Genomic DNA, 57,671 nt, shown 5'->3' with positions numbered 1-57,671 from the left:
ATTGTGACTCTAACGTATTTGAAAGGCCTGATAAATTCAACGTTTATCGTCCTGACATTGATATTAAAAAGGCATTTAGTGGTACTGCAAGACATCTTGCTTTTGGATTAAGTATCTATAATTGTGTAGGAGCAGCATTTGCAAAATTAGAAATTGAAATAGATTCAACCATTAAAGATAATATTAGCAGGAAAAAATTGAGGGACATTAAGGATTTTGTGAAGAAGATTTCAAAAATGAACTGAAATCTAATAAACAACGTAAAAGCTAAAAGATTTTCGCTGTGAGAACATCTCAAAATATTAAATTGATGGTAACTTTGTTGTAGCTCTTTAAACATACCTATATTAAAACCCAAATATCTCAGCATTAAATTGAGAAATTTGGGTTTTTCTAAAGGAATCAATTTTTTAAAAAATTTTTAGAAATTTAAACATAAAGTATTGTATACATGTAAGTATGATTAAAAATGAAAAGTTGTAAATGCTAAATTTAATTAAATATGCCTTGCTCTCTTTAACATTGGCCTGAATGAATAGTTTATAGGAGATTACACTGGCTAAAGATGCGATGATTGTTCCGAGCCCTCCAATATTTACTCCTAGTAATAAAGCTTTCCAATCAGAAGTAAAGTTTGATAGAAGAATTGAAGTAGGAAAATTGCTAATCAATTGACTCAAAAATATGGAACTAAAGAAGACTGAAGTATCTCCTCTTAAATTAGCGCGAGCAAATGTCTCCAGTGCATCCGAATGTGAAATGTTTCCGATGAAAATAAAAAAACAGACAAAGGTTATTAGAAGAAAGTAATCGATCTTAAATAGTAAGTTTCTATCTAACGTAAATGCTGCTATCAATGTGACTATTAGTGCAATGTAATAATTAATGACACCAAAAATAGATGCAATGATAGTGATAAGTATTAAAATCCAGACGTTAGCTTTTTTTCGATTTTTCACGGTAATAACAGGTAGTTCTATTTTCAAATCTGTTTTTTGAAGTTTTTGAGTACATATAAATAACAAACTAATTCCAAGTACAGCTAAAAGCAGGATTGAACCTAAAAATGGGATGAGCTTAATTCCATAGTAAGAATATAGGTATAAATTTTGTGGGTTTCCCATAGGCATCAAGCTACTACCGATGTTTGCCGCAATTGTCTGCAGGATGATTGTATCCATCATGTTCATTTGTGTTTTTTTACTAATGACAAGTGTTATTGGTACAAAAGTGAGGAGAGCGACATCATTTGTTACAAACATGGAGCAAATAAAGCATAACAAAATTAGAATAATAGATATTGACCTGCTGTTATTGCATTTATTTAAAATGGCAACGGCAAGTTTGTCTAATATCTTTAGCTGTTCCAAGGCCTTAATGGCCACCATTAGATTAAATAAGCTAATTAACACTTCAAAGTTAATATATTCGATCTTTGGCGAATGTATTAAGCAGCTTACAATTGCTAGTATCAGTGAAATGGTAAGCACTAAATCCTTTTTTAAAAATTCGAATTTCATAAGGAGTCTTTTTTTATTTTGAACGAATACTATTTCTTTCACAATACACCACCTGTAATCTATGTTAGTAAATATACGTTTTTTGGGATAACTCGATATTGCTAGAAAAGAGGATGTCATAAGGTCCTAAATAAGAGTTTTGTAATGTTTCATCCCTTCAACAAAATCCTTTTTTTTCTTAGTGTCTTTCATGTTGTAAATATGTGCAATATAGACGAATCCAACTAGGGGGATTAATTGAGAAAACAAATGTTTTTTGTATGATACCATAAATAAATTAAATGCTTTGTTTTTTTAATATTCTTATAATATCCTATTGATTCTTGATTTCAAATACTTTATATGAACTTCTAAAAGAGAAAAAGTATGCATGTTTTTATGAAGAAAATAGAGGCTTGTCAAGGGATAGGTAGAACAAAATCTGCGACGTTTGGATACTGTATAAAATTCACAAAATCTCAGTGTTTTTTAGATGAAAAAAACTTAAAATATTTTTTGTTTTTATAAAAATCTGTACTTTTTCGTAACATTCTGTACTTTTAATTATAAATTAAAGACAAGATTTTCTTAGTTGAATAGTGAAAGCGCTTTATAGAGTTTTCGCGAAGTTTTTACCTAGCCTATTTTTGAGATTAGTAGTGAGAAAGGAGATATTTCCATGTTCTTGAGAAGATTAACAAAAAACCACTTAATCACTATTGATTATTATGATTTAAATCACCGGTAAACGAAACAAACATAGTAGTACAACAATGTTAGTGGATAAAAATATTAGTTTTGCAGAAAGGGGTAGAGCATCCGTTTGTATAATCGTTAAGTACTTCAAAATTTCAGTTTTACGGTTACATGTTGTGATGTTTGCTTAAACAGGCCAATCCGATTCATATAGAAAATTTTTATCCTTGTTGTATTTGAATATGAAAGAGGTATTTATACCAGGAAATATAGGTGATTTTATATAGATTATGATAGATAAATTTTGGTATGGAGTGATGATATGGAAAGGTTTTTTGTAGATTTAGTCGGATCAACAAATGATTTTTTATGGTCTAAATTGTTAATTATTATGCTTGTTATTTGCGGAATTTATTTTACATTTAAATTGAATTTTGTACAGTTTCGAATGTTAAAAGAGATGGTCCGTGTATTAATGGAGGGAAAAAGTGGTGCTAAAGATCAAGTCTCTCCTTTTCAAGCGTTTTGTATTGGTATGGCAGCCCGCGTTGGAACAGGGAATATTACAGGAATTGCGATTGCAATTGCATTAGGTGGTCCTGGAGCTGTATTTTGGATGTGGATTATTTCTATTATCAGCTCGGCATCTAGTTTTGTCGAAAGCACATTAGCACAGATATATAAAGTAAAAGATAAAACTGGTTTCCGCGGTGGTCCATCCTATTATATGGAAAAAGGGTTGAATAAACGTTGGATGGGAGTATTATTCTCTATTTTAATCACAATTACTTTTGGACTTGTATTCAATTCAGTACAATCAAATACAGTTACAATTGCTTTTCAAAACTCATTTGGTACAGATCGTCTAACAGTTGGGATAATCATGGCCATTGCTTTCGCTGCGATTATTTTTGGTGGTGTACAACGTATTGCAAAAATGGCTGAATACAAGGTGGTATTTTTAGCGGTATTATACATTGGAGTTGCATTATTTGTTGTAGTTACCAACATATCAAAAATGCCGGAAGTTCTTTCTCTTATTGTTCAAAACGCATTTGGTTTTAAACAAATAGCAGGCGGTTCAATTGGTGCAGCACTTATGAATGGAGTTAAACGTGGTTTATTTTCAAATGAAGCTGGTATGGGAAGTGCACCAAACGTTGCCGCAACAGCAACAACAAGTCATCCGGTGAAACAAGGACTGATTCAAGCATTTGGTGTATTAACGGATACACTGATCATATGTACTAGCACTGCCTTTATTATTTTGCTGTCTGATGCATATAAACAACCGGGGTTAAATGGTATTGCACTTACACAAGCAGCATTAAGTGAACACATAGGTCCTTGGGCATCGGGTTGTCTTGCTATCTTTGTTTTTTTATTTGGATTTGGTGCGTTAATTGGCAACTATTATTATGGTGAAACAAATATTCGCTTCTTACATACAAGTAAAGTGTGGTTAATGATATACAGAATAAGTGTGTTGGCTATGATTGTATTTGGTTCTGTTGCAAAGATTCAAATTGTATGGGATTTAGCGGACTTATTTATGGGCTTTATGGTTATTATTAATTTAATTGCTATTACCTTACTTTCAAAAGTAGCATTTGCGGCGTTACAAGATTATATAAACCAGAAAAAAGCTGGTAAAGATCCTATTTTTTATAAAGAAAACATTAAAGGGCTTGAAAATATTGAATGTTGGGATAGTTATGAGAAAACTTCAAAAAAGAAAAGTGTGTAATAAGAAGGATATTCAGACTGCAATATGTCTGAATATTTTTCTTGGTTCTAGTGCAAATATTATTGATTATAGTAAAGAAAAAATCATTCTATATAAAGTTAATAGTACGGGGGAATATGATTAAATGATAAAGGATTCTAGCGTTCAAGTTGAGGGTCAAGAAAAAGTTTGCTTAGATCAATGGGTAGCTCATTATCGAACGTATGCAGCTAAGGGACGAAGCGTCAGTTATATTCCTGCTCTGGGGGAAATAAATGTATCGCAGTTAGGTATTTGTATAGTAAAGCCAGATGGAACAATGATAAAATCAGGAGATTGGGAGATACCTTTCACATTACAAAGTATATCAAAAGTAATCGGTTTTATAGCCGCTTGTTTAATTCGCGGTATTTCTTATGTATTAGAACGAGTTGACGTAGAGCCAACTGGAGATGCCTTTAATTCAATTATTCGTTTAGAGATACATAAACCAGGAAAACCTTTTAATCCTATGATTAATGCTGGAGCAATTACGATAGCTTCACTTTTGCCAGGGACATCGGTGCAAGAAAAATTAGAATCTCTATACGTATTAATTGAAAAAATGATAGAGAAGCGTCCCGCTATTAATGAAATAGTATTTCAATCAGAATGGGAAACGGCTCATCGTAATAGAGCATTAGCATACTATTTAAAGGAGAACGGTTTTCTAGAATCAGATGTGGAGGAGACACTAGAGGTTTACCTAAAACAATGTTCGATTGAAATAAATACAGAAGATATTGCCTTAATAGGGCTTATACTAGCACATGATGGATATCATCCTATTCGCAAAGAACAAGTGCTCCCTAAAGAAGTAGCTAGGTTAACAAAAGCTTTAATGCTAACTTGTGGAATGTACAATGCTTCTGGAAAATTTGCTGCTTTCATTGGATTACCAGCTAAGAGTGGGGTATCGGGCGGAATTATGACACTTGTTCCCTCAAAATCTAGGAAGGATTTATCGTTTCAAGATGGATGTGGTATTGGTATTTACGGACCAGCCATTGATGAATATGGGAATAGTTTACCAGGAATTATGTTGTTAGAACATATTGCAAAAGAATGGGATTTAAGTATATTTTAAAAAGGAGCACAGATATTTTGGTGTTAGAGCGAGTCCAAAAGTGTTCAGACCTTATATTGTGTCTGAACATTTTTGAGTTATAAAGTATCTTTCTAAAGTAGAAGGGTGTAATGAATACTCACAATCTAGAATGCTTTCGTTTATATCTTATTTATCAGTTTTTGAAAAAAATAGAGTAAGTATTGTATTAATGCAAATAGGTTTGTATACTGACTGTTAGGCGAAAGTGAGAAGTGATTATTTTGAATCTTAGTAATTTAGTAAAAAAAGACATCTATATTCTCGTTTTAATGATACTTACAGTACCCTTAGTAGGTGAAATAAAGTCATTTCCTTTAAATGAAACATTTAGAATGAGCTTTGGCGCACCAACATTTTTCTTTTTTTTGTTATTGTTTCGACGAATTCCAGCATTTTTACCGGGTTTTTTAACAGCGATAGTCGTGGTAGTATTTCGTATCTCAATGGATGTCATTATAAAGGGAAATATGGATTGGCTAGCCGCTTTTCATACTCACTATCCTAGTTTTTTCTTTTATTTTACTTATTCGTATCTCTTTCATTTAGCAAAAATTAAACGTTTTTATCATCAACCACTAATGATTGGTTTTATTGGTTGCATGATTGAAATACTGTCAGACTGTGTGGAATTAATGATTCAATATTTCGTATTAAAAACATCGATCACATCCGAGGCAATAAATGAGATCATTGTTATCGCATGTTCCCATAGTTTTATAGTTCTAAGCTTTTTCAATATGATGAAATTGTATGAAGCGCAATCAAGGGAGAGACATATAAAGAAACAAAATGAACATATGCTCATGCTTATCTCTAATTTATATGAAGATGCTGTTCATTTAAAGAAAACATTACAAGATGCTGAGAATATAACAAAAAAATCCTATGATTTATATAAAACCTTAGACTCTTTTGAGCACAAACAGATGGATTTTCAGTTTGAGGATTTAAGGCAACAGGCATTACAAATTGCTGGTGAGGTCCATGATGTTAAAAAGGATAACCAACGTATTTTTGCGGGACTTTCAAAATTAATTTCTGATGAAAGTTTTACAGATTATATGTCTGTGCATGAACTAGTAAATATCATTATACGGGCAAATACGAAATATGCACGGTTGCTAGAGAAAGACATCCAATTTGTGTATAAAATTGATGGTGTGCATCCTCATTATCATATTTACACAATCTTATCTATTATAAATAATATCGTTACAAACGCTGTAGAAGCTATCCAAGGTATGGGAACCATCACAATTGACATTAATAAAGACCACCATTTTGTTGAATTTCAAATAGGCGATAATGGTCCTGGTATTTCTTCAAAATATAAAGATTCAATTTTTGAGCCTGGGTTTACTTCTAAATATGATGATTTAGGCAACCCATCGACAGGTATCGGATTATCGTATGTTAAAGAAATGGTCGAACAACTTGAAGGTGATGTTACGCTTGAGGACAGAACCGAAGGAAAAGGATCAATTTTTATAATTAGATTAGGGATTGATCATATAATTTCGAAAGGGTGATTCTATGTATTTTTATATAGTAGATGATGAAAAAGCGGTTCGCTCAATGTTGGCTCAAATTATCGAGGATGAAGATCTTGGGGAGGTTATAGGAGAAGCTGAGGATGGTTTATCTTTAGAGCAACAAATGGTAATCCTTAAAAATATAGACATTTTATTTATCGATTTGTTAATGCCGAATCAAGATGGAATAAAAACAATTCGTCAAATAAAACCTTCGTTTAAAGGGAAAATCATCATGGTCTCTCAAGTAGAATCAAAAGAATTAATTGCTGAAGCTTATTCGCTTGGTGTTGAATACTATATTATTAAGCCAATTAACCGGATTGAAGTATTAACAGTTGTTCGGAAAGTCATTGAACGAATTCGTTTGGAAAAATCGATAAAAAACATTCAAGAATCGCTTAATATGGTACTAAAATTGGATAGTAATTTAAGTACGCAAGAAAAATACCGTAGTGAAAAACATTTAAATACTTTCAATCATTTTCAAAATTCCATTCATTTTCTTTTGTCTGAATTAGGAATAGCCAGTGAAAGTGGAAGTAAAGATTTAATGGATATGCTAGATTATTTATATAAATATGAACAAGATAACACGTTGGAACAAGGCTTTCCCTCACTAAAAGAGATTTTTATGAATTTGGCTCAAAAAAAACTTGGGGATTCAGCTGAAGATGCCGAATTAAAAAGGTTCATAGAAGCTTCCAAACAACGGATTCGGAGAGCAATTTATCAATCATTAAACCATTTAGCATCCCTTGGACTTACTGATTTTTTAAACCCGAAGTTCGAAAATTATGCTTCTAGATTTTTTGATTTTACTACCGTAAGGAGAAAGATGACAGAATTGAATAATGAACCAACATTACCTGCTCGTATTGATACGAAAAAATTTATTCAAGTTCTTTATTTTGAAGCAAAACGAATACACTTGGAGTTAAGATGATAAACTCTTGCTAAGTATTATTTTCAATTGCTAGATTGATAATTGTTTTCATGTTATTGGTTTTATATAGTTTTTCTAAGAGAGGATTTTCCTTTATTTCATATTGGCTTTAAAATCAGAAAATTCCGTATCGATTCGGTAGAAGTGTATGAACTTAAAACAAAAGAATATGTATTTTTTACACATTAATATTCATTAAAAAAAACGAGTATTTTCACAATAAAATATAAATACATAGTAAGTTGAATTGAAAAAAAGATGCTATCTTCTGGCATCTTTTTTTCTTTAAGAGGAAATATCATTGATCCTTATATTATTTGAAATTCAAATGCGGGCATATAAATAAGGGAAAAGGAGATAATATTTAACAAATTATAATTGGAAATGGTATTTTAGGTCAGAAATGTTTTTATACTAATTAGGTTATTGGTACTAAATAAGCATAATGTCTCGCTTTTCTGCTCTTTAATCTTATCGTTATTTTTTATTAAGTACATATCGTTTTTTAGAAATCTCAATCCTAGCAGAGTATATAAATTGGGTGATAAAAATGTGGAACATAATTACTTCTTATCTTCCAGATTGGAAAGTCTTTGTACAAGCTTTTATCTTGTTTTTAATTCCGTATACTATCTCAAGATTTTTTCATTGGGTTCGTATGTCAGAGAAAGAGTGGGAAGAATGAGTTGGTGGAAGTCAAGAGACAAACAAGTGAAAAAAAATAATATTCAAAGTAAAACGAAACAAGAGCATAAACCATCTCAAAATACAAACGTTCATTTCACAAATGATTTTGCCTCTAACTTAGAACTTATAAAGCAACAAATCGGACATAATTCTGATGTTCGATTTCGGAAGTTTAATATTGGACGCACAGATATTCAGGCTGGGATCGTTTTTGTTGATGGTCTATCAGATAAAGAGATAATTGACAAACATATTATGAAATTACTAATGGATGATTTTTCTGATGAATATAAAAATGAATCTTCTTATGTGGAGGGGACTGTTTCAAAAGAATATATTAAAAATAAAGTTCTTACAATTAGTGAAGTAGCAGAAGTTCATTACATAAAAGATTTAATACCCAAAGTATTGATAGGTTCAACAGCTCTTTTAATTGATGGTTTAGCAGATGTGTTTATTCTTGGTACAACAAAAGCAAATAAACGAAACATTGAAGAACCAGTATCGGAGGCATTAGTCAGAGGGCCACGGGTCGGTTTTACTGAAGTATTAAGTGATAATACCTCACTTTTGCGACGACACTGTGCGGATGAGAGCTTATCATTAGTAAAGCTACCAGTAGGAGAACGTGCAAAGAAAGAGTTAGTCGTCGCATTTATTAAAGATCTTGCTAGTACAGAATTGGTGGATGAAATAAAAAACAGAATTCAGAAAATTGACATAGACAGTGTACTCGAATCTGGTTATATAGAGCAACTTATTGAAGATAATTATCTCAGTCCTTTTCCGCAGATTCAAAATACAGAACGACCTGATCGTGTTATTAGTGCTTTGATGGAAGGTCGAGTAGCTATTTTGTTAGATGGAACACCATTTGTTTTAATTGCTCCAGTTACATTTAGTATGCTGCTGCAATCACCAGAAGATTATTATGAAAGGTGGCTTCCTGGTACGCTTCTCCGCTTATTACGCTTCATGACAGCTTTTGTTTCATTATTTGCTCCAGCACTGTATATTTCTTTTATTTCATTTCATCCAGGATTAATTCCCACTAAGCTCGCTATTTCTATTATCGGATCGCGAGAAGGAGTTCCTTTTCCCGCTTTAATAGAAGCGTTAATTATGGAAGTAGCTATCGAAGTTTTACGAGAAGCAGGTTTACGTCTGCCTAAACCGATTGGACCGGCAATGGGAATTGTGGGCGGTTTAATAATTGGTCAGGCTGCCGTAGAAGCAGGAATTGTTAGTCCAATAATGGTTATCGTTGTTGCGGTAACAGCTATTTCTTCTTTTACTATTCCGCAATATAGTGTGGGAATTACGTTACGCATTCTTCGTTTTGTAGCTATGTTTTGTGCTGCGATATTTGGATTGTATGGAGTTATTCTCTTCTTTCTTTTACTTTGCAGTCATTTAGTGAAACTGAAAAGTTTTGGCGTTCCTTATACCAGCCCTGCTGTTCCATATCGATTCAGTGATTGGAAAGATTTTATGGTTCGCATGCCATTAAAAATAATGAGACGTCGACCGAAAATAATGCATACCAAAAAAACTATCCGCAAAAGGTAGCTGATGACGAAAGGAAGTGGCCTTCAGTGATTACTATACCTAAAGACCGAATAACAACTTCACAAGCAGTTGTTATTATTGTAAATTACATACTTGGGACAGGAATTCTTACTTTGCCCAGAGCATCTGTGGAAAAAGTGAAAACACCAGATGTATGGTTAAGTGTGATATTAGGTGGGATACTGGCAATGGTTTCAGGAGTAATTATGGTCAAATTAAGTCAGCAGTTTCCAGAAAAAACATTTTACCAATACAGTCAAGATATTGTAGGGAAATGGATAGGGAGATTGCTTAGTTTTCTTATTATAGGATATTTTCTTACAACTTCAGCATTTCAAATTCGTTCAATGGCAGAAGTAATAAGCTTTTTTTTACTAGAAGGAACCCCCACATGGGCTATTGTTATGCCTTTTATGTGGATAGGTCTCTATTTGATTATGGGTGGTATTAATTCAATTGCACGGATGTTTGAAATAATATTTCCTATTACTGTTTTTATTTTTTTAATCATTTCCTTTATGAGTATCGGAATATTCGAGATAGATAATCTCCGTCCCGTATTAGGTTTGGGAATTAAACCAGTGTTAGATGGGATAAAAACAACGTCTCTCGCATATACAGGTCCTGAAATTATGTTAATTCTTTTGGTATTTATGGAACAACGAAAGAAAGCAGTAAAAGCTATTTTAGTTGGAATTTCTATTCCGTTAATCTTTTATGTAATAACTGTTGTAATGGTCATTGGTGCATTATCAATTGATGGGGTTGTAACAAGAACATGGCCGACAATTGACCTTATGCGCAGTTTTGAAATTTCTGGTTTGATATTTGAACGTTTTGAATCTTTACTGCTTGTAATATGGATTATGCAAATATTTGCTACCTATACGATTAGTTATTATGCAGCTGCATTAGGATTAGCGCAACTCTTTAAAAAGAGTATTCATCCGTTTATTTTTGCTTTGATTCCAATCATTTACATCATTGCTATGACTTCGAAAAATATAAATGACTTGCTTAAATTGGGGGATATGCTCGGTAATGTTGCATTATTTTTATTTGGTTTACTACCACTGCTTCTTCTTATTATTACGCGATTAAAAGGAGGAGTAGTGTGAAACATAAATTTAATTATATGCGGTTCTATTTGGCTTTGTTATGGACGCTTTTGCTTCTATTTTTAACAGGATGTTGGAGCAGTAAAGAAGTAGAAGAGTTGAGCTTAACTGCAGGTATAGCACTAGATAAAGGGAAGGATTCAACAATTGAGAAAGAGGATGAGGAAGGAGGTTATCCTAAAAGAAATCTTATAACAGCTACTTATCAAATTGTTAGTTCGCAAGCACAAAGTAAAGGAAATGGACAACAAAAACGTTATATAAATGTTTCTGAGACCGGTGATTCCATTCATCAAATTGTTCGTGAGTTTTCATTGAAAAGAGAGAGCACAATGTTCAGCCCACATTTAAAAAACATTGTTATTAGGGATAATCTTGTACGTACATACAGTTTAGAACAATTACTTGAACAGTATCTCCGTGACAATGAAGTTCGGCTTAGCTGTATGCTCTTAATTAGCAAGGGTCTAGCGAAGGAGGTACTGGAATCAAACAAAAAAGGAGAAATCCCAGCATTTCGTTTGTCTGGAATTGCAGATAATAGAAATAGAACAACAAGGATTTTACCTCCTGTATCGCTCGCTAAATTGGAAGGAAAGATGCGGTCAGGGTCCAGTTTTCTTTTGCAAAATGTAATCTCGATAAAAGGAGAAACAAAATTTGCTGGAGCTGCTGTAATTAAAGGAAAGACAAAAAAGCTGATGGGCTTTTTAAATGAACAGGAATTGGAAGGAGTAGTATGGATAAACGGAAAAAGGAATGGTGGTGTGGTAAAAACTTTTGATAAAGAATCAAAGAAACTCATTATATACGAAATAAAGTCAATAAAAAGCAAAATCATACCACATGTTAACGGAAATAATATTTCCTTTGATGTAAACATTGAATCAGAAGGGCGTTTGTCTGAAAATTGGATACAATCAGGAAAAGATTTTGAAAGTGAATTTTTAAAAAGGGAAGAAAAAGCTATTGAAAAAGAAGTAAAGCACTTAGTACATCATGTTACAAAAAAAATACAAAAAGAATACCAAGTCGATATTGCGGGTTTTGGCAACCAATTAAGAATTAAACACCCGAGAACATGGGAGAAAGTCAAAAAAAATTGGGATCAAACATTTAGTAAGGTACCGATTAAATATCATATAAATGTAACTATACAAGATTATGGAGCGTCAAGTTTAAAACGGTGAGATACCTTAATTGAAATTATATTTGCATCAAAACAAAAAGTTACAAAAATTTTAATTTAAAAATTTTTGTAACTTTTTGTTTTTTTATGTCCTTCTTATTATAGATTAAAGAAATGATTTTATCCCGCTATTTGCCGGGCAGTAAGACCCCCACCTCAAAATTCAGCGAAAGCAAAGAAGTTATTAGAGGTATATGTAAGCTCTATATAGGAAGGAGAATTTTGAAATTCTATTGATAAACCAAGTAATTGTAATAGCCCTTATTTAGAATAATAATTTCAAAATCAATAAAATTTAGAGTAGAAGGAGCAAGAGCAAATTATTATGAATAAACAAATAGGATTCATCGGATGTGGAAACATGGGTATTGCTATGATAGGTGGGATGATAAAAAAAAATATAGTTTCTCCAAATCAAATAATTTGTTCAGATTTAAACGTCATTAATTTAAAAAATGCTAGTAATGAATATGGCATAACTATAACTACTAACAACAATGAAGTCGCTAACAGTGCTGACATTTTAATTTTATCAATCAAACCAGATTTATACTCATCGGTAATTAACCAAATAAAAGATCAAATAAAAAATGATGTAATCGTTGTAACTATTGCTGCAGGAAAAAGTATTAAGAGCACTGAGAATGAATTTGGTAGAAAGTTAAAGGTTGTTAGAGTAATGCCTAATACACCGGCACTTGTTGGAGAAGGAATGTCTGCGTTATGTTTTAATGAAATGGTTACAGAAAAAGATATAAAAGAGGTACTGAACATATTTAATATTTTCGGCCAGACGGAGGTCATAAATGAAAAACTAATGGATGTTGTTACATCTATTAGTGGTTCTTCTCCAGCATATGTGTATATGTTTATAGAAGCCATGGCAGATGCTGCTGTACTTGGCGGTATGCCGAGAAAACAAGCTTATAAATTTGCGGCTCAGGCTGTATTAGGTTCTGCAAAAATGGTATTGGAAACAGGAATACATCCAGGTGAATTGAAGGATATGGTTTGTTCTCCAAGTGGAACGACGATAGAAGCTGTAGTAACGCTAGAAGAAAAAGGTTTAAGAACAGCTATCATTTCAGCTATGAAACGTTGTACGCAAAAATCTATGGAAATGTCTAGTTTAACTAGTAAGTGAGAAGCGAATTTATATAATATTTCAAATCTATTTAATGTAAAAGAAATATTATGAGGCTAGTTAATGACTAAGTAAATTTATATACAACACTAACGAGAAGAACAAACCTTATTTTAAAGGGGATACAGAAAATATGAGTAATTTACTAAAAAAGAAATCCGTTACACAATTGTTAGAGCATAATCAAAGCAAGACTTTAACGAAAACATTAGGAGCATTTGATTTAATTATGTTAGGGGTAGGCTCGATAGTTGGAACGGGTGTTCTTGTGTTAACTGGATTAGTAGCAGCAACAAATGCTGGTCCAGCAGTTGTTTTTTCATTTATACTTGCAGCAATTATATGTGGATTTATAGCATTATGTTACGCGGAAATTGCTTCTACACTCCCGGCGTCTGGTAGTGTATATACGTACTCATATGCAACAATTGGTGAGTTTGTTGCTCATCTAGTAGGTTGGTCATTGCTGTTAATATATATCGTGGCAACAGCAGCTGTCGCTGCTGGATGGACAGGCTATTTCCACAATTTAATAAAGGGATTTGGATTAGAGATACCTAAAGCTCTAGTAACGATTCCTTCGCATGGTGGTATTGTGAATCTACCAGCAGTAATTATTACATTGATATTGGCATGGATGTTATCTCGTGGTACGAGAGAAAGTAAACGAATCAATAATATAATGGTATTGATTAAAATTGGAATGATTTTGTTGTTTATTACGGTTGGTATATTCTATGTAAAACCAATGAACTGGATACCAATTGCACCATACGGTTTAAGTGGAGTTTTTACGGGTGGAGCAGCTATTTTATTCGCTTTTACGGGTTTTGATATATTAGCAACTTCAGCAGAAGAAGTAAAAGATCCGAAACGTAATCTTCCCATCGGTATTATTGCATCATTAATCATATGTACAATTATTTATGTTATGGTATGCCTTGTTATGACAGGAATGGTTTCCTATAAAGAATTAAATGTTCCTGAGGCAATGGCTTATGTAATGGAAGTTGTAGGACAAGGAAAAGTCGCTGGTGCAATTGCTGCAGGTGCTGTAATTGGCCTTATGGCTGTTATTTTTTCCAATATGTATGCGGCAACACGAGTATTTTTTGCAATGAGTCGTGATGGATTGTTACCGAAATCATTTGCGAAAGTTAATAAGAAAACTGGAGCACCCACTTTTATAACTGGATTAGCAGGAATAGGGAGCTCTATAATAGCTGGGTTTATTGATTTGAAAGAATTAGTTAATTTAGTTAATATCGGTAGTTTGGTGACGTTTGCGTTAGTTTGTCTATCAGTTATTATCCTTCGTAAATCACATCCAAATTTAAAACGTGGATTTATGGTACCTTTTGTACCTGTATTACCATGCGTTGCAATTGTATGCTGTGTGTTTTTAATGCTAAATTTACCGTTAAGGACATGGGTGTACTTTAGTATTTGGATTACTATTGGGGTAGTAGTATATTTCCTTTATTCGATAAAATACAGTAATTTAAATGAGGAAACGATCTCGAAATTACATGATAAAATTGCGAGATAATAACGATCGAAAATTTTATTAATAATCATATTGATAGTTGAGTAACATAGAAACAGTTTTTTGACATTTAGCAAGAGATAAAATAAGAGATGCTAGGGCAGCTAAGTACTTTTTTAGAAACCTTGCTTGTTTTTTACGATTTAACACTGCTAAGGAGAGAGAAGTATGAGTGAATTGCATTTTATGAGTATAGAAGAATTGGATAATAAATTGAAAAAATCTGACAGTGGTATTTATTTCATTAAAGACTATAATGACAATATTATTTATGTAGGCAAGGCTTTTAGTATAAAAAGTAGAGTATTAGCTCATTTTAATAGTTATTCCAATATTGAGGAATATGTACATTTATTTAATAAAGTAGCGTATCTCATTGAAGATAGTTTGTTAAAACGCTCTTTGTTACAAGTTACTTATATGATTAAATATAGACCAGTATTAAACAAAGAAGTACAAAAAGAATTCCCAGAGTTGTATACTCAATACATTAAGCAGACAAATAAAAAATCTATGTTGTTAGAAATTGATAAAGCTAAAGAAAAGGGGGATGAGTTAAAGAATAAATTAGTAAAATTAGTGGGTGGAAAAACTATGTTTTATGACATAATTTCTCTGTTAAACAATGGATATAACTATCATATCCTCGCAAAAGTATTGAGCATAGAACTTCAAACTTTAATTATAATGAAAGAATACCGAAAAAAATTCCCGATACCACATAATTATAAGAGGACAATAAAACATCAAGATATAATGTATGCTTTATCTGGAAAAAAGAATTTAAGTACTTCAAGGTTAAACACTTAACTTTAAAGTAGTAAATTCGTTGCTTTTGTAGCTTTTATTGTTATATTGAAATGCAATGTACATTTGTGTTTCAAATTTAATTGGTGGAATAAGGGGAGGGAAAGGGTTCCTATAAAAATACTGGAATAAATTAGGTTGATCATGCATAAATAGCATAATTAGGCACATGTTATTTATAAATATTCAAAGATACGAAAGTGATACAAATGAAATTCTTATTTCTGCTACTACAAGTACTATTGAGCAAATGAAGTATGAAATTGCTTTTGAACTAGGAGTCACACTGGGACCTGATACATCACATCATCTGCAAATGGTTCGGATCGGTGGAGAGATTACAAAACGCTTAGTTTGAATGGCTGAAAAACAGTTAACAGGTCAATACAGACTACACTAAGAAAATAATCCGTATATATACGGATTATTTTTCCTTTAATTTACAAAAAAATAAATTTCGAAATTGAAAAAACCTCTCAGATTCTTTTGTAATGATGTTTTTTAGTTATGTTAATGACGTAGGTATTGGAAGGTGATAAATTCGATACGAGCGATGTATGAACCCTTTAAAGAGTTTTGGTGTTATTTGCAATTTTAATTCCATAATACTTAAGCCGATATAATAAAATGTTTTATGTCTAAATCGATATAAAGGAATAGTTTTTAAGTGATATTTCTTTTTTATAGAATAAGCAAAACTTGATATTGTAGTAAGAATTGTTTTGATGTCAATTTACTGTGCACCTTGGTTATTGAAGTTTTTGGTTGATTAACAACTATTGTATTTGGAAATTAATAATAAGTTTATCTCGCTATTTGCCCGTAAAAGCCCGATTGGTGTGGGCTAATAATCAGTGGGGGATGAACAAAACCCCCACTGATTAAAGTTTCACTTTATGTGATGCGGTAATAAAACTAGCTAGTTTGCTATTTTTAGTATTTGTAAAGTCTATATATTTTTTCCTCTTTTGTGGAAAGTAAAACTAATGTTACGACCAGTAATATAGTGTCATTTTTTGAATATTCCATTCGTTTTTTATTTTTAGTTGATGAAAAGACCTTTCTCTCAATTAAATGTTTAATTGAATCCTTGAATTTCCTCTACCTTGTATTTTTCAAAGCATAGTGCTTCAAAAATAGCCGTATCGCTTTCATCTGTTTCCAATTTCACAACTTCTTTATTATCTTTTTCTAAAATTTGGAGCAAAATAGTTTTTCAGTTTCACATGTAAATTAGCAGTATTTATTTTTTTGAATTCAATTTGTATAAGTGATTGAATTGGAACTTTGACTGTTATTTCTTGCGGTGGTACAGTATCTCCTGTTACTTTCGCTTTATTTTAAATCTTTTTCCAGCTTGGTCCTCGCATTGACTACCACTGTATTTTGTAGTATTTCACTGTTTTCTCAAGTTCAATAATTATATCTTGTAGAATTAAGAAAAGAACTTAGCTTATTTCCTTTACTTATCTTATCTACTCTGATATTTAGATGCTAACTACAATTAAATAATATATGATTTTTATAAAAAAGATATAGTAATATTTTGTTGTGAATTGTACTAATTTGATATTTTATAGTATTATTTGTCGTGAATTATATCTAACAGAATATATTTTATAGATCTATAAAGGAGAATGTAATGAATACTTCTATCGATATACAACACTTGTGTGATCTTGCACATAAAGCATTTAATGCCCCTGTACATATTTTATCTGCAGACAGAAAAATTTTATATCATTCTACATCTGATAATGTTTGTAGTCCTTTTTATTCTTCAAAAGAAGAACATCTTACTGATATTTATCAAGAAAACGATCCCTTTAACTTGCCACTTTTCCGAAGTAACAACTATCTTGAAAATTTTGTTCTAATTCATATAGAAAATCATGATGATATTAAAGGGACTATTATAATCGGTCCTACTATACATCCAAAAGATTCAGATGATATGATCATAAAATTTCAGAAAGAATTTAAAGCAAATGATAACATTCAAGAAAGACTTGCCTATTATCAGTGTTTATCTGAGATTAAAAAAACTACATTAATTGATATGGGAATTTTATTACATTACATGATTTTCAATGAAAAGTTAGATGTAGATATTGTCTTGGAAAAAAATAAAGTACTAGAGGAAGTTCCTAATAAAATTGTGAAACCGGATTTATATATTTTAAAACGCCGACAAAACAAACCTAAAACGCACAATATGGCATTAGTAAATGATTTCTTTTCGACTATTAAAGAAGGAAATAAAAAAAAGTTAATACAGTATATGTATGCGGTTTCGCAAGAAGATGTTGAACTTATGCTAATAGAGGATCCGCTCAGGAATCAAAAAAACCTTGGAATTATTGCGATTACCTTAGCCACTCGATATGCAATAGAAGGAAACCTGCCACCAGATATTGCTTTTGCTCATAGTATTTTATATATACAAACCCTGGAACAATTAGATAATGTAGAATCTGTAAAGCGATTGTCAGGGGATGCTTTACGTACTTTTGCAGATCGTGTGAAAGAATACAATGCAAAAAAGTATTCTTACGCGGTTACTACATGTATAAAACATATTAATAAAAATGTTTACGATGGAATATCTCTGAATGAACTTGCTAATCATTTAGAAATTACGCCTACTTATCTGTCTAAACTATTTAAAAAAGAAATGGGAATTACTTTAAGCGAATATATTCAAAGGGAACGAGTGGAAGAAGCAAAGAAATTATTAACACTCACTACTTATTCGTTATCAGATATCTGTGCTTGGCTTAACTTTAATGACCAAAGTTATTTTATAAGAGTTTTCAAAAAAATCACTAGTATGACTCCTAGGCAGTACCGTGAAAAATATACAGTAATATAAGCTTGTTATCCGCTGTCTCCAATGTAAAGACTTAAACATGGGTATAAGTACCCCAAAAAATGAAAATTCACTAACCATTATTTTGCTAAAGAAAACAAAAAGACAGAAGGCTGCAAAGTGTTCCAAGGAAGCTTTGCAGCTTTTTTGTAATTTAAAACCTATGTTTATAACGATGATAAGTTTATAGACTAATATCTTCATACTGAATATTTGTTAATAATGATATTAGGATGTTTTGTGAAAAAATCAACAATATAACATATATTACTAAATATATCTACATTTTATGCAATTATACATAACTAAATAAAGGTAAAAAAGTATAAAAAGACCTATTATATTATTCTATAAGTATTTTTTCTAAAATAAAATTTCTTGGTTGAGCTAAAATAGTTATTTTTAACCGTATACACATTAATTTGTAATCATTACAATTACAGAAATGAAATTTATGAATAACTATATTTATATAATTTTTTTCGGGGCATATTTTTATTTAACAGTAAATTATCGAGCTTAATCGACAAAATTTTTCTATTTACGCATTAAAAATTTAATGTTTTAATGAACAACATAACTGGTATGACCAGACAGAAAGGAGAAGGTTACGCTAATAGGAATTATAGTGAAGTTGTAAGTAACATTATGTTGTTAATAATTTTCTAAATAGTAAATTTATTAACAAGAGGTTAAGAATCAAATTTGTAATAAACGTGTTCTAAGTTTCTGCATAACAAAAGTGAAGTTATTCCGCAATAAAAGTATAAGCAATGTACAGTATAATTTCACCTTTTGTTGTCTAGTAAGGAGCTTGCTGATAAAACTAAGAGTAATATTATTAAATTGAAATTAAACAATGTTATGACAAGATTAACTGTAAGCATTGATTTATTGATTCTCGCGGTTCTGTAAGTTAAACCGCAATTCTAGGGAAGAATTACTCATTTACTATTCATAGGGTGCTTGATTCAAATATAGTTAATAAATTTTTGTTATTTATATTTGAAAAAATAGAGTATCGAAATGAGAGGTAAGTAAAATCCTTACATCCTATTAGAAGTAAAAAATAACGATATTATCCTATCTGAAAGATTTCTCCTTCTTAACCAGTTTACAAAGAGAGAGGTCGTACAAGTTATATGAATTAAGTTATAAAAACAATGGTAAAGGAGTGTACGGAATGAAAACTAAAATAATTACAGGATTATTAGTCACATCCATTGTAACTGGAGGGAATATTCCTATCAATACTCTCGCAACACCAATCGTTCAAGCGGAAACTCAACAGGAAGGCATGGATATTTCCTCTTCATTACGAAAATTAGGTGCGCAATCTAAATTAATCCAAACGTATATTGATCAATCTTTAATGAGTCCTAATGTACAGTTAGAGGAAGTCACAGCTTTAAATACAAATCAATTCCTAATCAAACAAGATATGAAGGAATGGTCATCGGAACTCTATCCACAGTTAATTCTATTAAATTCAAAAAGCAAAGGATTTGTAACAAAATTTAATAGCTATTACCCGACATTAAAATCGTTTGTAGACAATAAAGAAGATAGAGAAGGGTTTTCGGATAGACTTGAAGTACTTCAAGAAATGGCTATGACGAATCAAGAAAATACGCAACGGCAAATCAATGAATTAACAGATCTTAAATTACAGCTTGATAAAAAATTAAAAGATTTTGATACCAATGTGGCAACTGCTCAAGGCATACTAAGTACAGACGGAACAGGAAAAATAGACCAGTTAAAAAATGAAATATTAAATACCAAAAAAGCAATTCAAAATGATTTACAGCAAATTGCATTAATACCAGGGGCTTTAAATGAACAGGGATTTGCTATATTCAAAGAAGTTTATAGTCTTTCAAAAGAAATTATTGAACCAGCTGCGCAAGCAGGGGTGGCAGCGTATAACAAAGGAAAAGAAATTAACAACTCTATTCTAGAAGCTGAGAAAAAAGCAGTGCAAGAAGCAACAGAGCAAGGTAAAACTGCTCTAGAGATTGAATCAGCAAAAAAAGCAGCTCGTGAAGCAATTGAGAAAAGCAAACAAGGTGAAATAGCAGCCGCAGCTGCAGCAAAAACACAAGAGTATGACCTGATGAAGGTCATTGATACCGAAAAGATTAAGAAAACATTTGGCGTTTTTGCTGAAGTAAATAAATTAACAGCAGAACAGCGAGCATATTTAGATGATTTAGAGAAACAAAATCAAAAAATATATGATTTAACAACGAAATTATCAATAGCTGATTTACAAAAATCAATGCTTCTTCTTACACAAAATGATTTGCATACGTTTGCAAATCAAGTAGATGTAGAACTTGATCTACTAAAGCGCTATAAAGAAGATTTAAATCTAATAAAAAATAGCATTACAAAATTATCTACTAATGTTGATACAACTAGCGAGCAGTCTCAAAAAGATACATTAAGACAATTAAAAAATGTAATAAGTTACCTTGAAGAACAAGTGTATAAATTTTAATATTGCGTTTTTTCGGAATTCATAAAGATTATAAGCATTTAGCGAAAGAAGGAGAATAGTCATGAAAAAATTTCCATTCAAAGTACTAACTTTAGCTACATTAGCAACTGTTATAACTGCTACTACCGGTAACACTATTCATGCATTTGCACAAGAAACGACCGCTCAAGAACAAAAAGTAGGCAATTATGCATTAGGCCCCGAAGGACTGAAGAAAGCATTAGCTGAAACAGGGTCTCATATTCTAGTAATGGATTTATACGCAAAAACAATGATTAAGCAACCAAATGTAAATTTATCTAATATCGATTTAGGCTCAGAGGGGGGAGAGTTGCTCAAAAATATTCACCTTAATCAAGAGCTGTCACGAATCAATGCGAATTACTGGTTAGATACAGCGAAGCCACAGATTCAAAAAACTGCTCGTAATATTGTAAATTACGATGAACAATTTCAAAATTATTACGACACATTAGTAGAAACTGTACAAAAGAAAGATAAGGCAGGTCTAAAAGAGGGTATAAATGATTTAATTACTACAATCAATACAAATTCAAAAGAAGTTACAGATGTGATTAAGATGCTACAAGACTTCAAAGGGAAACTATATCAAAATTCTACAGATTTTAAAAATAATGTTGGTGGTCCAGATGGGAAAGGTGGATTAACTGCAATATTAGCAGGTCAACAGGCAACGATTCCACAACTTCAAGCTGAAATTGAGCAACTTCGTTCTACTCAGAAAAAACATTTTGATGATGTATTAGCATGGTCAATTGGTGGTGGATTGGGAGCAGCTATTTTAGTTATTGCAGCTATTGGAGGAGCGGTAGTTATTGTTGTAACTGGCGGTACAGCAACACCGGCTGTTGTTGGTGGACTCTCGGCTCTTGGTGCAGCTGGTATCGGTCTAGGAACTGCGGCTGGTGTCACAGCATCTAAGCATATGGACTCCTATAATGAAATTTCTAATAAAATCGGAGAATTAAGTATGAAAGCAGATCGTGCTAATCAAGCAGTTCTTTCGCTTACTAACGCGAAAGAAACATTGGCATATTTATATCAGACTGTAGATCAAGCGATATTGTCTCTAACAAATATTCAAAAGCAATGGAATACAATGGGCGCAAATTATACAGATTTACTGGATAATATCGATTCTATGCAAGACCACAAATTCTCTTTAATACCAGATGATTTAAAAGCCGCTAAAGAAAGTTGGAATGATATTCATAAAGATGCAGAATTCATTTCAAAAGATATTGCTTTTAAACAGGAGTAGAACTGAAATTTAACACCTAAATTGGAGGAAAATGAAATGATAAAAAAAATCCCTTACAAATTACTCGCTGTATCGACGCTATTAACTATTACAACTGCTAATGTAGTTTCACCAGTAACAACTTTTGCAAGTGAAATTGAACAAACGAATAATGGAGATACGGCTCTTTCTGCAAATGAAGCGAGAATGAAAGAGACCTTGCAAAAGGCTGGATTATTTGCAAAATCTATGAATGCCTATTCTTATATGTTAATTAAGAATCCTGATGTGAATTTTGAGGGAATTACCATTAATGGATATGTAGATTTACCTGGTAGAATCGTACAAGATCAAAAGAATGCAAGGGCACATGCCGTTACTTGGGATACGAAAGTAAAAAAACAGCTTTTAGATACATTGAATGGTATTGTTGAATATGATACAACATTTGATAATTATTATGAAACAATGATTGAGGCGATTAATACAGGGGATGGAGAAACTTTAAAAGAAGGGATTACAGATTTACGAGGTGAAATTCAACAAAATCAAAAGTATGCACAACAACTAATAGAAGAATTAACTAAATTAAGAGACTCTATTGGACACGATGTTAGAGCATTTGGAAGTAATAAAGAGCTCTTGCAGTCAATTTTAAAAAATCAAGGTGCAGATGTTGATGCTGATCAAAAGCGTCTAGAAGAAGTATTAGGATCAGTAAACTATTATAAACAATTAGAATCTGATGGGTTTAATGTAATGAAGGGTGCTATTTTGGGTCTACCAATAATTGGCGGTATTATAGTGGGAGTAGCAAGGGATAATTTAGGTAAGTTAGAGCCTTTATTAGCAGAATTACGTCAGACCGTGGATTATAAAGTAACCTTAAATCGTGTAGTTGGAGTTGCTTACAGTAATATTAATGAAATGCACAAGGCGCTTGATGATGCTATTAACGCTCTTACTTATATGTCCACGCAGTGGCATGATTTAGATTCTCAATATTCGGGCGTTCTAGGGCATATTGAGAATGCAGCTCAAAAAGCCGATCAAAATAAATTTAAATTCTTAAAGCCTAATTTAAATGCAGCGAAAGACAGTTGGAAAACATTACGAACAGATGCTGTTACATTAAAAGAAGGAATAAAGGAATTAAAAGTGGAAACTGTTACTCCACAAAAATAGGGAAATATTAATTCTGTTGTAAAGTGAACTAAAACATAGAAAGTCTATGATTACACTGTTAAACAGAAAAGTAATAATTGATAAATCCTTATATAACAGAAAGGCGGAGTCTCATTAAAGACTTCGCCTTTCAATTATATATAAGTATGATTCGAATAAAAAATAACCTTGTAGTTTAATTGCTTTTTTAAAATTTGCAACAGAATCGGTTAATTTGAAGTAGATTATATACATTTTCTTTAATACTTAATGATTTGAAGGCTGCTAAAGAAAGTTCAAACGATACTGATAAAAGATGTAGAACTCATTTTGAAAGACATCGCTTTTTAATAAGATTAGAACTTGAAACCATACCTTATATAGGAGGAATACGAAATGATGAAAAAAACCCCTAATAAACTACTCGCTGTATCAGCGTTTATAACTATAACAACTACTTATGCAGTCATACCAATAGAAACTTTTGCAATTGAAATTGAACAAACGAACATTGAAAATATATCTCTTTCAGCAAATGAAGAACAGATGAAAAAAGCTTTGCAAGATGCTGGTTTATTTGCAAAAGCTATGAATGAATACTCTTATTTGCTAATTAATAATCCAGATGTGAGTTTTGAAGGAATAACTATTAATGGAAATGCAGATTTACCTAGTAAAATTGTACAAGATCAAAAGAATGCAAGAGCACATGCTGTTACATGGAATACACAAGTAAAAAAACAACTTTTTGATACATTGACAGGCATTATAGAATACGATACAAAATTTGAAAATCATTATGAAACATTAGTAGAGGCGATCAATACTGGAAATGGAGATACTTTAAAAAAAGGGATTAAAGATCTACAGGGAGGAATTCAACAAAATCAAAAGTCTGCAAAAGCATTAATAGAAGAATTAATGCAATTAAAAAATGCTATTGGAGAAGATGTTAGAACATTTGGAAGTCATAAAGAGACATTGCAATCGATTTTAAAAAACCAAGGTGCTGATGTGGAGGCGGACCAAAAGCGTCTAGAGGACCTTTTAGGACAAGTAAAATATCAGAAAGACATAGAATCTAAGGGGTTAGACATGGTGAAAATCCCCTTTATTCCAACCTTGATTGCTGGTGGCATAATGATAGGTGATGCAAGAGGTAAGTTAGGTTGGCTAGAACCTGAATTAGCAAAATTGCGTCAGACTGTAGATTATAAAATAACATTGAATCGTGTAGTTGGAGTTGCATTTCATAATATTAGTGATATGCATAGTATGCTTGATAGTGCTATCACTGCTCTTACTTATATGTCTACGCAATGGGAGGATTTAGATTCTCAATATTCGGGTGTACTGGGACATATTGATAAAGCTGATCAAAAAGCTGATCAAAATAAATATAAATTCTTAACCCCTAGCTTGAATGCAGCGAAAAACAGTTGGAAAACATTAAAAACAGATGTTGTCACTTTGCAAGAAGGGATAAAAATTGCAGAGAAAAAAGAACAGGATTTTTTGAATCAGCTTCGTCCATCAAACGTTTTCTACTTTTATAAAAAGATTCATAACGCATACACTTTTGAAATAAAGACTGGAACAAATGCGCCAAATGCGTCTTATAAAGTTATGAATTTAACTAAAAACACTGTTCATAATATGTGGAGTGGAGGGGCTAATACTAACATGTGGGCTGATTGGCTTTCATTCAATCCAAATGATGAATTTGCGGTAGTAGCAGTAGTGGATGGTAAAGAATATGTTGTGTATAAAGACAAAGTACAAAATATAATGAACTGAATCTGAAAGTAACGAAGTAATTGGAGCTGGACAATAAACTAGACAACAAGTTAATTGAAAAATTGTAATGGTATATTTCTCCTTATGTCCTAGAATACTTAGCTCAAGAAAAAGTAAATATTGAACCAAGGCGTTACTTGCATTATGTGTATGGTTTTACCGAAAGGTTTCAAGTACATTACCCATACAATTATGTAGTTATCCTGAAGCATCTACAGGTGTTCTTATCGACCTTGAAGAACTACTTAGCTTCCTAAGTGGAGTGATTTTATGCAAAATTAAGTGAACGTTTTTGTACATAGATTAGTTGACATTCATATAGATTTTTTCCATTTTCAAAGATAGTTTTGTTTTTTATGTTATTTTTCAAAAATTACTGCTGAAATTTCTATATTCATGACTCAGTATATAATCATTGTTTGATGAAATGACATACCACGTCCCTTAGAGTTTCATACGTATTACGATAACTTAAAGAAAAAAGATAATAGTAGTCAACGGTTACTATTATCTTTTTTGAACTATTTTTCATTAAAATATCCCATCTGCTGTGTTCCTTATTTACTTTTCCAGATTTTATCCTAGTTTAAAATTTATGCATTTGAACTGTTTATACAATTTGTAGGATTTTTAGCTTTTTTGTCGAATACACTTAATGCAAGGAGGGACATTACATGATTATTAAAGATTATTTCATCAACCTTTCTATTTTTTCTTTATTAGTTAGCGCAGCAATATTTATTCAAGTGTTTACAATTAATTCTAGTCGATATTTCGAAAAGCTCTATGGAGGGATTATTGCAGTTACGTTAATGTTCTTTTCTTTTCCATACATGGGATTTTCCTACGATCTTCGAGTTGTTCCTCTTATTCTATCTTTTATTTACTTTGGTCGTATTGCTGGTTGGATTACGCTAATTAGCATAATATTAATGCGTATTTTTTACATTGGAGAGTATTGGGAACCTCCTGTGATTGCTTATTTATGTATGGGGATTCTATTTTCTACTTTTAAAACTTATTTTAAAAAACTACATCCTTTTAAAAGTGCATCGTTATATTTTTCTGTTTTTATTGGAATAAAGTGGTTAGTTGGCGTATTATTTAATACTACATTACTTTACACAGGAGGCCTATTATATATAGCGTTAGGACTTTTAATTGGGCTATTTCTTATGGAAGCCTACCAGAGATTGTATTATTTAACACAGGACTTATCTAAAATGAATCGAGAATTAAAAAAATCGAAGCAAGAACTTACAGATACCGTACATGAGCTTCAAGGAGGAATTTTTAAATTTAAAAAAGTGGATAAGCACTTTATACACACTTTATGTGATGGACAGTTTTATTATCAAAACGGATTTTATTCTGAACAGGTGGTAGGAAAAAGCTTACGTACTATTGATGCTTCTATTATTCCTCCACATTTAGTTCCACAATTGATGAAGTACTATCTCCAGGCATGGGAAGGAAAAGAAATTATATTTGAATTACCTTGGCCAAATGATAAAACTATTATTCTTATTGCGCTTAGGCCAATTAAACGAAATGGACAAGTTATTGAAGTTGTTGGTTCTACAGTTGATATAACCGAAAGGAAAAAGGTAGAATCAGAATTAAGCGCTACCAAAGAATTATTAGAATCATTTATAAAGCATAATCTAGATGCTATTACCATTTCTGATCGAGAAGGGCATATTTTACAAGCCAATAAAGCTTATGAAAAGATATTTGGGTGGTCATCACAAGAAATCATAGGTAAGAGATTACCTTGTGTACCGGATTTTTTAATGGAAGAATCGCTCGAAAATATTCAGAAAATTCTAACAGGAGAATCGGTGGTTACTAGATTAGAAACTGTTAGACAACGGAGTGATGGGAGTCTTCTTGATATCAGTCTGACAGTTTCTCCTATACTAGATGTAAGAGGAAATGTGATAGCTTTATCAGCAATATGTAGAGACATCTCTGAAAGAAAACAAGCAGAAAGAGAACGGCATCGATTACACCAGCAATTAAGAGATAGTGAAATGAAGTACCGTGCACTAATCGAACAAGCAACTGATGCGGTATATGTAGTAGAGCTGAATGAAGATAATGCTCCAAGTCGATTTATTGAGGTAAACCCTGTTGGGTGTAGAAGATTTGGATATAGTAGAGAAGAGTTGCTCTCATTATCATTTTCAAATATAGTACCACAAGATTCTCAAATAATCGTAAGGTTATTAGAAAAAATTAAAAAAGGACAAACTTCCTTCACTTTGCAAGATGAATATGTTTTCCCAACAGGAAAAGTAATAACAACTGAGTTTAGTGTTCGTGTTTTTAACTTAAATGGTAAAAAAGTTTTTCTAAGTATTTCTCGTGATATCACTGAACGGCTAAAAACAGAAGAATTATTACGAAAATCTGAAAAACTTGCTGTTGTAGGACAATTAGCGACTGTAATGGCTCATGAGATTAATAATCCATTAACTGCAATGAAAGGGTTCATGCAATTACTAAAATCAACGGAAAATGAGAATAATCAGGGTTATATTAATATAGTATCATCAGAGATTGAGCGTATAGAGAGCATAACAACTGAATTTATGGCGGTAGCCAAACCACAGGTAGTAAAAATGCAACCTAATAACATTAGTGTGCTAATGGATCAAGTTGTAATGCTACTACAACCTCAAGCAATGATGCATAATATAAAATTTAGAATCGATCTTAACCCTGGTATTCCATTGATTTCATGTGAAGGAAATCAATTAAAACAAGTATTTGTTAATATATTAAAAAATGCAATTGAATCTATGCCGATGGGAGGGGAAATTCTGATTCAAATAAATATACTTGATAATAATCAAGTAAGCATTCGTTTTATCGATCAAGGGTGTGGGATTCCAAAAGAACGTATACCATACCTCGGAGAACCTTTTTATAGTATTAAAGAAGAGGGGATTGGCTTAGGATTAATGATCTGTTATAAAATCATTGAAACACATCAGGGAAAGATATTTATTAAGAGTGAAATGAATAAGGGGACTACAGTTGAAGTCACTCTCCCTATTTGTACACTTCAAAATTAAGATATTCTCTTACTGAAATTTTTTAAGAAACCATACAGAATGTAATGCCAATGTTACTTAATGAAATAATAAAGAGAAGAACACTGGTAAATGTACCCTATAGAATAGACACTTGAAAAAGCCTGTTATAAAAACATCCTTTCTTTAGAACCAAAAGAAAGGATGTTTTTAATATTGTAATTTTTCTTGGAGACATTTCAAATTTTTACTTGTAATACATTTTTTAACTAATTTTGGTTAAGTTAGTTAAAAAGGCATTATTTTTAAGGAGCATATTGACATATAAATATCCCTCATTTTTAAAATAGAAATTTCTAAAAACTATATATAGGTTCTTTTTGAAAGGAAGGGTATTATCAATTGAAACCACATGAAAAAGTACCTGTTCACTCTATAAAATCTTTGCAGGAATTAATGCAATTACTAAAAAAATCTAAAGATTTTATAACGTTGGAGATCGCTTCAAACAAATCCTCTATAGTCATTTCATATTTTAGAACCTTAATCGATGTAAATATATTTCATGAAGAGGTTTTAACTTATATAAAAGAGAAGAGCTTCGATTCATTACAAGATATTCGGTCTGTCTTACCCTTTGAAAATTCAAAAATAACAAATCAAATGGAAGATATTCAGGATAGTATTTTAAACGGCTATATACTTATTCAGTTCGATACAGATAAATTAAATGGCTTGTTAATCAATGTGGCAAAGAAAGAAAAAAGAGATATTACAAAAGCTGAAATTGAATACAATATCGTGGGTCCACAAATCGCGTTTGTTGAAGATTTAGATGTAAACTTAAATTTAGTACGTAGAAAGCTTCCAACACCTTATTTACAAATGAAGGAATTGAAAGTAGGCTCTCTATCTAACACAACCGTTGCGATTGTATATATTGAGGGAATTGTAAATGATCAAAATCTACAAGAAATTATAAAAAGGGTGAGTCTAATAAAAACAGACCACGTTTTGGATAGCACGTATTTGATGCAGTTAATTGCAGACAACCCGAATTCTATATTTCCTCAATTTTTGAATACAGAACGACCAGACCGTGTAGCAGCTGTATTGGCAGAAGGGAAAATTGCACTTTTTGTAGATGGCTCACCTTATGCAATCACTCTTCCAACAACATTAATTGACTTTTTTTCTACGACAGAAGATTACACCATGCCTTGGATTATTGCCTCTTTTTTTCGTCTATTAAGGCTTTTTGCTTTTATGTTTTCTGTCTTAACGACTCCATTATATGTTGCAATCTTAACATATCATTACGAGCTTATTCCAAAAGAACTTCTTGAAACGTTAATCATATCGAGAAGTAAAGTACCTTTTCCTCCATTAATTGAAGCGCTTTTTTTAGAAATAACGATTGAATTACTGAGAGAAGCGGGGGCACGTTTACCAACTAAAGTGGGTCTAACTGTCGGTATAGTAGGTGGTATTGTAATTGGACAGGCATCTGTAGAGGCAAGTCTTACAAGTAATGTACTTATTATTATTGTTGCACTTTCAGCTCTTAGCTCATTTACAGCACCAATATATCGAATTGGTAATACAATTCGAGTAATTCGTTTTCCTTTTATAATATCTGCACACCTGTTGGGTTTATTAGGAATTGTTTTAACAAGCTCTTTGCTTTTAGCACGTTTATTACGTACAGAATCATTAAGACGTCCTTATTTGTTTCCTTTTTATCCTACACGCCCTACAGATTGGAAAGACAGCATTATCCGTTTGCCGATCTCAGCGATGTTTCGACGTCCTATTTTTTCAAGATCTAAACAGCGTTTTCGTTTTAATCCAGAAGAGGTAGAGAAAAATAAAATTAAATCACGAAATGATTTTGATGATTGAAATTAACAGGGAGGAGCATTATGAAACAGATCCCAATTGAGTATCAAGTCTCTCCATATATGGTGTTTTTTTTAATTATTACTATACAGATGGGGGTTGGTATGCTTGGTTTTGAAAGGATTAGTGCAAAATTAGTTGGAAATGATGCGTGGATTAGCACGCTGCTTTTTGGAATATCTGTTAATCTTATGATTTGGATCATATATCAGATTTTAAATCAGGGTAATGGAGATATCATTGCAATCAATCAAGACGTACTTGGAAAATGGATTGGTGGATTGTTCAACTTCATTTTTTTATCTTATATTGTATTGTTAGGTGCAACAACACTACATACCTATATCGAAGTAGTACATGTTTGGATGTTTCCTTCCATTTCATCTTGGATTATAGCAGGGGCTTTTTTGGGTCTATGTTATTACATTGTGACTGGAGGATTTCGTGTAGTTGCTGGAATCGGCTTCTTTGGAATCGTTATCCCAAGCATTCTAATCTTCACATTTTTTTATCCTTTGCAGTATGCAGATTTCCAAAATTTATTTCCAATTGCACAGCATTCATTCCTAGAAATTATGAAAGGAATGAAAGGAAATATGTTTAGTTTTTTTGGATTTGAAATGTTATTGTTATACTACCCATTTATTAAAAAGGCAAGAACGTCTCAAAAATATGCGCACTATGCAAATTTAGTAACGACTATTGTCTACACATACCTTATGATTTTAACTCTTGCGTTTTTTAGTGAAAAACAACTAGCGAGCGCGATATGGGCATATTTAAGCATGATTAAAATTATACAATTTCCCTTTATAGAGCGGTTTGAATACATTATTGTTTCTGTTTGGGCTTTTTTTATATTACCCAATGTTTCCTTTACATTATGGGGAGTAAGTCGTGGTATAAAAGAGGCACTGGGAATAAAGCAAAAATATGTTTTGCCAGTTATCATCCTGTTCATCTTTGTTTTATCATTTTTCTTGAATAACCGTAATAAAATTAACTTATTAAATACTTGGACAGGTCAAATTGGCTTTGTATATATATATGTATACCTACCTATATTATGGCTAATTCAAACCGCCAAAATAAAGTTAAGGAGATAAACATGAAGCGATGGATACTTTTCCTTATAGTAAGTGTCTTCTTAATAGGTTGTGCTAAAACGAAAATTGTGGATGACATTGACTTAGTTCAAGTTGCGGCATATGATACCGAAGCAAAAGGTAAGCTAAAAGGAACCTTTGCGATTTCAGCTTATAAAGGAGGCGGGGAAGGTGAAACGAAAATCTATTCAGCATCAGGCCAGACTGGTAGAGAAGTTCTTGCAAGAGCATCCGAAAAATCTTCTGGACCTCTAGAGTTGGGGCAATTGCGTGTTATTATATTTAATGAAAAAATAATTGATAAGGGAATGCAGGAAATTTTAGAGACTTTGAACCGAAATCCTAGTGTAGGAAATGCAATTTATTTAGCAATTACAAATGTAAAAGGGGAATCACTATTAAAGGGGAATTATTCTGAAGAAAAAGAAATTGCTTCCTATCTATCCTCTTTACTGGAGCAAAATATGGATAATGGAACGCAGCCAAAAACAAATTTTTTTATGTTTTTAAACCAACTTAATGATGATGCGAGAGATTCATATTTACCGATAATATCTAAAAAAGGTAATGTGTTGGAGTTAGATGGAATAGCACTTTTTAAAAGATGTAAAATGGTTGATAAAGTAAACCCTAAAGATTTATTTGTATTTAAATTGTTGACAGATAATTTTAAACAAGGTACATACCAATTCAAACTACCTGGTTCCTCAAATACTTACGCCACGATAGAGAATATAAAAGCTAGAACAAAATATAAGATGGAGGGGAATAGTAAGCATCCATTCGTAAATGCTCATATTCAAGTTAAAGCTGAAATTCAAGAATTTACAAAAACAAAAAATCTAGATAATCCTAAAGAAATAAAAAAATTAGAAAAAATTATGGAAAAAGAAATAGAAAAAAAAGCAACTACATTGATAAAGAGATTTATTAAAAAAGACACAGATCCTATAGGACTTAGAAAGCTTGGTAGAACTCACGTAAGAAAATGGAACAGTCAAGAATGGGAAGAATCCTATAAACATTTACGTTTTCGTGTAACAGCTGATGTAAAAGTAACCCAATCTGGTGTTACAGAATAAATCAAATAAGATATGGAAAATTTTAATAAAAAAATATAGTCTCGCAGGAGATTAGGGAGAAGAGAAACGATTAACAAAGAATTTCATAAACATTAAGATGCTTTGTTAATCGTTTTTATACCTGTAGCTTTATCACTTATAGTAATCATAATTATAATAAAAGAACACCGAAATAAATTCCCGATACCACATAATTATAAGAGGACAATAAAACATCAAGATATAATGTATGCTTTATCTGGAAAAAAGAATTTAAGTACTTAAAGGTTAAACACTTAACTTTAAAATAGTAAATTCGTTGCTTGTAGCACTTCAATTAGACTGTGTCCCCGAAAGTTAGAAAGGTCAGTTTATTAAATAGCCTCTAGGGAATGAGCCTAGTACAATACTGGATTCATTTCCTTTTATTTTTCCTTGATTCTTTCATGATTATAGTACTTTATATACTTTGCTAATTCTTGTTTAAATTCTGTTATACTTTCAAATTCTTTCGATACAGAAATAGACATACAAAAACGCCATTCTTTCTTATAAATCTACAGAAAGAATGGCGTATTCTTCAAAAGTGAGTTCCTTTATTGAAAAGTTTTAGTTCTATATGACAGATAAAAGGGCAAGCAACGCTAAAATAGCGAGAAATCCTTGTTTTATGATAATTGATTTATTGGATGTGAAACCTCCGAAAATAGCTGCTACCACTATACAAATGATGAAAAATAATTGAATCATATAACCAATGGGATTGTTTCCAAGTATAAGTCCCCGAATGAGGCCAGCTGCTAAGAATTCATTATATAAACCGTTTGCAAATTAATTGTCTAAGTATTTCTAAGTTTAAAGAGTACAGTGTCTTCGTTTTTTATTGAATCAACTTTTACATGTTGGTTCAATATTTTCTATTCTCTTGGAACTTAGTTCTCGTTTACTTCTCACAAAAGCAATAAAATCTATTATCTCTTCTGTTGACAGTGCTTCTCCATCTATTAAAAGTGTTGGATCTGGATCGTTTAGGAGTCTTGTAATATCAATTACATCTTTGTTTTGATGTGAATGTTCAATTCGGCCTAATATATAATCTACAGATGTATCAAATAAATCGGCTATTTTTGATAAAGATTGTAATGAAGGTAATCTATAACCATTTTCATACCCGGCATAGGTGCTTTTCGCAATCCCAAGTCGATCTGCTGTCTCTTGTAAGGACCATTTTTGATTTTTTCTTAATTTAGATAAACGTTCCAGCATTCGTCTCATACCCCATCTAATTTTATTAAATTAATTATAACATAGAAAAAGAATCAAGAATAGAAAAAAAGTACGCGTATTGAATACAAAATCTTGATTAATTCAAATTAAGTTCTATAATGATAAATATAAATACGCATTACGCGAACGCTATATCGTTGTTTATTTTATGGAGGGGTTGTGTATGAAGAAAATTTTATTACTTGCAACTGGTGGGACAATTGCATCTGTGGAGGGGAATGAGGGGCTTGTTCCAGGATTGTCCGCTGAGGAATTATTGAATTATTTTTCGAAGTCTTCTCGAAACTTAGAAATAGATTGCAAAATCTTAATGAATATTGATAGTACCAATATGCAACCTGAGCACTGGAAAGAAATAGCTAATGCTGTTTTTAATCACTATGATGACTATGACGGGTTTGTGATTACACATGGAACGGATACGTTAGCTTATACATCTTCTGCGTTATCTTATATGCTGCAAGGTTTAAGAAAACCAGTTGTTTTAACAGGTTCACAAGTACCTATTAGTTTTAAAAAGACAGACGCAAAGAAAAATGTAGCTGATGCTCTTAGGTTTGCCTGTGAGGATGTTGGCGGTGTGTTTATTGTTTTTGATAGTAGGGTGATTATTGGGACGAGAGCAGTTAAAATGCGAACAAAAAGTTATGATGCATTTGAAAGTGTGAATTATCCATATGTTGCTGAGGTAAATGAAGATGAGGTGAAATATCATTGGAAGCCAACTTCCTCACATAGTGAACTTTCAATAAATACTAATTTATGTACGGATGTTTTTCTTATGAAATTGTATCCAGGTACAAAGCCTGAGGTATTTGATTGTTTAAAAGATTTGTATAAAGGGATTATTATTGAAAGTTTTGGAAACGGTGGATTACCTTTTGAAGGAAGGAACTTGCTTTCGAAAATTCAAGAGTTGACTGAAATGGGGATTGCTGTAGTGATTACTACTCAATGCCTGGAAGAAGGAGAAGACATACTTCTCTATGAAGTAGGACGGAAAGTGGCGCAACATCAAGTAATATTGTCTGGAGATATGAATACGGAAGCCATCATAGCAAAATTGATGTGGGCGCTTGGGAAAACTAATAAATTAGAAGAGATTAAAAAAATTATTGAAGAGCCTTTAGCCTACGATTTAACAATAAAATCTGATAAGGATTGGTAATGACTTCATATGATTTATTTAGGTTTTACATTTAATATGGGGGAGAAATTAAAATGGCAATGACAAACAAGAACGTGCGAGTGGAGAATGATTTTTTGGGAGGAAAGGAATTACCTATTGAGGCATATTACGGAATTCAGACTTTACGCGCTGTTGAAAATTTCCCGATTACAGGGTATAAAATTCATGAAAGTTTAATTAGAGCGTTCGCAATTGTAAAAAAAGCAGCAGCGCTTGCGAATACAGATGTAGGAAGATTGGAATTAAACAAGGGCGGTGCGATCGCAGAAGCTGCTCAAGAAATTCTTGATGGAAAATGGCATGATCATTTCATCGTAGATCCAATCCAAGGCGGAGCGGGTACTTCAATGAACATGAATGCAAATGAAGTCATTGCCAATCGTGCTCTTGAATTATTAGGGATGGAAAAGGGAGACTATCATTATATTAGTCCAAATAGTCATGTAAACATGGCGCAATCAACAAACGATGCATTCCCAACAGCGATTCATATCGCTACATTAAACGCATTAGAAGGTTTATTACAAACGATGGGTTATATGCACGATGTATTTGAATTAAAAGCAGAACAGTTCGATCATGTGATTAAAATGGGTCGTACACATTTACAAGACGCTGTGCCAATTCGCCTTGGACAAGAATTTAAGGCGTACTCTCGTGTACTTGAACGTGATATGAAACGAATTCAGCAATCACGTCAACACTTATATGAAGTGAACATGGGAGCAACTGCAGTTGGTACAGGCTTAAATGCAGATCCAGAATACATTGAAGCAGTTGTAAAACATTTAGCTGCAATTAGTGAACTACCACTAGTTGGTGCAGAAGACTTAGTAGATGCAACGCAAAATACAGATGCATACACAGAAGTATCTGCAGCACTGAAAGTATGTATGATGAATATGTCTAAAATTGCGAATGACCTTCGCTTAATGGCATCAGGTCCACGTGTTGGTTTAGCAGAGATTATGTTACCAGCTCGTCAACCAGGTTCATCTATTATGCCAGGGAAAGTAAACCCTGTTATGCCAGAAGTTATTAATCAAATTGCGTTCCAAGTAATAGGTAATGATCATACAATTTGCCTTGCTTCAGAAGCAGGACAATTAGAATTAAACGTGATGGAACCAGTACTTGTTTTCAACTTACTGCAATCGATTAGCATTATGAATAACGGTTTCCGTGCCTTTACAGATAATTGCTTAAAAGGAATTGAAGCGAATGAAGATCGCTTAAAAGAGTATGTTGAGAAAAGTGTAGGAATTATTACAGCCGTGAACCCTCATATCGGTTATGAAGCAGCAGCTCGCGTTGCGAAAGAAGCAATTGCAACAGGCCAATCCGTTCGAGAACTTTGTGTGAAAAATGGTGTATTGTCACAAGAAGACTTAGAGTTAATTCTAGATCCATTCGAAATGACACATCCAGGGATTGCAGGAGCAACTCTTTTAAAGAAAAATTAAAAGAAGAGGGGGGACAAGTCCCTCCTCTTTGTTTACAATATAGGGATTTTATATGTGAATAGAGGTAGGGAGATTATAAGTAAGTAACAGTGGCGTTTAATAGTTCATAGAAACAAAATTAAGAGGAGCAGCAATATAATCAACATCACTTTTAAGTTAGTTAACATTGTTATCGTGTCCGCTATTTGGTTACTTAATACTTTAATTCATGTTTTTACCAATTATTTATTACCTCAAAATGCAAAGTTTTTGAAAATAACTATTTTAGATGTGAGATGAAAATAGGGGATAGATACTTAGCATTTAATAAAAAAAGATAAGATTACGAAATGTAATCTTATCTTTTCATTAAGAATAATGAATTGTAGCTTTAAGGCTTCAGAATGACTTTTATACAGTCGTCTTCACGATTATTAAAAATCTGATAACCATAACTCGCTTCTTCAAGGGGAATTTTGTGTGTAATAATCTCTTTTGGATCAAATTCTTTATTTGTTATTTTTTCAAATAGTTCCGGCATAAAATGAATGACAGGTGCTTGTCCCATTTTAAGATTAATATTTCTAACCCAAAATGCACCGAGTGGAAAGGCGTTATAATTGCCACCATAAACGCCGGTCATTTGAACCGTTCCATATTTTCTTACGGCTTTCGTAGCGATTTGAATAGGACCGAGAGTTCCACCTTGTAATTTTAATTTTTGTTCCAGAAATTCTAGAGGCGATTTTTTTCCATCCATCCCCACACAATCAATAACTACATCAGCACCGCCACGTGTAATTTCCTTTAAATGTTCTCCCATATCGGGGAATTTTGTAAACTCAAATACCTCAACATTGTTAATCTTTTTTGCATAATTCATCCGATAATCTAAGTAATCCACTGCAATTACACGTTTAGCACCTTGCATCCAAGCGAATTTTTGTGTCATTAATCCAACAGGTCCACAACCAAGGACGATAACAGTATCACCTGGCTTAACGCCTGCGTTTATTACACTCCAATAGGCTGTTGGTAAAACATCTGATAGAAATAGTAGGGATTCATCTTCAAGTTCGCATGATTCCGGTATAACAAATGGAGTGAAATTTCCAAAAGGAACTTTTAAATATTCTGCTTGTCCGCCCGGATGATTACCAAATTTCTCTGTATAACCAAAGTATCCACCAGAATCGTAATGAGGGTTTGAGTTATCACATTGACTTTCCATTTCATGTTGGCAATAGAAACAATGTCCACAAGAAACGTTGAATGGGATGACAACACGATCGCCTTTTTTCACTTTAGTGACATCTGGCCCGACTTCTTCAACGATTCCCATTGGTTCATGGCCGATAATGTATCCTTGAGGTAAGGGCATGTTGCCTTGATATAGATGTAAATCAGAACCGCAAATAGCGGTTGAAGTAATTTTTACAATAATATCATCTTTTTTCTCTAATTTTGCATCATCCACTTGTTTAACCTGTACTTGGTTTGGTCCTTGATAGGTTACAGCTTTCATCTCATATCTCCTTTTGGATTATGTCTCAAAACATAATTTTATTTAATCTCTTGGTGAAATAGAAATCTTTCTTTTGTTTACTGAAGGGAATTAGAAAGTATACATAGTGTTGTTATGAAAGTATGTTATATCAGTTATTCTTTCTTATATGTTTTGCCCTACTTTAAGAAAAAAATCAATTTTTATTCATAATCTAATTTCCATAAAAAGGATAATTATTATTTCATAATTTGTAGCATATTAAAAACATCGGAGGTGAAACAATATGGGAAAAAATAATAGTGGAAGTCGTAATGAAGTATTAGTTCGAGGCGCTGAACAAGCTCTTGATCAAATGAAATATGAAATTGCACAAGAGTTTGGTGTACAACTTGGTGCAGATACAACAGCTCGTTCAAACGGATCTGTTGGTGGTGAAATTACAAAACGTTTAGTAGCAATGGCAGAACAACAACTTGGTGGTAGAGCTAACCGCTAAGTAAATTGGCTTAAAATATAGCAAATATGTAAATCAATTTCTTTTGTGTATTCATAAAAATAAAAAACCTTATATTAAACAGATTCTCACTCAAAGATTATTGATAATCTTCTTTCATAATCTTTGAGTATTTAATTTGTAAACTACTTTCCTAAACAATAAACACGCAGTGTTGGAAAGGTGTTTTCCATGCATAGTAGAAAATCTTTTGCAGGAAAAAGCATACTTAAAAATTTGATTTCAATATTGAAATCAATATTTATTATGATATTTTCGAAAGGTAGGAATTTAAAAATGGGTATATTAAGTGGAAATCCTCAAAATGAACCTTTACATTACGGAGAAGTATTTGACATTTGGAGTTATCTTCTTGCTGCACAGGGTGCAATTGCAAGCCATCAAGTGTTTATGAATCACACAGGTGATGAAGATTTGAAGAAGTTTTTAGAAGGCTTAATTGAAAATGATATGAATTCGGAAATAGAAGAATTAAAAGCTCTTTTAAAGATTAATGGGGTCGCTTTACCGCCTGCTCCTCCAGAACGACCAGTTGCATCTATTGAAGACATTCCTCCGGGAGCGCGTATTAATGATGTTGAAATTGCTGCAGCTGTTTCTACAGGATTAGCAGCTGGACTTGTGACATGTAGTCAAGTAATGGGAAAATGCCTTCGAGAAGATGTAGGCATGTTATTCGGACAATTTCATATGAAAAAAGCGCAGGCAGGTGTAACTCTGCTACGTTTAAGTAAGAAAAAGGGATGGGTAGTTCCACCTCCATTACATGTAAGAAATTCTGACCAAGCGTAATAAACAAAAATAAAAAAGTGGCGTTGGCCACTTTTTTATTTTTTAGGTGTATCCTCAAGCTTGGACTTATTTATTGTGGAAGAATCCATATATTCATCTGATATCTCCATAGCGTATTTATCATGGGGAATATGATTATGTTCTCTTAATTTATTGTCATTACGCAGTACTAACTTCTGCATATAAATATGGAAGAAAACTTCTATTCCGCCAATAATTAAAGCAGCTAAAAATGAAGAAAATCCAATATTACGAGTAGCATCTAAATTAGTAAACAAGGATGTTAGTAACCAAGTTCCGAAAAAGCTTAAGCCGAAATCTGCCATTGTAGCAATCGCATTTCCGTATTTAGGTAAAATGAAGAGATCTCCGATTAAATAGGCAGTTCCCGTAAGGAAAAGAGAAATTAATAATACTTTAGGAATTGAAATGCCTTGAAAGATACTGAGCATGATTAGCAATACTGCAGTTATCGCTGTGTACTTAATTAATAAGGCAACAATATGTTTCATTATTTTCCTCCATTGTTTAAATGTATATGGAATACAATATTTCATTAAAAACGGATTATGCTTTTATATAGCGTAACCCGTTTTAATCACCCTTTAATGGTAAGAGGTACAACCTGGGTAAGAAGCAGGCTTATACTATGGATAGTATTTGCGGAATATCGAGCTTTATTCACAAAGGATAGTTCCATTCTTATAATAGAGAGGTTGCCTAAGTACAGTTTTTTTCATATTAAACTTAATATTTTTTGGTGTTTTGATTTTGTATCATATTCTGATTCGTTAATATAAAAATAAACAAAGTATTCCCGCGTTTAATGCATCTTTTTATCTATATATTTTCCGTAATCAGGTACAGCAATTTTATCAAATTCTTGAACGAGTGTTTTGAGGCTTGTTGATAGCAATTCACCCGACATCGGTATTCCATGTCCAGTAACAGCGGTTAGAGGCTTTAACTTCTCTAGCTTAAGAACTGACTCTTTAGCGGCTTTCCAGTCTGTTGTTAAATAACGAGGCGGACCGCTTATTTCCTGTTCTTGAGTTATGACTTTATATAGATACTCCTGTTTCACTGTAACAAAAGCGTCCCCAGCAATTAAAGTTCGGTCTTTTTCTCGGAATAATGAAATATGCCCTGGAGTATGTCCTGGTGTATGAATCCATCTAAACTCTGGCATATGGGGAACACTTCCATCGGTAGGTAGCGCTTTTACGTTATTTCCTAAGTCAATTGGTTCGTTTGGGAACAGAGGAGACATTTTCGCTACCATACCACCTTCAACTGTAGGGTCTGGTTCTGGATAGCTTTGTTGTCCAGTCAGGAACGGTAGCTCCATTTGATGTGCATAGACGGGAACATCCCAATACTTGATGAGTTCAATTATTCCCCCAACATGATCAAAATGGCCGTGAGTTAAAATAATTACTTTTGGGCGACTATTGGTACCAAATCGATCCTCAGCGATAGAGATAATTTCATTTGCACATTTAGGCATTCCAGCATCAACTAAAACAAAATCATTGGTCTTAGGATTTCCAACAAAGCATATATTGACGATTTGAATCGTGTAACAAAATAAATCAGGCAATACTTCGATGCCGTGACCACTTTCAATTGAAGTTGCTGGAATAAACTTGTAATCACTTCCATAATTCATTTCATTGTCCAATTTTTCTCCCCCTTAATATATTTTAATACGACATTATAGTTCCCTAATCTTGAAAATTCATTTTGGCGAATTTGAGAAAAGAATTAATGCGGGATTAAAAAACAATAATTTAGTCCTAGAATTAAGAGGGATTCATATCAATTTATATAAAGTGCAAACAAAAAATATTGCTTTTAAAGTCACAGATTCTACTATTCTTGAGGCGAATTTATGGCTTAATAAAAGATTTATAAAGATATTACAATATGGATTTATATAAAAAAGACATAACAAAGTTCGATAGAAATCCATTATGTCTAATGATTGCTTTTCATAATAAAAGAATGTTTAAGTTTGGTGATGTAATTGAAGTGAATTAGAGGGGAAATAGAAGTGATGATCTCTTCCTAACTTAATTATATCATGTAATTTACGTTCGAAATAGACTGTTTCTTCTCATTTACTACTGTTACAATCAAGAACACATGAATAGTAAGGAGAGGTGCCAAATGAGTTCTTTCGTTCTCGATTTTCAGGAAATAGAAAAAACGCAGCTTTTTCTCGTTGGTGGAAAAGGATTGAATTTAGGGGAGTTATCCAATATTCAAGGGATACAAGTGCCAGAAGGGTTTTGTGTTACAACGGTAGGGTATGAACAGGCCATCGGAAAAAATGGAGCGTTTCAAACTTTATTGAATCAATTAGCAATGCTAAAAATTGAGGAACGAGATCGAATTGGTGAAATTAGTAAGCAGATTAGAGAAGTCATTATGGCGGTGGAAATTCCAGTTGATGTAGTGGAATCAGTAGCTCATTATCTCTCGCACTTTGGCGATGAACATGCATATGCAGTGCGTTCGAGTGCTACTGCTGAAGATTTACCGTATGCCTCGTTTGCTGGTCAACAAGATACGTATTTAAATGTTATTGGAAAAGAAAACATTTTGCAGCATATTAAAAAATGCTGGGCTTCTTTGTTTACAGATCGGGCGGTTATATACCGAATGCAAAACGGTTTTGATCATAATCAAGTTTCTATATGTGTTGTCATTCAAAAAATGGTTTTCCCTGAGGCTTCAGGGATTTTATTTACTGCGGATCCGATTACTTCGAATAGGAAGGTGTTGTCAATCGATGCCAGCTTTGGACTTGGCGAGGCGCTAGTATCTGGATTGGTTTCTGCCGATAATTATAAGGTAAAAGAAGACGAAATCGTCGAAAAGGTCATCGCAACGAAAAAATTAGCCATCTATGGACGAAAAGAAGGCGGAACAGAGAGAAAGAAAATTGCTCCTAATCAGCAAAAATTTCAAACACTTACTGAACAACAGATTTTACAACTAGCACGCATCGGAAGACAAATCGAAGCTTATTTTGGTTGTCCGCAAGATATTGAATGGTGCTTAGTTGATGATACAATTTATATAGTCCAAAGCAGACCGATTACGACTTTATATCCAATTCCAGAAGTAAATGATGGGGAAAATCACGTGTATATATCAGTTGGTCACCAACAAATGATGACCGATGCGATGAAACCATTAGGTTTATCTTTTTTCCTGTTAACGACTAGTGCACCTATGTGTAAAGCCGGAGGAAGACTATTTGTTGATGCTACGCAAAGACTAGCTTCACCTGCTAGCAGAGATTACTTAATAAACACTTTAGGTAAATCGGATCCGCTCATACGAGATGCATTAACGACTGTAATTGAGCGAGAGAATTTTATTAAATTGTTATCGGATGATGAAAAAGAAAAGGATCTTAGTAAAAATGTGCCACCTGCAAGTTCGCAACAACAACCTGAAAACGATCCGGAAATCGTTACGAATTTAATAAAGAATAGTGAATTATCAATAGAAGAATTAAAACGAAACATGCAAACGAAATCAGGGGTGGATGTACTTGATTTTATTTTAGAAGACATTCAGCAATTAAAGAAAGTATTATTTAACTCGCAAAGTATAGCTATCATTATGGCAGGTATGAATGCTTCATCATGGATTAATGAAAAGATGGAGCAGTGGCTAGGAGAAAAAAATGCAGCAGATGTACTTTCACAATCTGTACAACATAATATTACGTCAGAAATGGGGCTAGCGTTATTGGATGTGGCAGATGTGATTCGGCCGTATCCGGAAGTCATTGCGTATTTACAGCATGTAGAAGATGACAGCTTTTTAGATGAATTAATTCAGTTTAAAGGCGGGGAAAAAGTTCGGGATGCAATCGATGCTTTTCTAAATAAATATGGAATGAGATGCAGTGGAGAAATCGACATTACGAAAACGCGCTGGAGTGAACAGCCAGCTACAATTATACCGATGATTTTAAATCATATAAGAGACTTTGAATATGGTGCTAGTAAGCGGAAGTTTGAAGAAGGGCTGCAGGAAGCTTTGAAAAAAGAAAAAGAGTTGTTAGAGCGATTGCAGCACTTGCCGGATGGGGAACAAAAAGTAGAAGAGACGAAGAGAATGATTTGTAACCTCCGCAATTTCATCGGTTATCGTGAATATCCGAAATACGGCATGATTCATCGTTATTTCATATATAAGCAGGCATTACTGAAAGAAGCAGAGAAACTTGTGCAAAATAATGTTCTGAATGAAATAGAAGATATATACTATCTAACTTTTGAAGAACTTCACGAAGTCGTTCGCACAAATAAACTAGATTACAAGATTATTCATAAACAAAAAAATGCGTACAAATTATATGAAAAACTAACACCTCCGCGTGTTATCACGTCTGATGGAGAAATCATTACAGGTAAGTACAAACGCGAAAATCTCCCGGCTGAAGCAATTGTAGGTTTGCCTGTTTCTTCTGGAGTGGTTGAGGGGAGAGCACGCGTTATTTTAAACATGGAAGACGCGAATTTGGAAGATGGAGATATATTAGTTACGGCATTTACCGATCCTGGGTGGACACCTTTGTTTGTTTCTATAAAAGGGTTAGTCACTGAAGTCGGCGGGCTTATGACGCACGGAGCAGTGATTGCACGTGAGTATGGCCTGCCAGCAGTTGTTGGAGTAGAGAATGCTACGAAACTAATAAAAGACGGGCAACGAATTCGGGTACATGGAACAGAAGGATATATTGAAGTGTTGTAGTTGTATTTTAGATAAATAAAGAAATCGTCCACTAAATATAGTGGACGATTTCTTTATGATTTTAATAGTTTTATCAACTTTCATCAATATTTTCTGAAATATTGATGAATCAGAATGTATGTTCATCTAAAACAAAGGATTTTTTCAAAAATATTACAAATTCAGACAATGCATTGATAATTTTCTGAATTTTCCGTAATATATAAACGTTGTATCGTATTTAATATTGGGGAGGAATAGGGATGAAGAAAAAACCTTTTAAAGTGCTGTCTACGCTTGCGGCGGCAGCTGTGCTTAGTTGCACATTTGGGTATGGGGGTCAATCTGTTTATGCGGCAACGCCGTCTAATGGAGGAACTTTAAGTCCGATTGATGAAAATTTAATTCAAGAGGAGCGTTTAGCAGATGCGCTCAAGAAACGCGGTGTAATTAATGAATCTACGTCGAAAGAAGACACATTAAAAGCTGTTGAAAAATACGTAGAGAAGAAAAAAGGAGAAAATGCGGGAAAAGAACCAGCAGCGGGGGATAGTGTTACGAGAGAAGCGGCTGACTTTTTGAAAAAAGTTAAAGATGCAAAAGCAGATGAGAAAGAAAAAGCAGATCAACCTGCTAGTGGTCCAGTAGCGGGACAAGAGCCGGTTAAAGGGGGATTAAACGGCCAAGTACCAACTACTTCAGCGAAGCAAAAACAATATAACGGTGATGTTCGTAAAGATAAAGTTCTCGTATTGCTAGTAGAGTTTGCGGACTTTAAGCATAACAATATTGATCAAGTACCAGGTTATATGTATTCAAATGATTTTAATCCAGAACATTATCAAAAAATGTTATTTGGTAATGAGCCATTTACACTCTTTGATGGTTCAAAAGTACCAACATTTAAACAATATTATGAAGAGCAATCTGGTGGTAGTTATACAGTAGATGGCACAGTAACAAAGTGGTTGACAGTTCCTGGTAATGCGGCAGATTATGGCGCAGATGCAGGAGATGGCGGTCATGATAATATGGGACCAAAAGGACCTCGTGATTTTGTAAAAGAGGCATTAAATGCGGCTGTAGAAAGTGGTATTGATTTATCTGAATTTGACGAATACGATCAATATGACAATAATGGTGATGGCAATAAAAATGAACCAGATGGTCTGATTGATCACTTAATGGTCATTCACGCTGGAGTTGGGCAAGATGGGGGCGGTGGTAGACTAGGTGATGATGCAATTTGGTCACATCGTTGGCACCTTGGAACACCATATCCAATTGAAGGAACAAAAGCAAAAGTTGATAACTGGGGCGGTAAGATGGCAGCATACGACTACACAATTGAGCCAGAAGACGGAGCGGTTGGTGTATTCGCACATGAATTTGGTCATGATTTAGGTCTTCCAGATGAGTATGATACGAAGTACACAGGAGCAGGTGAGCCAATTAACTCCTGGTCTGTTATGAGTGGCGGTAGCTGGGCTGGTAAAATTGCAGGAACAACGCCACCGAGTTTCTCTCCGCAAAACAAAGAGTTCTTTCAAAAGAACATAGGTGGAAACTGGGCCAATATTGTAGAGGTTGACTATAATAAATTAAATCGTGGTATTGGCTATGCGACGTATTTAGATCAAAGTGTAACGAAATCAAATCGTCCTGGTCTGATTCGTGTTAACTTACCAGATAAAGAGGTGAAAGGTATTCAGCCTGCATTCGGTAAGAAGTACTACTATAGTACAAAAGGTGATAACCTTCATACAACATTAGAAACGCCAGTGTTTGATTTAACAAATGCAACAAATGCGAGGTTTGATTATAAATCAATGTATGAAATTGAAACGGATTATGACTTCCTTGAAGTACATGCAGTGAAAGAAGATGGTACGAAAACGTTAGTGGATCGAATTGGTGAAAAAAATGTGAAAAATGGTCTAGACACAACAGATGGTAAATGGGTAGATAAGTCTTATGACTTAAGCAAATTCAAAGGTCAAAAAGTAAAATTAGTATTCGAATACATTACAGATGGTGGTTTAGCGCCGACTGGTTTTACTTTTGATAATGCTACATTAACTGTAGATGGACATGTTGTGTTCTCTGATGATGCAGAAGGCGAAACGAAATTTAAATTAAATGGTTTTGTTGTAGCAGACGGTTTTGATAAGAAGAAGCATAACTACTATTTAGAGTGGAGAAACTATGCTGGTGCTGATCAAGCGTTAAAATATAGCAGTGGTGTACCATATAATACAGGTCTGCTAGTATGGTATGCAGACTCTAGCTTTACAGATAATTGGGTTGGTTTACATCCAGGTGAAGGTTTCTTAGGAGTTGTTGACTCTCACCCAGAGGCAATTGTTGGAACACTAAATGGCAAACCAACTGTTAAAAATAGTACACGATTCCAAATCGCAGATGCTGCGTTCTCCCTTAACCAAACGCCAGCATGGAAAGTGGTATCTCCAACACGTGGAACATATGATTACAAAGGATTACCAGGTGTAACGAAGTTTGATGACTCTAAATTGTATATAAATGATTTAATCCCAGATGCAGGACGTAAATTACCGAAATTTGGATTGAAATTTGAAGTAGTTGGACAAGCAGATGATAATTCTGCAGGTGCAGTTCGTTTATATCGTTAATAATGTAGAAGCTGTTGAAGGGGAGTCCTTTCAACAGCTTTTTTTACAGAAACATAAATTTCAAGTTATTAATAAAATAATAGAAATTACTAAGCAAGCGGGCTTATTTCTTTAAGCCAGCAGCATAAAAAGGTCCATGAACTGCGATTGTTGATAAAAAGCGAGCAATCTCCTCAGGTGTTTCTTTTTGTCCATTATTTAACCATTGTTGGATGACACCTATATGTGCAGATGCCATATAAGAAGTTAAATATTCGCTTGGAACAAGTAAATTCTCCTTATTAATGAGAGGACCATTCGTATCTTCAAATAATGTTTTCCACATAAAGTCTTTCAGTTTTGTTTGGAAAGATAAATCTCCTTTCGGACTTAGTACAGCTCTCATAAAATCACTATTTTCATTTAGAAATTCAAGAATAGAAGTGATAAGTATAAATGGCATTGTTGGAGAAGGATTTGATCCAAGGTCAGCAATAACTTCCGGGAATTTCTGTTTAGCAATGCTAGAAAACTCGTACATAATGTCTTCTTGGCATTTTGTCATTAAATCAAATTTATCTTGATAGTGCGCATAGAAAGTACCGCGATTAATGTTTGCTTTCGTTGTAATATCTTTCACTGTAATGGCGTCAAAACCTTTTTCTTCAATTAGCTCCACCAATGCATTTCGTATGGCAGTTTTCGTACGAACAACACGCAAATCTAAATTATTATCGCGCAAAGCATATCCCTCCTTAATTTTACTCAACACATTTGGAAAATGTGTCTTATAACCAACACATTCACGATTTTTGATTATTGTATAAGGTTCAACTCGAACATATAATTCAAAATATAAATAAACAACACGTTGTTGGTTATTATAGATCAAATTAAGGGAGGAGAAAAGAAAATGTTTAAAAATAAACTTTTATTTTTATCACCAGTTATTGCACTACTTGTTGTTTTTATTTTTTCATTAACGCTATTTCCAACTGTTCAACCGCAGCCGAAAAACTTGCCAATTGCAATTGTAAATGAGGATCAAGGTGTAGAAATTCCAAATCAACCGAAAATGAATATGGGGCAAACGATCGTTGATAACATGAAAAAAACAGCGAAATCAGAGGAAGAACCCGCAGTGGAGTGGGTAGAAGTAAAAAATAAAGAAGCCGTTCAAAAGGGATTAAACAATAAAGAGTATTACGCGGCATTAGTCATCCCGAAAGAATTTAGCGCAAAACAAGCGTCGTTACGAACACCACAGCCATCTTCACCTGAGATAGAAATATATATTAATCAAGGAATGAATACGGCTGCATCAACTATGGCAGAGCAAATATTACAGGCGATTGTTGATAATATGAACAATACTGTTCGTACACAAATATTAGAAGGGTTGAAAGCAAAAGGAGCTACTGTAACAACAGATCAAGCTGAGAAATTAGTAACACCTATTGTAAAGAACGTGAAAAATGTGAATGAGGTCGGCAAAAATAGTGCGAACGGTAACTCACCAATATCATTATTCCAGCCGTTATGGATTGCAAGTTTAGCTAGTGCAGCGATTATTTTTATTGCGATTAGTAAAATGCCAGTAAGCTCAAGAAAAGAAAACTTTCTGTTAAAAGTAAAACAAATCGTAACAGGAGCTATTGCGACACTTGTAATTGGGTTTGGTCTTACATGGATTGCAGATGGGATGGTAGGGTTAAATATTTCGAACTTCACGGATACAGCTCTATTCTTATCCATTACTTCTTTTAGTTTCTTCTTAATGATATCTGCAGTACTATCATTAGTTGGGCTAAAAGGAATCGGTTTATTCGCTTTATTACTATTCTTCGGGGCACCGTTATTATTATTAGCACCTGAGATGTTGTCTCCGTTTTATCAAGACTGGGTTTACTCATGGTTACCAATGAAATTTATGATTGAAGGCCTAAGAGAAATCTTCTTCTTCGGAAAAGGGTTAAGCTGGAATACACCTGTTACTGTACTCGTTTGGATTGGTATAGTAAGTATGGTTACTATATTAGCAACTGCACTCAAACGTAGTGTAGTAAAAGGGCATAAAACAGAATTGAACGCTTAAAAACAAGCCGTTTCACTAATTAGTGAAACGGCTTGTTTGTGATTTTTTCTCAATGTAAATGCCTGATTGTTGAAAAGTGTAGTGTTTAGAATTAAGGCGAAATCTTTAAAGATCGCGTACGTTCCAAACAATCTCACCACGTTCATCATCCCACGTACTGTGATGCCGCTTAAATCCTATCTTTTCTAGTACCCGGAGGGAAGCGATATTCCAAGCACCTACAGTCGACCAAAGTCTTTGGCGCCCAGTAGCAATCGCCGCGTCCAGTACAACAGATGCGGCCTCAGTCGCATAACCTTTACCATGAGCGCTGCGGAACAACTCGTATGCAATCTCCGGCTCTTCAAGTGTGGAACGACCGATAATTAAGCCACAGTACCCAATGAAATCGCCTTCGTCTCTCCTTCGAATAGTGAGAAGGGAAATACCATTTTCATCTGCCTTCTTGCGCATCTCAATAAGCCGGTTACGAACGGAATCAACGGCTGGAATGTCCACGCCACGTTCGCCAATTAATTTGCTCAGCCAAACGGAATCGGATTCCTCCCACATACTAAGCTCAAGTCTTTCGGTTTTCAGCTGGAAGGCCATAGTTTTAAATAAAGATGGCATAGTGGTACCTCCTAGTTATATGACTGGATTCATAATAGCTTCGCATCTCAACACCACATCTGGTTGGAAACCTGATTCATTCGCGAATTTATAGCAACAGCGTACAAAAAAATAGTGATATTTTATCCGCTATTTGCCGTGTAGTAAAATCCCCACTGATTATAGTTTCACTTTATGAATAAGCAATTCCTTTACAAAATAGACCCTTTTCTCAAACTTTTCTTTCATTCTAAAGCCGTCCCATTAAATACACAGGCTCCTACTATTTCTAAATGCATAAAATGTTAAGCGAAAGTATGGGGGGATATGATGTATAATTCAAATTATTATGATTGGTATAGGCAGAATGATAAATTGATTAGTGATATTGAAAAAGCTATAAATGGAGAGTATAGCGCCATAAGCTGCTATGCAAAATTAGCAAATATGGCTCCAAATCAAGTAGAACAAAAACAAATTCTTGAAATTCGTAATGATGAAATAAAGCATTTCCACAACTTTGTACAAATTTATACGAACTTAACTGGCAGGCAGCCGAAACCACAAATTACTGAAGACTGTCCGAATACGTATTTACAAGGATTAGAGTTTGCTATACAAGATGAACAAAAAACAGTAGATTTTTATTTGGAAATTTCAGATGAGACATCGGATGTACATTTGAAAGAGTTGTTACGGAGAATAGCTGCGGATGAACAAAATCATGCAGTATGGTTTTTATATTACTTCGTGAAGTCGAAGTGAACATTAAGAATGAACGACTGATGTGGTGCATATATTAAAAAATATTTTAAAACGTAGTGCAACAATTGAATGGAATATTTAAATGTAAGCAGAAGGAAACCGTTTCGCTAGTAGTGGAGCGGTTTTTTTATGATGTACTTATGTATCGACAAAATATAGTAATTACATTTCATATATAATGTATGAAACGAAAATGAATAAGTTAGGAGCAAGCATATGAAAAGAGGGCTTACAGTAGATATTCTAGATGGATATGATAATTTACTTTGGAAAGTATTAAAGCCAATTGATATTACTGTATTTGATTGGCGAGTGAGGGATGAGGAGTCCTACTTAATAGCACGTGGTGAATTGGATGAGGCATTATTTCCAGAAGAACCAAGTGTAGTGGAAGGGTTAGCGTTGAAAAAGTTAGTTAAAGACAACATATATTATCTTATTTTTGCAGATTTAAAAGCATATCCTAAAGGAGAAATAGCGATAGATATTGAAACATACGAAGAGTTTAAGGAAAGCAAGTGTGAGGTAGTTGTATTAGCGGTGGATGCTCAATACATACAAATTTATGCGAAAGATCAAAAATCGATTGAATTAATGTATGAAAACGCAGTGAATCAAGGATTTTATGTAGAATATATTACAGATGAAAATGATGGAAGGACTCGTTTGTCAGTATGGTAGCAATTTGAAAGGGGAAAGGCAATATGGAGAGAAATATAAGTAAAGAATATGCAATTCGAATTGCTACTGAAAATGAAAGTGATAGTATTATCCTTTTATTAAAAGAGGTAGCACAATGGCTACAATATAAAGAAGTGGATCAGTGGCAGTATCTTTTAGGAGAGGAAGCTACGGCTGAAATACTAGAATGTATAAGAGAGAAATATACATATGTTGTTCTGAAAGAAGCTGAAATAGTTGGTACGGTTACAGTTTCTCCTAAACAAAATGAATGGGATGAACATATTTTTGGTAAAGAGGAAGTTTCTAATTCATTATATATTCATAGATTTGCGGTGAAACGGAAGTATAAGGGAAATGGAATAGGAGAATGGATTTTACGGTGGGTAGAAGAGAATGTGCAATGTGATAAAGAGTATTTGAAGTTAGATTGCGTGGGGCATAATCGTACGTTGAATGATTTTTATAAGAAAAATAGTTTTGAATATGTTGGAAGTACGGATGGGCTTAGTAAGTTTCAAAAGAAAAGGAGAATGTGAATGCATCCAATTAACGTAAGTTTAGTTGAAAAGTTAATACAGGAACAGTTTCCTGAATGGGCCCATTTAGAAGTGAAACCTGTAAAGTTTAGTGGGTATGATAATAGGACGTTTCACTTAGGGGATGAGATGAGTGTAAGATTGCCAAGTGATGTGGCATATGCACCGCAAGTAGAGAAAGAAAATAGTTGGCTTCCTATATTAAATAAGGGGCTTTCTTTACCGATTTCTACCCCACTTGCGAAAGGAAATCCGTCTGAAGCGTATCCATTGCCTTGGTCTATTAATAAGTGGATAGAGGGAGAAACAGTTACGAAACAAAACGTTCGGGATTTAAATGAATTTGCGGCGGACTTAGGATCTTTTTTAGTAGAATTGCAATCTATTAATGCGAGTAACGGACCTTTAGCTGGAACACATAATTTTTACCGAGGCGGACTTATATCTGTATATGATGAAGAGGCGAGAGTTGCTATTGAAAATAATAAGGATGTTTTTGACGAGGCATTATTAAAACACCTTTGGAATGTAGCACTTAGTTCGACATGGGATCGTAAGCCAGTTTGGGTTCATGGAGATGTAGCGCCAGGGAATTTACTCGTTAAAGATGGAAAGCTTTGTGCTGTAATTGATTTTGGTATTTTAGGCGTAGGAGATCCTGCTTGTGATGCAGCGATGGCTTGGACGTTTTTTGATGAAAATAGTAGAAATGTATTTAAAGAAGTATTACGCATGGATGAAGAAACGTGGAATAGAGCGAGAGGATGGGCACTTTGGAAGGCGTTAATTACATATGATGCGAATAGGGATAGTAATGAAAAAGTAGCAGAAGAATCTTATCGTATCATTCAAGTGCTTGTGGATGATTATGAGAGGTAATAGAAAAGCCTATTTTAAAATAGGCTTTTTCATATGATTAAATAGTAGAAATGGAAAGAAGGAATACAACATTATTATACAGAATATTTAGATAATAGGAGGTGTCGAATTTTGAGTGAAATTGAATTAAAGAGTAATGTAATTAAGACAGGGCGAGAGAAGGGGATTATTCTTCGGTTTATACTTGCTAGTCTCGTTGGAGTGTTTATGTTTTTCGTTCCTGTTACGATAAACGGTGCATCGTCTATTATGATTGATCATATCGTATCGTGGATTAGGGCTTCGGTTCCTGGCATAGTACCTTATTATGCATTATTTGTTATGGCAATTGGTGCGATTTATCCATTTTATACGAAGAAATGGAATGCATCTATCGTAGACATTTGTTTTTCTATTTTAAAAGTAGTTGGCTTTGTTTTTGGCATATTATATTGTTTAAAAGTAGGACCAGATTGGTTCTTTGCGCCAGATGTTGGACCGTTTTTATATGAGAAGCTAGTCATATCAGTAAGTTTGCTCGTTCCAATTGGCTCGGCGTTTTTAGCGTTATTAGTCGGATATGGATTGCTTGAATTTATCGGTACATTTTGTCGTCCGATTATGAGGCCATTATGGAATACGCCGGGGAGATCGGCAATCGATGCAGTTGCGTCCTTCGTTGGAAGTTATTCGCTTGCTCTCCTTATTACGAATCGCGTGTATAAAGAAGGAAAGTATACGACAAAAGAAGCGGCGATTATCGCTACAGGATTTTCTACAGTATCCGCTACATTTATGATCATCATCGCAAAAACATTAGATATTATGCATTTATGGAATGTTTATTTTTGGACTACACTTGTTGTAACATTCATCGTGACTGCTATCACCGTAAGAATCCCACCCCTCAGTAGAAAACCAGATACATATGTAACAGAAGAAGGCTTCCCAGAGCCTGTTTATAAAGAGAAAATGTTAGAACGTGCTTGGGAAGATGCGTTAGAAGTATCAAAGTCTGCACCGAGCATTATGAAAAATATTGCAATGAATTTAAAAGACGGATTTATTATGACAATGGGAATTTTACCATCCATTATGTCAGTAGGATTAATTGGTATCGTCTTAGCGAAGTTCACGCCAATATTTGATTGGATCAGTTATATTTTCTATCCGTTTACATGGCTATTACAATTACCAGAAGCAGACTTAGCTGCTAAAGCCGCATCAGTTGGCATTGCAGAAATGTTTTTACCGTCATTATTAGTAGTAAGTGCGCCACTTGTGACAAAGTTTGTCATTGCAGTTGTTTCCGTATCATCTATACTGTTTTTCTCCGCTTCAATTCCTTGTATATTATCAACAGATATTCCGTTAAAAGTATCTGAACTTATTATTCTGTATGTGCAGAGAACGATTTTAACGTTGCTTATCATTACGCCGATTGCTTATTTGTTGCTTTGAACTATAATGTAAGTTCTAAATATATGGCGTTTACTAAATTGTGTAAATGAATATTTATCGTAAAATCGTAGGTAGTGCAAAATTATAAGTGCGATGCTTGAATAAAGGCATCGCATTTTTTATTTTTAGATGTACTATATGTTTATGGTATGAATTTATTTTTATGCATATATTAATAAAATGATTTTAATGATATGTTATAGTAACAACAAAGGGGGCTTAAAAATGGAAATTATTCACGAAAGAGCAAAGTTGCGGTTAATGGATAATACTGATGTCGAAACTTTGTTTTCGATTGTAGAAGGAAATCGGGATATTTGGGCGTATTTAATCTCTAAAATGGATAGTGTGCAAGATATGCAACAATACGTTCAAAAAGCGATAAAGGGTTACGGAAGAGGTACTCAAATACCTTTCATAGTCGTAGATCAACAGTCGAATAAAATTGTAGGAAGTACACGTTTATATAATATTTCAGTAGAAGATAAGACAGTTGAGTTAGGGCAAACGTGGTATCATCCGAGTGTGCAACGTACGAGTATAAATACAGAGTGTAAGTATATGCTTCTTCAGTATGCTTTTGAAAAATTGCATATGCTGAGAGTGCAAATTAAGACGGATGCAAGAAATGAAAAAGCACAACGAGCAATTGAAAGGTTAGGCGCAGTAAAAGAGGGTGTGCTTCGAAATGAAAGAAAATTACCGAATGGTTATGTGAGAGATGCGGTGGTGTACAGTATTATCTCGAGTGAATGGCCAAGCGTAAAAGAAAAATTGTTAGAAAAATTAGAGTTGTATAAAGAAAAGTTATAATTCGTGTTTTGAAAGGTATATTGTTCGTGAGATATGAAAAATATACCTTTTTTCTTACAAAATGCTACTTTATTTTAATTCCTTTTGTTTCATCGTTCCCTTCTGAGAAAAAATTCGTTACAATGTAGTTGTATGGTAATAAACTTATAAATTTAAAAAATGTAATGAAAACCGCAAATGAAAATGAATTGATAATCCTCAATTTTAAATGAAAACCCTTTTATACATAAATAACAAGTAAAGTTCCTTCTTTTAAATAAACTCAAACAAAACGATTTGATATAAATGTTTTTTATAGAAGTATGGATGATGTACGGAGGCAATTACAAATGAAAGAAAATAAGAAGAGTAAGAAAAGACGAATCTTTCAAGTATTTTTACTAATGATTTGTTCTGCTATTTTATATGTAAGTTATGCAGCTTACGATATTTGGAGTTATCGTTTTAAAGCAAATGATGACGTGAAAACGGATGCTGGTATCGTACTAGGAGCAGCTTCATGGAACGGAAAACCATCTCCTGTATTTAAAGAAAGAATTAATCATGCGATTTCTTTATATAAGAACGGAAATATTAAAAAGATTATTTTTACAGGTGGTACAAAGTTCGAGGCAGAACTTGAGGAAGCACGTACTGCAAGAGTATATGCAATGAAACAAGGTGTAAAAGAGGAAGATATTTTAATTGAAACTAAATCCCTTTTCACTGAAGAAAATTTAAAAAATGCGAAGCAAGTTGGAATAGAGAACGGCATACAAACATACACGATTGTGAGTGATCCACTTCATATGAAACGCGCAATGAGAATCGCAAAACATATTAATATTGAAGCGTATGCTTCACCAACGCCGACATCAGCATATAAAACGTTAGATACAGAAATACCATTCTTCTTTAAAGAATTATTCTCGTATATTGGATATGTAACCTCTTTGCCGTTAAAAGCATTGAAGGGGGACTAATATAAGAAAAGGATCTAGCCTTAAATAGGCACTTTTCTTATTAGTCAAAAACATTGTATTTTTATCGGAATAGTGAAACAATAGAGAGGTAGCTTCATATAATCATAATGACAAAATGAACGGTTTATGAATCGAGCATAAAGTGAAACTTTAATCAGTGGGTGGGTTTCTCACTGATTATTAGTTGAACCAATCGGGCGTTTACGGGCAGTTGATCTCCTACCTAACTTCCTTTGCTTCACCTGAATTTTTAGGTGGGAGTTTTACTGCCCGCAAATAGCGGGATAAAGGAGATTATAGTATGGCACTCTCATTTGTTGAAACAGAAGAACAGTCTTTAATTATTGAGAAAATAAATAAATTGATTCCGAAGTTCATGGGAAGGGAGCATCAGCTAAGTGAATTAGGATCATTTCCGTATGAAAATATAAATGATTTGAAAGATATCGGATATACGAAATTAACGTTACCGAAGGAATTTGGTGGTAGTGCCATTTCTTTATATGACTTCGTTTTATTTCAAGAGAAAATCGCGGAAGGCTGTGGAGCTACTGCATTATCGATTGGCTGGCATCTTGGCATTGTGAAGGAGCTAGCGGAAAATCGCTCTTGGAATGATGAGATGTTCAAATGGTTTTGCGAAGAAGTACGTAATGGTGCGCTCTTTAACAGGGCAGCAACAGAACCGAAAACAGGGAGTCCGACGCGTGGCGGCAAACCAGAAACAATAGCGGTTCAACAAGGCGAGAAGTGGGTTATAAATGGAAGAAAAACTTTTACAACGATGGCGCCAGTACTTGATTATTTTATTATTTCAGCAAGTATGGAAGGCCGTGAAGAAGTTGGTGAGTTTGTTATTCCAAGAAATACACTCGGTGTATCTATTGAAGAAACGTGGGATAGCGTTGCAATGCGAGGGACTGCTAGCCACGACCTTGTCTTACAAAATGTAGAGATAGACAACCGCTTTTTTACGGATGTAAAAGGCGGGAAAGTGAAACAAAAGGGTATTGGCTGGTTGCTACATATACCAGCATGTTATTTAGGAATTGCACAATCAGCAAGAAATTATGCAGTTCAATTTGCGGAATCATACAAGCCAAATAGTTTAAATCATTCTATTAGTTTATTGCCGAATGTTAGAAAATTAGTTGGAGAGTTAGAACTTGAGCTTATGCAAGCTCGTGTCTTTTTATATCAAATTGCGAAAAAGTACGATGAGGCAGAAGATAAACTATCACTGCAAGCAGAATTAGCAGCTGTGAAATATGCTGTAACAAATGCGGCGATATCTATAGTGGATAAATCGATGCGCATCGTAGGAGCAAAAAGTTTATCAGAAAAAAATCCGCTCCATCGTTACTATTTAAACGTCAGAGCAGGACTGCATAATCCACCGATGGATGATGCAACATTGTCTATGCTGGCGGATGCGGCGTTTCGGTCGTGATTTTTGAAGTTTACATTTTATTGTTTATGGATATTATAGTTGTTTTGAAAGCACGGGTTTGATTAGTAATCAAACCCGTGCTTTTTATGTGTATGAAGTACTTAATGGAGATGTAGGTTTTTAATATAAATGATTATCATGGTGTTGTGATTGTTTCTTGTTGAAAAATTCTTATTGTAATGCCAGTTTGGAGGCTGTATAAACATTTTTCGTATTTAATCCCAAATTAAAGGTCTTTCCAAGTTAACCATTCGCAAATATTGTAAAAATTGACCTGCATGGACCGCATCATGATAGGCAATTCGTAATAGCATATCACCTAAATATCGTTGATAGCCAACATCGCTTCGATCAATAAGTCTTGAATCTAGCTCGGCTATGCTTATTGATTGAACATATTCTATGAAGTCAGTAAAGTGTGATTGTGCCAATTCAATTTCTTTTTTTCCACAAGTAATTGGCTCGTCATCATACGGGGTACGTATGTCGTTTATTGAACCGTTGTTTTATATAATCATATGATAGTAAAAAGTTGAGCTCCATACGTGACGAATCATTTCACCAAAGGACATAGCCTCAGGATCAGGCTTCCAATTAAGAAAATTATCGGGAAGAGAATTCCATAATTTTTCTGAGCGCCTTCTCGTTTCTTTTAAATTTAATATACTAAGATCAATTGCATTCATAATACATTCTCCTTTACTATTAAACTTAAAATAATTGTATCAATTTAATAGTTAGGGTATCATCGAAATATGAATGTATATCTGAATATCTCATATATAGCTAAACTAATTGCTGAACCTACAAGAGCAATCATCTTAGATTGTCTAATGAATAATCAGGCACTACCTGCTAGTGAATTGGCTTATATGGCAAAAGTGTCACATCCAACAATTAGTTCGCATCTTTCTAAATTAGTAGAAGGGAATTTACTTACAGTTGAACAACATGGTAGACATCGTTACTATCGACTTGCTAATCAAGAAGTTGCAGAAGTGCTTGAAAAGTTAGGGACAATTGCACCAACAGTTCA

45 protein-coding genes and 3 pseudogenes (2 of these 48 cut by a window edge) are annotated in these 57,671 nt (G+C 33.5%); 37 read left to right on the top strand and 11 right to left on the bottom strand.

The annotated features are described in order from the left end of the window. Window positions 1–245, top strand: partial view of a cytochrome P450 gene (locus MR107_RS00820; RefSeq protein WP_002164511.1) — the 3' portion only. The gene continues 16 nt to the left of window position 1, outside the view; 245 of the gene's 261 nt are visible here — the last part of the coding sequence; its start codon lies beyond the left edge, outside the window; its stop codon occupies window positions 243–245. 165 nt (window positions 246–410) lie between these two features. Here the strand turns inward: MR107_RS00820 and MR107_RS00815 are convergent, their stop codons facing one another. Continuing rightward, window positions 411–1,562 carry an anion transporter gene (locus tag MR107_RS00815; RefSeq protein ID WP_000659279.1) on the bottom strand — a complete coding sequence of 384 codons (1,152 nt, stop codon included), beginning with the start codon at window positions 1,560–1,562 and terminating at the stop codon, window positions 411–413. A gap of 955 nt (window positions 1,563–2,517) precedes the next feature. Here MR107_RS00815 and MR107_RS00810 point away from each other — a divergent pair. From MR107_RS00810 to MR107_RS00760, 11 genes are all read left to right on the top strand, one after another. Continuing rightward, window positions 2,518–3,942: an alanine/glycine:cation symporter family protein gene (locus MR107_RS00810; RefSeq protein WP_000439275.1), complete on the top strand. Its 1,425-nt coding sequence runs from the start codon at window positions 2,518–2,520 to the stop codon at window positions 3,940–3,942. A 124-nt stretch (window positions 3,943–4,066) separates the two neighbouring features. Next, window positions 4,067–5,047, top strand: coding sequence for a glutaminase GlsA (gene glsA, locus MR107_RS00805; protein ID WP_242291990.1), 981 nt, complete (start codon window positions 4,067–4,069; stop codon window positions 5,045–5,047). A 233-nt stretch (window positions 5,048–5,280) separates the two neighbouring features. Continuing rightward, window positions 5,281–6,597, top strand: a complete 1,317-nt coding sequence (locus MR107_RS00800) for a sensor histidine kinase (protein ID WP_000584790.1) — start codon at window positions 5,281–5,283, stop codon at window positions 6,595–6,597. A gap of 4 nt (window positions 6,598–6,601) precedes the next feature. Beyond that, window positions 6,602–7,546, top strand: coding sequence for a response regulator (locus MR107_RS00795; protein ID WP_000274085.1), 945 nt, complete (start codon window positions 6,602–6,604; stop codon window positions 7,544–7,546). Window positions 7,547–8,227: 681 nt separating this feature from the next. Beyond that, a complete protein-coding gene (locus tag MR107_RS00790; protein ID WP_000119234.1) occupies window positions 8,228–9,802 on the top strand; it encodes a spore germination protein in 1,575 nt (524 codons plus the stop codon). A 26-nt stretch (window positions 9,803–9,828) separates the two neighbouring features. Then, window positions 9,829–10,920 (top strand): spore germination protein, encoded by a 1,092-nt coding sequence (locus MR107_RS00785; RefSeq protein WP_000628607.1) that lies wholly within the window; start codon window positions 9,829–9,831, stop codon window positions 10,918–10,920. Beyond that, window positions 10,917–12,110, top strand: a complete 1,194-nt coding sequence (locus MR107_RS00780) for a Ger(x)C family spore germination protein (protein ID WP_242291989.1) — start codon at window positions 10,917–10,919, stop codon at window positions 12,108–12,110. The genes MR107_RS00785 and MR107_RS00780 overlap by 4 nt, the downstream gene beginning before the upstream one ends. 324 nt (window positions 12,111–12,434) lie before the next feature. Beyond that, entirely contained in the window at window positions 12,435–13,253 is an 819-nt protein-coding gene (gene proC / locus MR107_RS00775) for a pyrroline-5-carboxylate reductase (protein WP_001041301.1), read from the top strand. A gap of 133 nt (window positions 13,254–13,386) precedes the next feature. Then, on the top strand, window positions 13,387–14,802 hold the full coding sequence (locus tag MR107_RS00770) for an amino acid permease (protein WP_000067463.1): 1,416 nt from the start codon (window positions 13,387–13,389) through the stop codon (window positions 14,800–14,802). Between the two features lie 165 nt (window positions 14,803–14,967). Beyond that, complete coding sequence (locus MR107_RS00765) at window positions 14,968–15,609, top strand: GIY-YIG nuclease family protein (RefSeq protein ID WP_001292165.1); 642 nt, start codon at window positions 14,968–14,970, stop codon at window positions 15,607–15,609. Between the two features lie 166 nt (window positions 15,610–15,775). Then, a complete protein-coding gene (locus MR107_RS00760) occupies window positions 15,776–15,964 on the top strand; it encodes an alpha/beta-type small acid-soluble spore protein (protein ID WP_242291988.1) in 189 nt (62 codons plus the stop codon). A 720-nt stretch (window positions 15,965–16,684) separates the two neighbouring features. On the opposite strand, the gene MR107_RS00755 is transcribed toward MR107_RS00760, so the two are convergent. Then, window positions 16,685–16,813 (bottom strand): hypothetical protein, encoded by a 129-nt coding sequence (locus MR107_RS00755; protein ID WP_000939298.1) that lies wholly within the window; start codon window positions 16,811–16,813, stop codon window positions 16,685–16,687. A 435-nt stretch (window positions 16,814–17,248) separates the two neighbouring features. Here MR107_RS00755 and MR107_RS00750 point away from each other — a divergent pair, with 435 nt between their 5' ends. The 9 genes from MR107_RS00750 (at window position 17,249) to MR107_RS00710 (ending at window position 32,325) form a co-directional block, all read left to right on the top strand. Next, window positions 17,249–18,478: a helix-turn-helix domain-containing protein gene (locus tag MR107_RS00750; protein WP_001097912.1), complete on the top strand. Its 1,230-nt coding sequence runs from the start codon at window positions 17,249–17,251 to the stop codon at window positions 18,476–18,478. Between the two features lie 1,180 nt (window positions 18,479–19,658). After that, on the top strand, window positions 19,659–20,978 hold the full coding sequence (gene hblC / locus MR107_RS00745) for a hemolytic enterotoxin HBL lytic component L2 (RefSeq protein WP_078401515.1): 1,320 nt from the start codon (window positions 19,659–19,661) through the stop codon (window positions 20,976–20,978). A gap of 61 nt (window positions 20,979–21,039) precedes the next feature. Next, on the top strand, window positions 21,040–22,260 hold the full coding sequence (gene hblD / locus MR107_RS00740; protein ID WP_000714435.1) for a hemolytic enterotoxin HBL lytic component L1: 1,221 nt from the start codon (window positions 21,040–21,042) through the stop codon (window positions 22,258–22,260). Window positions 22,261–22,296: 36 nt separating this feature from the next. Beyond that, complete coding sequence (gene hblA, locus MR107_RS00735) at window positions 22,297–23,424, top strand: hemolysin BL binding component B (RefSeq protein WP_000591969.1); 1,128 nt, start codon at window positions 22,297–22,299, stop codon at window positions 23,422–23,424. A gap of 375 nt (window positions 23,425–23,799) precedes the next feature. Beyond that, window positions 23,800–25,200 carry a hemolysin BL regulatory component HblB gene (gene hblB, locus MR107_RS00730; RefSeq protein ID WP_063245782.1) on the top strand — a complete coding sequence of 467 codons (1,401 nt, stop codon included), beginning with the start codon at window positions 23,800–23,802 and terminating at the stop codon, window positions 25,198–25,200. A gap of 674 nt (window positions 25,201–25,874) precedes the next feature. Beyond that, the gene (locus MR107_RS00725) at window positions 25,875–28,280 is read left to right on the top strand and encodes a PAS domain S-box protein (RefSeq protein WP_078186774.1); all 2,406 of its coding nucleotides are present in this window, start codon (window positions 25,875–25,877) and stop codon (window positions 28,278–28,280) included. A 360-nt stretch (window positions 28,281–28,640) separates the two neighbouring features. Further along, the gene (locus MR107_RS00720) at window positions 28,641–30,140 is read left to right on the top strand and encodes a spore germination protein (protein ID WP_000802295.1); all 1,500 of its coding nucleotides are present in this window, start codon (window positions 28,641–28,643) and stop codon (window positions 30,138–30,140) included. A 20-nt stretch (window positions 30,141–30,160) separates the two neighbouring features. Beyond that, on the top strand, window positions 30,161–31,243 hold the full coding sequence (locus tag MR107_RS00715; protein ID WP_000809697.1) for a GerAB/ArcD/ProY family transporter: 1,083 nt from the start codon (window positions 30,161–30,163) through the stop codon (window positions 31,241–31,243). 2 nt (window positions 31,244–31,245) lie between these two features. Beyond that, window positions 31,246–32,325, top strand: a complete 1,080-nt coding sequence (locus tag MR107_RS00710) for a Ger(x)C family spore germination protein (protein WP_000832874.1) — start codon at window positions 31,246–31,248, stop codon at window positions 32,323–32,325. 404 nt (window positions 32,326–32,729) lie between these two features. On the opposite strand, the pseudogene MR107_RS00705 reads toward MR107_RS00710, so the two are convergent. From MR107_RS00705 to ansR, 3 genes and pseudogenes are all read right to left on the bottom strand, one after another. After that, window positions 32,730–32,816 (bottom strand): annotated as a pseudogene (locus MR107_RS00705) (IS3 family transposase); the annotation flags it as partial. Between the two features lie 103 nt (window positions 32,817–32,919). Then, window positions 32,920–33,135, bottom strand: a pseudogene (locus MR107_RS00700) (DUF1304 domain-containing protein); the annotation flags it as partial. A 57-nt stretch (window positions 33,136–33,192) separates the two neighbouring features. Further along, entirely contained in the window at window positions 33,193–33,570 is a 378-nt protein-coding gene (ansR, locus tag MR107_RS00695) for an HTH-type transcriptional regulator AnsR (RefSeq protein ID WP_000893569.1), read from the bottom strand. Window positions 33,571–33,754: 184 nt separating this feature from the next. On the opposite strand from ansR, the gene ansA reads away from it, so the two are divergent. Further along, entirely contained in the window at window positions 33,755–34,759 is a 1,005-nt protein-coding gene (ansA, locus tag MR107_RS00690; RefSeq protein ID WP_000722302.1) for an asparaginase, read from the top strand. 53 nt (window positions 34,760–34,812) lie between these two features. Next, window positions 34,813–36,243: an aspartate ammonia-lyase gene (gene aspA / locus MR107_RS00685; RefSeq protein WP_001251924.1), complete on the top strand. Its 1,431-nt coding sequence runs from the start codon at window positions 34,813–34,815 to the stop codon at window positions 36,241–36,243. A 370-nt stretch (window positions 36,244–36,613) separates the two neighbouring features. On the opposite strand, the gene MR107_RS00680 is transcribed toward aspA, so the two are convergent. Then, on the bottom strand, window positions 36,614–37,747 hold the full coding sequence (locus MR107_RS00680) for a zinc-dependent alcohol dehydrogenase (RefSeq protein WP_000649086.1): 1,134 nt from the start codon (window positions 37,745–37,747) through the stop codon (window positions 36,614–36,616). 265 nt (window positions 37,748–38,012) lie between these two features. On the opposite strand from MR107_RS00680, the gene sasP reads away from it, so the two are divergent. Together sasP and MR107_RS00670 are read left to right on the top strand one after the other, a co-directional pair. Continuing rightward, window positions 38,013–38,225 (top strand): small acid-soluble spore protein, SasP family, encoded by a 213-nt coding sequence (gene sasP / locus MR107_RS00675; protein WP_000517671.1) that lies wholly within the window; start codon window positions 38,013–38,015, stop codon window positions 38,223–38,225. Window positions 38,226–38,519: 294 nt separating this feature from the next. Beyond that, complete coding sequence (locus MR107_RS00670; RefSeq protein WP_001986359.1) at window positions 38,520–39,035, top strand: DUF3231 family protein; 516 nt, start codon at window positions 38,520–38,522, stop codon at window positions 39,033–39,035. Between the two features lie 35 nt (window positions 39,036–39,070). Here the strand turns inward: MR107_RS00670 and MR107_RS00665 are convergent, their stop codons facing one another. Further along, window positions 39,071–39,547, bottom strand: coding sequence for a YndM family protein (locus MR107_RS00665; RefSeq protein ID WP_000680665.1), 477 nt, complete (start codon window positions 39,545–39,547; stop codon window positions 39,071–39,073). Window positions 39,548–39,858: 311 nt separating this feature from the next. Then, the gene (locus tag MR107_RS00660) at window positions 39,859–40,716 is read right to left on the bottom strand and encodes an MBL fold metallo-hydrolase (RefSeq protein ID WP_063245350.1); all 858 of its coding nucleotides are present in this window, start codon (window positions 40,714–40,716) and stop codon (window positions 39,859–39,861) included. 488 nt (window positions 40,717–41,204) lie between these two features. Here MR107_RS00660 and ppsA point away from each other — a divergent pair, with 488 nt between their 5' ends. Beyond that, window positions 41,205–43,811: a phosphoenolpyruvate synthase gene (ppsA, locus tag MR107_RS00655; RefSeq protein ID WP_000094181.1), complete on the top strand. Its 2,607-nt coding sequence runs from the start codon at window positions 41,205–41,207 to the stop codon at window positions 43,809–43,811. A 242-nt stretch (window positions 43,812–44,053) separates the two neighbouring features. Next, complete coding sequence (locus MR107_RS00650) at window positions 44,054–46,441, top strand: immune inhibitor A domain-containing protein (protein WP_000728990.1); 2,388 nt, start codon at window positions 44,054–44,056, stop codon at window positions 46,439–46,441. Between the two features lie 103 nt (window positions 46,442–46,544). Here MR107_RS00650 and MR107_RS00645 read toward each other — a convergent pair whose 3' ends face one another. Continuing rightward, complete coding sequence (locus MR107_RS00645) at window positions 46,545–47,162, bottom strand: TetR/AcrR family transcriptional regulator (protein ID WP_001205505.1); 618 nt, start codon at window positions 47,160–47,162, stop codon at window positions 46,545–46,547. A 171-nt stretch (window positions 47,163–47,333) separates the two neighbouring features. Between MR107_RS00645 and MR107_RS00640 the strand changes: the two genes are divergently transcribed. Continuing rightward, window positions 47,334–48,515, top strand: coding sequence for a YhgE/Pip domain-containing protein (locus MR107_RS00640; protein WP_000475839.1), 1,182 nt, complete (start codon window positions 47,334–47,336; stop codon window positions 48,513–48,515). Window positions 48,516–48,620: 105 nt separating this feature from the next. Here MR107_RS00640 and MR107_RS00635 read toward each other — a convergent pair whose 3' ends face one another. After that, window positions 48,621–49,127 (bottom strand): GNAT family N-acetyltransferase, encoded by a 507-nt coding sequence (locus tag MR107_RS00635; RefSeq protein WP_001139523.1) that lies wholly within the window; start codon window positions 49,125–49,127, stop codon window positions 48,621–48,623. 309 nt (window positions 49,128–49,436) lie between these two features. Between MR107_RS00635 and MR107_RS00630 the strand changes: the two genes are divergently transcribed. From MR107_RS00630 to MR107_RS00595, 8 genes are all read left to right on the top strand, one after another. Further along, window positions 49,437–49,871 carry a ferritin-like domain-containing protein gene (locus MR107_RS00630; RefSeq protein WP_000282831.1) on the top strand — a complete coding sequence of 145 codons (435 nt, stop codon included), beginning with the start codon at window positions 49,437–49,439 and terminating at the stop codon, window positions 49,869–49,871. A 216-nt stretch (window positions 49,872–50,087) separates the two neighbouring features. After that, complete coding sequence (locus tag MR107_RS00625; protein ID WP_000820297.1) at window positions 50,088–50,552, top strand: DUF2691 family protein; 465 nt, start codon at window positions 50,088–50,090, stop codon at window positions 50,550–50,552. Between the two features lie 23 nt (window positions 50,553–50,575). Further along, complete coding sequence (locus MR107_RS00620; protein ID WP_000440749.1) at window positions 50,576–51,091, top strand: GNAT family N-acetyltransferase; 516 nt, start codon at window positions 50,576–50,578, stop codon at window positions 51,089–51,091. Then, window positions 51,092–51,970, top strand: coding sequence for an aminoglycoside phosphotransferase family protein (locus MR107_RS00615; protein WP_063245351.1), 879 nt, complete (start codon window positions 51,092–51,094; stop codon window positions 51,968–51,970). It abuts the gene before it with no gap. A 111-nt stretch (window positions 51,971–52,081) separates the two neighbouring features. Beyond that, on the top strand, window positions 52,082–53,410 hold the full coding sequence (locus MR107_RS00610; protein WP_048656697.1) for a YjiH family protein: 1,329 nt from the start codon (window positions 52,082–52,084) through the stop codon (window positions 53,408–53,410). 225 nt (window positions 53,411–53,635) lie between these two features. Continuing rightward, complete coding sequence (locus MR107_RS00605; RefSeq protein ID WP_000402586.1) at window positions 53,636–54,223, top strand: GNAT family N-acetyltransferase; 588 nt, start codon at window positions 53,636–53,638, stop codon at window positions 54,221–54,223. A 329-nt stretch (window positions 54,224–54,552) separates the two neighbouring features. Beyond that, on the top strand, window positions 54,553–55,185 hold the full coding sequence (locus MR107_RS00600) for a YdcF family protein (protein ID WP_000662215.1): 633 nt from the start codon (window positions 54,553–54,555) through the stop codon (window positions 55,183–55,185). 301 nt (window positions 55,186–55,486) lie between these two features. Beyond that, window positions 55,487–56,635 (top strand): acyl-CoA dehydrogenase family protein, encoded by a 1,149-nt coding sequence (locus MR107_RS00595; RefSeq protein WP_063245352.1) that lies wholly within the window; start codon window positions 55,487–55,489, stop codon window positions 56,633–56,635. Between the two features lie 215 nt (window positions 56,636–56,850). Here the strand turns inward: MR107_RS00595 and MR107_RS00590 are convergent. Continuing rightward, window positions 56,851–57,321: pseudogene (locus MR107_RS00590) on the bottom strand (DinB family protein). Window positions 57,322–57,390: 69 nt separating this feature from the next. On the opposite strand from MR107_RS00590, the gene MR107_RS00585 reads away from it, so the two are divergent. Further along, window positions 57,391–57,671, top strand: partial view of an ArsR/SmtB family transcription factor gene (locus MR107_RS00585; protein ID WP_242245174.1) — the beginning only. Its footprint extends 427 nt past the window's final position; only the first 281 of its 708 coding nucleotides appear in the window; the start codon lies at window positions 57,391–57,393; its stop codon lies off the right edge, out of view.

It is taken from the genome of Bacillus cereus group sp. BfR-BA-01441, assembly GCF_022663075.1.
In the GTDB taxonomy this organism is placed as follows: domain Bacteria; phylum Bacillota; class Bacilli; order Bacillales; family Bacillaceae_G; genus Bacillus_A; species Bacillus_A cereus.
This window is presented reverse-complemented; position numbering and strand designations above follow the sequence as displayed.

Excerpts from the sequence above, each read along its gene's own strand:
- MR107_RS00750 (WP_001097912.1), top strand. The coding sequence starts at position 17,249 with ATGAATACTTCTATCGATATACAACACTTGTGTGATCTTGCACATAAA.
- ppsA (WP_000094181.1), top strand. The coding sequence starts at position 41,205 with ATGAGTTCTTTCGTTCTCGATTTTCAGGAAATAGAAAAAACGCAGCTT.
- MR107_RS00765 (WP_001292165.1), top strand. The coding sequence starts at position 14,968 with ATGAGTGAATTGCATTTTATGAGTATAGAAGAATTGGATAATAAATTG.
- MR107_RS00770 (WP_000067463.1), top strand. The coding sequence starts at position 13,387 with ATGAGTAATTTACTAAAAAAGAAATCCGTTACACAATTGTTAGAGCAT.
- MR107_RS00760 (WP_242291988.1), top strand. The coding sequence starts at position 15,776 with ATGTTATTTATAAATATTCAAAGATACGAAAGTGATACAAATGAAATT.
- MR107_RS00725 (WP_078186774.1), top strand. The coding sequence starts at position 25,875 with ATGATTATTAAAGATTATTTCATCAACCTTTCTATTTTTTCTTTATTA.
- hblA (WP_000591969.1), top strand. The coding sequence starts at position 22,297 with ATGATAAAAAAAATCCCTTACAAATTACTCGCTGTATCGACGCTATTA.
- hblB (WP_063245782.1), top strand. The coding sequence starts at position 23,800 with ATGATGAAAAAAACCCCTAATAAACTACTCGCTGTATCAGCGTTTATA.
- ansR (WP_000893569.1), bottom strand. The coding sequence starts at position 33,570 with ATGCTGGAACGTTTATCTAAATTAAGAAAAAATCAAAAATGGTCCTTA.
- MR107_RS00665 (WP_000680665.1), bottom strand. The coding sequence starts at position 39,547 with ATGAAACATATTGTTGCCTTATTAATTAAGTACACAGCGATAACTGCA.
- MR107_RS00650 (WP_000728990.1), top strand. The coding sequence starts at position 44,054 with ATGAAGAAAAAACCTTTTAAAGTGCTGTCTACGCTTGCGGCGGCAGCT.
- MR107_RS00595 (WP_063245352.1), top strand. The coding sequence starts at position 55,487 with ATGGCACTCTCATTTGTTGAAACAGAAGAACAGTCTTTAATTATTGAG.
- MR107_RS00795 (WP_000274085.1), top strand. The coding sequence starts at position 6,602 with ATGTATTTTTATATAGTAGATGATGAAAAAGCGGTTCGCTCAATGTTG.
- MR107_RS00810 (WP_000439275.1), top strand. The coding sequence starts at position 2,518 with ATGGAAAGGTTTTTTGTAGATTTAGTCGGATCAACAAATGATTTTTTA.
- MR107_RS00790 (WP_000119234.1), top strand. The coding sequence starts at position 8,228 with ATGAGTTGGTGGAAGTCAAGAGACAAACAAGTGAAAAAAAATAATATT.
- MR107_RS00630 (WP_000282831.1), top strand. The coding sequence starts at position 49,437 with ATGTATAATTCAAATTATTATGATTGGTATAGGCAGAATGATAAATTG.
- MR107_RS00625 (WP_000820297.1), top strand. The coding sequence starts at position 50,088 with ATGAAAAGAGGGCTTACAGTAGATATTCTAGATGGATATGATAATTTA.
- MR107_RS00710 (WP_000832874.1), top strand. The coding sequence starts at position 31,246 with ATGAAGCGATGGATACTTTTCCTTATAGTAAGTGTCTTCTTAATAGGT.
- MR107_RS00680 (WP_000649086.1), bottom strand. The coding sequence starts at position 37,747 with ATGAAAGCTGTAACCTATCAAGGACCAAACCAAGTACAGGTTAAACAA.
- aspA (WP_001251924.1), top strand. The coding sequence starts at position 34,813 with ATGGCAATGACAAACAAGAACGTGCGAGTGGAGAATGATTTTTTGGGA.
- sasP (WP_000517671.1), top strand. The coding sequence starts at position 38,013 with ATGGGAAAAAATAATAGTGGAAGTCGTAATGAAGTATTAGTTCGAGGC.
- MR107_RS00640 (WP_000475839.1), top strand. The coding sequence starts at position 47,334 with ATGTTTAAAAATAAACTTTTATTTTTATCACCAGTTATTGCACTACTT.
- MR107_RS00670 (WP_001986359.1), top strand. The coding sequence starts at position 38,520 with ATGGGTATATTAAGTGGAAATCCTCAAAATGAACCTTTACATTACGGA.
- MR107_RS00615 (WP_063245351.1), top strand. The coding sequence starts at position 51,092 with ATGCATCCAATTAACGTAAGTTTAGTTGAAAAGTTAATACAGGAACAG.
- MR107_RS00635 (WP_001139523.1), bottom strand. The coding sequence starts at position 49,127 with ATGCCATCTTTATTTAAAACTATGGCCTTCCAGCTGAAAACCGAAAGA.
- MR107_RS00620 (WP_000440749.1), top strand. The coding sequence starts at position 50,576 with ATGGAGAGAAATATAAGTAAAGAATATGCAATTCGAATTGCTACTGAA.
- hblD (WP_000714435.1), top strand. The coding sequence starts at position 21,040 with ATGAAAAAATTTCCATTCAAAGTACTAACTTTAGCTACATTAGCAACT.
- MR107_RS00715 (WP_000809697.1), top strand. The coding sequence starts at position 30,161 with ATGAAACAGATCCCAATTGAGTATCAAGTCTCTCCATATATGGTGTTT.
- proC (WP_001041301.1), top strand. The coding sequence starts at position 12,435 with ATGAATAAACAAATAGGATTCATCGGATGTGGAAACATGGGTATTGCT.
- glsA (WP_242291990.1), top strand. The coding sequence starts at position 4,067 with ATGATAAAGGATTCTAGCGTTCAAGTTGAGGGTCAAGAAAAAGTTTGC.
- hblC (WP_078401515.1), top strand. The coding sequence starts at position 19,659 with ATGAAAACTAAAATAATTACAGGATTATTAGTCACATCCATTGTAACT.
- MR107_RS00600 (WP_000662215.1), top strand. The coding sequence starts at position 54,553 with ATGAAAGAAAATAAGAAGAGTAAGAAAAGACGAATCTTTCAAGTATTT.
- ansA (WP_000722302.1), top strand. The coding sequence starts at position 33,755 with ATGAAGAAAATTTTATTACTTGCAACTGGTGGGACAATTGCATCTGTG.
- MR107_RS00605 (WP_000402586.1), top strand. The coding sequence starts at position 53,636 with ATGGAAATTATTCACGAAAGAGCAAAGTTGCGGTTAATGGATAATACT.